We start from the raw sequence: 57,671 nt of genomic DNA on the forward strand, positions 1-57,671 counted from the left end.
TAAAAACTTATTCTGTCGCAATATAATTTAGTTGAGTGATAAATGTATTACGAAATGTCGTGATTAATTAAGTTTACGCTATTCTATTTCAATCAGTAAATACATAGCTGCACTGCTTAACAAAATACCCTTGAAAAACAGCTGGCAATTTCTTAAAAAGCGAGTTCGCTTGAAAAAGACCTGCTAACCCCCATATTAGTTTCAATAAAGATTATTGGGAGCCAATATGTTTCGTCTTTTATTTGTACTTTTTATTATTATTCCAATTATAGAAATTTCTGTTTTAATGCAAATAGGTGCCGTGCTCGGCGTTTGGCCAACCATAGCTATTGTTATTTTCACTGCTTGGCTTGGCGCAAAATATGTCCGTCAACAAGGCCTTTCGACTTTAAACTCAGTACAAACTAAAATGGCACAAGGACAAATGCCCTCTGATGAAATAGTAACAGGTTTAATGTTGTTGGTTGCTGGCGTATTATTAGTTACCCCCGGCTTTGTTACTGACTTCTTTGGTTTAAGCTTACTCGTGCCTGCAGTACGAAACGCGATTGTTACGAGTGTAAAGTCTCAGCTCAAAGCGAATAATACAAATGCACAGGGCTTTCAATTTCATACCTATGAACAAACACAGAGCCAAGATGATTTTGCTAAGCAGCAAAATAATCCATTTCAAGAACATATTCAGCCTCCTCATAAAGGCCAAACTTTAGACGGCGAGTTTGAACGCAAAGATTAAAAAATTATCATGATGGGCTTGTGAAGTTTTATTTAATCCCCATCTTTGAATCAACAAAATTAAAATCCTTTATTTTTTATTAAATAGAACATCTCAGGAGAAAGAAATGAGTATTCGTCCATTACACGATCGTGTGATCATCAAACGTAAAGAAGTAGAATCAAAATCTGCAGGCGGTATTGTACTAACAGGTAGTGCTGCTGAAAAATCTACACGTGGTGAAGTAGTTGCTGTTGGCAAGGGCCGAATTCTAGAAAACGGTGAAATTCGTGCATTAGATGTGAAAATTGGCGACCAAGTGATCTTCAGTGAAGGTTACGGCATGAAAACTGAAAAAATTGACGGCGAAGAAGTGCTAATTTTGTCAGAGTCTGACATTTTAGCCATCGTAGAATAATTAATATTTTTTAACTCATTTTATTGTATTGATTTTAATTGATGCAAAGAACAGTTTATAAGGAGTCATGAACATGGCAGCAAAAGACGTATTATTTGGTAATGACGCTCGCGTTAAAATGCTTAACGGTGTAAACGTATTAGCAGACGCAGTAAAAGTAACGTTAGGTCCAAAAGGTCGTAACGTAGTTTTAGATAAATCATTCGGTGGCCCAACAATCACTAAAGACGGTGTTTCTGTTGCGAAAGAAATTGAACTTGAAGATAAGTTCGAAAATATGGGCGCACAAATGGTGAAAGAAGTTGCTTCTAAAGCCAATGATGAAGCCGGTGACGGTACGACTACGGCTACAGTTTTAGCACAAGCCATTGTAAACGAAGGTTTAAAATCTATCGCAGCGGGCATGAACCCAATGGACCTTAAACGTGGTATCGACAAAGCTGTTGTTGCTGCCGTTGAATCATTAAAAGGTTTATCGCAAGAATGTAGCGACAACAAAGCAATTGAACAAGTAGGTACCATCTCAGCTAACTCTGATGAAACTGTTGGCCAAATCATTGCCACAGCGATGGAAAAAGTGGGCACTGAAGGTGTTATCACTGTTGAAGAAGGCCAAGCCTTAACTGACGAATTAGACGTTGTTGAAGGTATGCAGTTTGACCGTGGTTACTTATCACCATACTTCATCAACAACCAAGAAAGTGGTGCGGTTGAATTAGAAAACCCATTCATTTTATTAGTAGACAAAAAAGTATCGAACATTCGTGAGTTACTAACAACGCTTGAAGGTGTTGCAAAAGCTGGCAAGCCACTATTAATTATCGCCGAAGATGTTGAAGGTGAAGCATTAGCAACATTGGTAGTGAACAACATGCGCGGTATCGTGAAAGTTGCAGCTGTTAAAGCTCCTGGCTTTGGCGACCGTCGTAAAGCTATGCTACAAGATATTGCAACATTAACCGCTGGTACGGTTATTTCTGAAGAGATTGGTATGGAGCTTGAAAAAGCAACATTAGAAGACTTAGGTCAAGCGAAACGTGTTGTGATTTCTAAAGATAACACAACTATCATCGATGGTATTGGTGAAGAAGCTGAAATTCAAGCACGTGTTGCCCAAATTCGTGGCCAAATTGAAGATTCTTCTTCAGATTACGACAAAGAAAAACTTCAAGAGCGTTTAGCTAAATTAGCTGGCGGTGTAGCTGTTATCAAAATTGGTGCAGCGACTGAAGTTGAGATGAAAGAGAAAAAAGCGCGTGTTGAAGATGCATTGCACGCGACTCGCGCCGCAGTTGAAGAAGGTGTTGTAGCCGGTGGTGGTGTTGCACTAGTACGCGTTGCTGATGCAATTAAAGACTTAGAAGGCATTAACGAAGATCAAACACACGGTATTAACGTGGCAATTCGTGCAATGGAAGCTCCGCTTCGCCAAATCGTCACTAACTGTGGTGATGAAGCGTCAGTGGTATTAAACGAAGTTCGTAACGGTGAAGGTAACTTTGGTTATAACGCAGGCAATAGCACGTACGGCGATATGCTAGAGATGGGGATTCTTGACCCAACTAAAGTAACTCGTAGTGCCTTACAATTTGCTGCCTCAGTTGCCGGTTTAATGTTAACAACAGAAGCTATGGTAACTGATAGCCCAGTTAAAGATGCTGGCGCTCCTGCAATGCCTGATATGGGCGGCATGGGTGGTATGGGCGGAATGGGTGGCATGATGTAATTTATGCTTGATTAAATCGTCGATAACATCGTTGCTGTTACGCTCACATACAAATAAACGTATGCTTCGCTGCCAGCGCCTTGTTCTAAACGATTTACTCTGCGCATAAATAGCAGTTGCTATTTACAGCTCAAAAAAGCCCGAATAGAAATATTCGGGCTTTTTGTTTTTATGCTATTTTAAATTTTACAATCAAAGAAGTAAGTGTCATTAGGAGTAAATGATAAGTTAGCATTTACATTTTTATTAATAGAAACGGTTTTCTTCGCGTCTCTAATCATCGCTTTTGGTTTTATTAATAAGCCACTACCAAAATCTAAAACAGTTATAGCTTTTCCATTTCTATAGAAGTAGCCATTAAAAAACATACTACATTCAGTATTATTCTTAATTGTGAAGCTAGCATCAAATGATGGAAAGTTTGCATTTGGCTTTCTATCTTTTACTATCATGCTATACCAGCCTAAAGGTACTTGTATTTTTCCTGTTTTATCGTAAATGTCAGTTTTATGAATACGGTCGGTATACTGGGGTAAATTCCAACTGATTAGCACTTCATGTTTTTTAATAAAAGAAGGTTTAGGTGTTGAGCTTATATGATTTTTGGGTTTATTATCGCGCTTTGCTTTTAATACGTTTATTGCTTCCATCATTTGGTTTGGCATTGATTTATCCATTCCCGCTGTAGTGCAATTTAATTGTTTTTCGTAATCATTTGGATATTTAGCTTGGCAATTTAAGAGTAAGTTTTGAAGATTCTTAGTGTTTATCTTATCCAAAGAAGGCTTAACTTGAGTATTAAGTTTAGAATTGTTCATTGCTTCAACTAAACAATTACTTTGAGCTATAGGATCATTTAAGTACTTCATTCTACAATCTAAAGTAATTTTTTGGATATCTGGTGATGAAATATTATTTAAGACCGTGCTGCTTTTTCTATCTGAATTACTCGCTGTTTTCCTTTTTCCATCACCAACTTTTATGTATGTAAAATCGAATGTTCCCGCCCAATACGAGCAGTTCATTAGCAATGTTTCATCATCAATTAGTGTGAATTTTCCTGAGCATCCTGCGGGAAATTTATATGCTAAAATATTATTCTTTATTGATAAGTCTTCTAAAAGGTAAGGAGTTCTATTTTTTCCATAATAATGCATTAAATTAAACTTTAAATCATGGATTTCTTTAAAGTTTAATTCTTTAGGCCCTTCATCCGTATCTGCATGCCAGATGCCTACAAATCGTCTAGCATTTTCAACTTCACTTTCTGCTACATATACAGCCTGAGGGCCTTTTGCAATAGGCATTACTGCACAGCCACTTAGTAATAAAATAACTATGATAACTATTAAGTTAATTGTATACATTGTCACTCCTACATAAGTACTGAGTTTTGGAAGTGGATTATTTCATGACGTAAAGGGGTAATGTAAAAAGTTAATAACAATTTTTTATACAGCTTAAGTAAAGATCTGAACAGCTACTATTACATGAAGAGCGCTCATAAATATCATCAATAGAGCTACATTGCTTATTGCAGCGATGACTTTCCTTTTTGCATTGATGTGAACATTGATCGGACTCTCCTGGAGTGCTTACAACAATATCAGTTTGAAAATAAGTAGTTTGAGTCGTATTGAGTGAAGTATTACTTGGTTGACGGCAATTAAATTTACTTTCTTCTAGAATGAAGTGCTCTTTGGCTATGGCATTTGTAGAGATACTTAGAAGAAAGATTATAAATAGATTTTTCATTAGAATGCCTCTCGTTTTTATAAAAACACTGTGGGCTTTATAGGGCATAATATAGACCATGATTTTATGTGTTTGTTTTTATTTGTTTTTGTTGCTGTGATGATTCGTTATTGTTTAAATCATTGTCTCATACATATATATGATATTTGCATTCCAACATTGTCTTATTTCTATTCACATCCTACTATCAAAAGAAAAGCTTGTATTGAGGTAAGGGAATGAATTACCGAGAAAATGATAGAGAAATTAACCTCAATCCAGTTGAGCTTTCTGAGTTGATAGGGGAGGTTTATGATGCCGCGTTAACCAATCAGTGGTCAAATTTACTTGATAAAATTATTGACACTACGCAATCAAATAAGGCCTTTTTTGTACTACAAAAACTTTCGCAACCTGCCCCACTATTATTAGAGTTTCAAACTAATTTTGATCATGAACCTAGTATATTGTCTGAATACCAGCAGCGATTTACTGAAGATCCTTATTACCAAATAACGCGTATGGCAGTGGAAGGGGAGTCGTTAAACCTTAGTGAGCATCTTGATATTTCATTGCATAAAAATAGTGAATATTATCGTCGAATTTTTGCGCCTATGCGGTCTTATTATTGTCTTGGTGGCATCTTGATTAGAGACGGCGAGTATGATGCGGCTTACGCTATTAATCGTGCTGAATATGATGAGCCGTACAGTAAAGCAGATTTCAATTTAATTCAGTTACTAACACCGCATTTAAGCCGTGCTGCTCATACCTTTAAAACGCTACGTTTGTATAAAAATTACGCTAGTATTTCTAAAAGTATTTTAGATCAAACGGATAAGGCAATTGTGGTTTGTGGTGGTGATGGACAAGTGTTGCTATGTAATGAATTTGCTCATGATCATTTAGATAAAACCAGTGTGGTAGCAATAAATAATGGTAAGTTAATCATTAACCATGGGGTATACAATAATCAGTTACAGCACTACGTTAAACAAAGTGCTTCTCTGGCTTTTACTGATATTGGTACGCAAAAGTCGATTATTATTGAAGTGGGTATTTTAGAAAGTATTTTGATTACTGTTTCGCCATTAAAACGACAAAATACGTTTAATGATATTGATGTGCCTTGCTGTTTAGTTGTTATTAGCGTTCAAGCAACACTTAACTGGTTATTAATAACAGAAGAATTTGAGTTAACCAAGAAAGAACTACAGTTATTAAAAGCAATTTATCGTAAGAAAAAGCTAAATGACTTAACGAGTGAGTTTAATGTTACCTATAATACTTTACGAACTCATTTACAGACTATTTTTTCAAAAGTTGCGGTAAATTCTCAAACTGAGTTGATGATTAAACTTAATATGTTTAAATCTTAAGTCGAGATGACAGTATATGAATGAGCAAGTGTTAAATATTAGCTTAACACCTTATGAACTTTCTGAGTTAATTGGTGATATTTACGATGCATCGCTGTCTGGACGATGGGCTGATTTACTTGATAAAATTATTGATGTAACCCAATCAAATAAAGCCATTCTCATTATTCAAAAACTTACTGAAAGCACTCCTTTATTACTTGAATTTCAATCAAATTTTGAACATGACACTAAATTGGTGCAAGAATATTACCGACGTTTTGAAGAAGACCCGTATTACAATATTACTAAAATGCAACCTGAAGGCGAGTCGCTTGATCTTAGTGAGCATGTTGATATCGCGCTACATAAAGATACTGAATACTATAGAAGCGTATTCGCTCCACTAAAAGCTTATCATTGCCTCGGCGCAATACTAATACGAGATGGTGAATATGACTCATTTTATAGTATCAATAGAGGTGAGCTTGATGAACCATATAACCAAAATGATTTTAATTTAATCAAGCTGCTAACGCCGCATATCAGTCGAGCAGCTCATACTTTTAAAACCCTACAGTTGTATAAAAACTACGCCAATATATCTAAAAGCATTTTAGATCAAACAGGGAAAGCAGTTATCGTTTGCGATAAAAATTCTAATATATTGATGTGTAATGAGTTCTCGAATAAACAGCTTGATGATTCATGTGTTATTTCATTTTACAAAGGACGACTCAAGGTTAATCATGGAGTGTACGGTCTGCAATTAAGAGACTATATTTCACAATGCGCGTCACTAGCATTTGAAGAGATAGGGTTACAAAAATCAATTATTATTGAGAATGATTATAGTAGTTGTATCCTAATTACTGTTTCGCCATTAAAAAATAGAAACAGTTTTAATGAAATAGATATTCCTTGCTGTTTGGTTACGGTGACTTTTCAACAGATTTTAAACTGGTCATTAATTGTGAGTGAATTTGAGCTAACGCCAAAAGAAGAGCGGTTGTTAAGGGCATTATATAGTAAGAAAAAACTCAATGATTTAACTCACGAATTTAATGTTACCTACAATACATTGCGCACCCATTTACAAGCTATTTTTGCAAAGGTAGGCGTAAATTCCCAAACCGAGTTGATGGTAACTTTAAGTTTGTTTAAGTCTTGAAATGAACTCAATACATAGCAAAGAGCATGTAAGTCTAATATTCAACGTTATTTTTAAATTAATGACATCCTCCAGACATCTATAGTCTCTAATCCGATGGAATTAGTTGATGCTCTGCGAGATGTTTAGCAACGCCTTCAGCATTTTCGGGTATTGAATACAAATATCCTTGTATAACATCACAACCGTTAACCGCTAGAAAATTAGCTTGTTCCATGGTTTCGACTCCTTCACCGACTAACGTTAAATCTAAGCCTTTCGCCATGGCAATAACAGATTTAACGATTTGGCATTGCTTGAGATCAGCAGGCAACTTAGAAATGAAGCTGGCGTCAATTTTTAAAGTATCAAAGGGGAGTTGAGTTAAATAACTTAAAGATGAAAAGCCCGTGCCAAAATCATCAATTGAGTTTTTAATACCTAATTGCCGAATTTGTTGCAATGTTGAGCTGGCATGTTTGATATTTTCAATAAAACTAGGCAGCTTTCTCTATTTACTTGCTCGTTGCACATTGTTTTCTATATTGACTTGGGGTTTGCTGCGTTTCTTTCTTAAAGGCGGTGTAGAAGGAAGACTTTGCATTAAAGCCTACTGTCATAGCAATATCTAATACAGTATCGCTGGTATGTTCAAGGTGTTGTTGAGCAGCCTGTACGCGGTATTTATTGACGTAATCAAAAAAGTTCATGCCTAGTGTTTCGTTCAGTGTTTGCGAAATGTAGTTAGGCGAGGTGAAGATATGTTTTGCTAATTTCTGTAGAGAGAGCGAGGCGTCTAAATAGAGTTTATCTTCACGCATTGCTTGTTCGATTTTTTCGGCAATCTGTGACGACTGTTGTTGGTCTAAAGCTGAGCGTTGGTATTTAGCTTGAGGAATGTCATTTTCAACTATTTCTTTTTTACTGTCTTTGTTATTGTTGTACAACTCTTCAAAGCCTGGTTTTTGTCTAAGCCCCCAGGTTGATATGCTCCAGATCATCACAAAAATAATACAGTTAGATAATAGAGCATCCCATTGAATTGGTAAAAATAAATTATCTAAAACTATATTGATAACGGTTGCGGCCCAAACGATGCCAACGGCAAAAAGTAACCAACTTAACCAGCGGATCTCTTTAGATTCTGTACTGGAAAACAAGTCTTTTAAATGTTGCCGGTAGTTACTTAGTCGTCGAATAATTTTATAAAAATAAAATCCTGACTGAATAACCCAGCCTAGCACTAGTGCAAACGTCGTGATAAGTAGCCCGTAAATGAAATAACGCAATACTATGGGGGGGCTTTGCAAAATATCTTCATTGCCTTCCACTAATAAGGCGTAGCTAATTTCTGCCGGCAAGAGTATGGATGAAATAGCGACAAAGGCGCCGATAGCAAAAGCTATAAAATGATATTTTGATTTTCGCGTAAATCGCCAAGCTGTTTCGGAAGTAAGACCTTCAACATAAAGCCAAAAGCAGGGGGCAATAAGCAAGATGGCTGGTAGTGAAAAAATAAGAAAAGCTGGCTGTAACTGAGGAAAGAAAACGGCAAGTGTTGGTCGACAAATGATAACGCCTATCGCCAGTAAAAAAATGGCCAATGGTAAATAGACTTGTCGCTCAAAAGAGCGCAAAACGAGCAAGTTGACACTAAAAGCAATGATTACCAGAGTGGAAATATTCAGTGCGAGCAATGTTGGGTTATCAATCAAAGTAAAACCTTATAACTGCCTTGTAAGCCATATAAAATGGGTTTGTTTGAGATGTTTTAAATGTCTTTCCCTACAAGGTAAGACTAATATAATGTTCGTGTCAACATGCTCGGACGACCTGTTCATGAGCATTCTACATAATTCACTCAACCTTAGCTAGTCACTATGAGAGTGAGTAAAATGCCTTTAATAAAACCGACAAATAAAACTTCTATATTGAATAAAACATCCTTTAATTGGCCTATTGTTGGCTTCTTACTTTTTATGACTGGTATCCCTGGTGTGCCGGCTATTTTTCTACTGGCACTTGTTATTATAGGTCCGTCTGTTGGTGCTGATATGACATCTCTGATTAACGCTGTGTATTTTCAAACGCCAGCTGCAATTTTGGTTCATGCTAGCTCAGGGGTTTTGCTTTTCCTCACTATGCCATTTCAGTTTTCACCTGCTTTAAGAAAGAAAAATTCAAATTGGCATAAATTAGGCGGGCGTATTGCATTAATCTCTGGTTGTGTACTAGCCGTGTCGGGTGTTTGGATGCATCATGTTTTATCTCCCGATACATTTGGCATGCGCTATGCTTCATTGGTTATTATGAGTATTGCCATGTGTGCCACTTTTTCACTGGCTCTGTGGCACATTATTAACGGAAATGTTCAAGTTCATCGTAAGTGGATGATTAGGGCGGTTGCTATAACCCTTGCGGCTGTCACTCCTTTATTTGTTGAAGCCATCATATATTTATTATTTGGGCAATTGGAAAGTGCTTTTGCTCTATTAAGCAAAATCCAACATGACTACGGTCGTTTACTCGGTATTGCTATCAATCTGGCTATCGTAGAGTTTATCTTTATTAAAGAAAAGCTTAAACGTCAGGCATATTAATCACTTGTAACTTTGCCCGAAGGTTAGTGGTGGTTTATCTGCGGCTACACTAGCTATTAGGTGAAGGATTGATATTTTTGATTACAGTTGTGGTATGTGAAAACAAAAAATTAATGTAGGCATGCTCATGAGTTGGGTGGTGGGTTTGAGTTAGTTGGTGCTGTATGGCTTTTGGCAATCAGTGATGTGGAACTAAAATACAAAATATTCAGCTCTGCATTATATTACTTGGGCTTTATTGTCGGGGTGTTGGCGTGTTAACACTTTTCTCGGGACTATCATTTTTATCGACTACTCCATTCTTTGAAGTGACTAATGCAATTTTTGGTTAAGGGCAGATAGTTTGGTTTTTGATATTAGGTGTCGTTATATAAAGAGAAAAGCCTAGTTTGACCGATAAAATGCTTGCGGCAAAACACGCGATTTGATTTTAGCAGCCAGGCGAGTATTGCGCCTAAAGGCTCACAAAAGAAAAATTATGGTCTCTTTCGAGGGTTCAATAAGAGAAGGGTGTGTTGTGGGCAGTATGCAAAGACTATAACTAGCGCTACATATTGTTGCAAATTAAGATGCTGATTTTATATACATTTATTGATTGTTAGGTCAACATAGCTTTACTTCTGTTTCTAGTACTTTTTAGGGGTTTATACTTATGCGTTTATTAAAATTATTTTTGCTATTCGTGGCTGCTTCTCTAACTGCTTGTGTACAAGTACCGGTAAATTCAGATACTAAAGTTTCGAACTTAGCCGTAACAAGTGTTTGGGATATTCCTACTCAATTTTCCCAGGGCACTAAATACAGCATTTCACCACAACATTTGCGCAAGGTTAAAAATAGAACAGGTGAAATTAAAAATGCATATCAGCAGTATGCAAGTGCCATCAAAGCAAACTTGAATGAACATGGATTTCAGGAAATACAAGGTAGTGACATTGCTGAGTTGCATATTCAATTTGTATTAGCACTATCTGAAGATTTAGATGATAGTCGCATTGCTGAAGAATTTGGTATCACGCCTGGGTTACAAGAAAGCCAAGGGCTTGATAAAGGCAGTATATTAATTGAAATTACCGATGCGAAAACTGAGCAACGTATTTGGCATGGCGTTATTCAAGGTTTTGTTCAAGAAGATGCAACTGAACAAGAAAGGCAACAACGCCGGCGTTATGTACTAAATATGGTGTTAGTTCAATTTCATAAATTTCATTAACAATTTTTGACACACTTTTATCTCAGAATAAGGTCTACTATACTGAAAGATGTGAGAGAGGGTAATGTAATGAATAAATCAATAGCATGTTTAATAGTAGCAGCAACAGCACTTACACAAGTAAGTAATGCACAAGCCGCAGAAGTTGAAATTAAGTGGTCAAACCCTGATAAATACTCTGATATTGATGCCGGTGAAGAGCATCGAAAGCACTTTAAAGAAAGAACCTTTAAATCTTTTGAAAAGCACTTTGCTAAATTGGCTGAGAAATTACCAGAAGAGCAAAAATTGGTCTTAGAAGTTACCAATATAGATTTAGCTGGTGATGTTAATCATGGTGGTATAAAGCGTATTCGTGTAGTGAAAGATATTTTCTTTCCGCGTATGGAGTTTAGCTATCAGCTATTAAATGCCGATAACTCTGTGATCAAAAGCGAAGAAGTGTCATTAAAAGATATGGGGTTCTTAATGCACAATGGTCTTAAATACCGCAGTCAAGCACTGGGTTATGAGAAGGAAATGCTTGATGACTGGTTTAAAGACACCTTTACTGAGTAGTTTTTAGTTGGCAGCAACGATAAAAAAAAACGCAGCTTAGCTGCGTTTTTTATTTTTTTAAGCAAAGCTTATTTGCTTTGTTCGAATTTACTCAATACGGTAAATAGTTGCTCAATCTTTTTAACTAAAGCAATAAGGGTTTGTTGATCAGATGTTTTTTGCCAAAAAACTAAGTCATTCGCAACTTCTTCCACATAGGGTTGGAAGGTATTCGCAGAGCATTTAAAGCCAGCATCTGCAGTAAAAATTGCTGAAAAGCCGGCTTGTTTTGCTTCACGCATAGTGCTCAGTGCATCGTCTGCTGCTAACGATTTTTTTAAGATTATCGAAATATTATCGACCAGTTGTTTGTGTACCGCTTCGCTCATAACTACTCATATTTATTTGTGCTATTCAATTGCGCTATTATGCCAAATTGATCGGGGTTTTGTTAGCTTCTCCGGCAATTTCTCTGACTAGCTTAGGCATAAGGTAGCCAGGAAGAATGGCCATGAGCTGCAAAATAATTTTTTTAGCGGCATTTTCGTTAATATCAAAATGGGCAACCCCTTGTACTTTATCAAATAAATGCAAGTAGTATGGTTGAATGCCAATATCAAATAGGGCTTCACTTAAATTTGCCAGTACTTGCGCATCGTCATTAATACCTTTTAATAAAACACTTTGGTTGAATAAAGGAATGCGAGCGGCCATCAGTGGTTCGATTGCTCGGCTAACATTAGTGTCAATTTCATTAGCGTGATTAACATGAAAAACAATGGTTACTTTTAAACGCGTATTGGTAAGTAGGTCCACCAAGGCGGGGGTAATTCGCTGTGGAATAACTATGGGTAAGCGACTATGAATGCGCAGACGTTTTACATGTGGGATTTTTTCTACTTCTGCAACTAACCATTGCAAGTGCTCGTCGCTGGCCATAAGAGGATCGCCACCGCTAAAAATAACCTCATTAATTTCCTTATGTACGTTTATATACTCTAGCGCCTGCTGCCAGCGAACTTTATTAGGACTATTATCTGCGTATGGAAAGTGTCGACGAAAACAATAACGACAATTAATGGCACAACCACTTTTAACCACCATTAGTACTCTATGTTTATACTTGTGTAATAAACCGGGGGCTACTGTGTCATGTTCTTCAAGTGGGTCGTTAAAGTAACCATCTGTTGTGGTAAATTCATCACTAAGTGGCATAACTTGCTTTAAGATGGGATCGTTGAAATCGCCTTTTTTCATCCTCGCTAGCAGTGGCTTTGGCACTCTCACCGGAAATAACTTGCGTGCGTTAAAGTGATGTTGGTATTGTTCTGGTGATATATTGAGCATTTGCAGTAAGATTTTTGGATCTGTAATAACATTTGCTAATTCTTTTTGCCAAGAAGTGTGCAATTTATCGCTGATTTGGGTTATTATTTGCGGCATTTCTATATTCAATTTTTAACCTTTACGTGTACTACGTGAACGAGCGAGCATAATAATTATGGCTAATTTTAGCACTAACCAGTTCAAAGCTGGACTTAAATTAATGATTGATGGTGAACCTTGTAACATTATCGACAATGAAATCGTAAAGCCGGGTAAAGGGCAAGCGTTTAACCGTATTAAAATTCGCAAATTAATTTCTGGTAAAGTTTTAGAAAAAACATACAAGTCAGGTGAAAGCGTTGAAGGTGCGGATGTAATGGACTCGGAGTTAGGCTATTTATACGCTGATGGTGAGTTTTGGCACTTTATGAATAATGAAACTTTTGAGCAAATTGCTGCTGATGAAAAAGCTGTTGGTGACAATGCGAAATGGTTAGCTGAAGGCGATATTTGTACTATTACTTTCTGGAATGGTAATCCTATATCTGTTGCGCCACCTAATTTTGTTGAATTAGAAATTACCGAAACCGACCCTGGCTTAAAAGGTGACACGGCTGGTACTGGTGGCAAGCCAGCAACATTGGCTACAGGCGCTGTTATCCGTGTACCTTTATTTGTGCAAATTGGTGAAATTGTTAAAGTTGATACACGCTCTGGTGAATACGTATCACGTGCGGGTAAGTAATAACTGCACTAACTAGTAAGTTATTAAAAAAGCCTGCATTTGCAGGCTTTTTTGTATTTTGGGCAGTTGGTTATTTTAAATGTTCATTAAAGTAATCGGTCATCATGGTTTTTAGATGTAAGGTTGTTCCTTCTCCTTCTCGAATACCGTGGCTTCGATTTGGGTACGACATAAAGTCGAATTGACGATTATGTTTAATTAACTCATTAATCAAGCGTTCGGTGCCTTGATAATGGACATTATCATCACCTGTTCCATGCACAAGTAATAACTTCCCTTGTAGATTTTTCGCATGAGTAATAGGAGAACCTTGTTTATAGCCTTCAGCATATTCAGTTAAAAGGCCTGAATAGCGTTCTTGATAAATGCTGTCATATAAACGTTGATCGGCAACTGGCGCTAATGAAATCCCCACTTTGTAAAGTTCAGGGTAGCGAAATAACATATTTAATGTCATCGAGCCGCCGCCAGAGTGCCCCCAAATACCAACACGGTCTAAATCAATATATGACCAACGTTTCGCCATGGCCTTTAACGCATCAGCTTGATCTCGCGATGACAGTATGCCTACAGCGCCATATATTGATTTTCGCCATTCTCGGCCTTTGGGTGCTGGCGTACCGCGATTATCAATTGATGCGACAATAAAGCCTTGCTCGGTTAACATTTGGTCCCATAAATAACTATTGCCACGCCATCTGTCTTGTGCCGTTTGCCCCGCAGGTTCACCATAAACATAAAAAATAATGGGATATTTTTTATTAGCGTCAAAGTTAGCTGGTCGCATGATATAGCCATCTAAAACAACGCCATCTTGCGCGGTTACTTGAAAAAACTCATGTTCAGGTTGAACCAATGTTGATAGTTGCTGATTGAGTTTTTTATTTTCTACCAACTTATGTTTAGTTTTATGGCCTGTAATTTTGACTAAACTTGTTTGGGTTGGTGTTGAAAAGCTTGAGTGAGAATGAATGGCCCATTGGCCATCAGGTGACATTTGATAACGGTTTGAGCCAGAAAATGCATCTGGAGTTATGCGCTGATTTGATAAGCTGCCGTCAAGTTTACTGCGATACAAATAGCGTTGAGCAACGTTATCTGGTGAAGCGATAAAATAAACCCAGCCATTTTTTTCGTCAATGGCTTGAATGTCAATAATATCGAATTCGCCTTGAGTTAAATTAATAACCGTTTTGCCGTCACGTGAAATTTTATAAATATGGCGCCAACCAGAACGTTCACTTTTCCAAATGAAATCAGTACCGTTTTCTAACCAACGGGCATCATCATAAAAATCAAGAAAGTTTTTTTCTTGCTCAGTTTGAATCAATGAAACAGTGCCAGTTTTAGCATCCGTTAAATAAAGCTTGTTGGTATCTTGTTTACGGTTTACGTGTTGTACTAAAACTTGCTTTGAATTACCTGACCAATTCATGCGTGGAATATACATTTCACGTGAGTTATTTGGCAGTTTAGCCCAAGTTGTGTTTTTGCTTTGTAAATTCACAATGCCTATTTTAGCTAACGCATTTTGTTCTCCGACTTTTGGGTAGGGGAACTTAGTTAACGTAGGATAAAGTTCATCAGTATTATTGATCATGATGAAGTCTTTGCTACCATTGGTGTCTAATTGCCAGTAGGCAATATCCTTGCCGTCTGGGCTCCAACGAAAGCCATCGCGAATGGAAAACTCTTCTTCATAAACCCAGTCGAATAAACCATTAATAATACCGTTTCCAGCATCTGAGGTGAGTTGTTCAATTTCATTACTGGCTAAAGTTTCAACATAAATGTTGTTGTCAAACACATAAGCGACTTTGCTGCCGTCTGGAGAAAACTTGGCAAACATTAAACTGCTCGCTTTTACCGATTTTCCGCCCAATTGTTTTAATTGCTCAGTATTAAGGTTCAGCATCCAGTAATCACCACGGCTATTTGAGCGCCATACTTTTTTACTATTGGTATAAATTAGTACCTGTGAACGATCGTTTGACCAAAGATAGTTGTCAATTGACAAGGGCTTAGTTTCACCTTTGGGTATTAATTGCTCTGCCGAAATGAGCACCGTTTTTGCAAGGGTGTTAGGATTATAAAAAACGATATCTCGGCCAATGCTTTGTTCTTTACCATCATCACTTTTCTTCTTTGTTGCTGACTTTTCAACAGCTGTATAGCCACTGCCATCGGCTAACCAGCGAATTCTCCCCAGCCATTGTGATTTAAATTCGTGGTCTTTATAAATTCGTTCAACCGTTAACGGTTTTGATGGGGCTTCGTTTGTTGATGCCAGCTCACTCTCAGTACTTTGGCAAGCCATAAGTACAAGTGGAATAGCTATGGCAGTGCACCAGCGAGTTAAGTTAGATGTTAGCATGATGATCCCTTAGTAATTATTATGTTTAATGTAAATTGTATACAAAGTTAAGGCAATCCCATTGCAAGTGAAATTTCAGTAATTCATCATTATTGGCTTGAATAAGGTTAATATTTTTGATTGAAATCACTAAACTTGCCCCCACCTTAAAGAAACGAAAATATTTTAGGATCTGATATGCAACCGGCATTAACAATATCGGCTTTGAAAAAAACATATAAAGGTGGTTTTCAGGCGCTTAAAGGTATCGACCTAACTGTAAAGCAAGGTGACTTTTTTGCTTTGTTAGGCCCCAACGGTGCAGGAAAATCAACAACTATAGGTGTTATCACGTCATTGGTGAATAAAACGTCAGGACAAGTGAGTGTTTTTGGCCATGATATAGATAATGAATTAGAAACTGCCAAAAGTTTTATTGGCTTAGTGCCACAAGAATTTAATTTTAACCAGTTTGAACCGTTAATGAAGATACTGGTCAACCAAGCGGGTTATTATGGTGTTGAACGTTCAGTGGCGGTAAAGCGAGCTGAAAAATATTTAAAGCAATTAGATTTATGGGACAAAAAAGATAGTGCCGCACGCATGCTATCTGGCGGTATGAAGCGTCGTTTAATGATTGCACGTGCGCTAATGCATGAACCGAAAATGTTAATTCTTGATGAGCCTACTGCCGGTGTTGATATTGAGCTAAGGCGATCTATGTGGGACTTTCTACGAGAGCTAAATCAGCAAGGCATTACCATTATTTTAACCACACATTATTTAGAAGAAGCTGAAATGCTTTGTCGTAATATTGCCATTATAGACTCAGGCATTATTGTGGAAAATACCGATATGAAATCACTGTTGGCTAAGTTAGATATTGAAACTTTCGTGTTTGATCTAAAACCCAATAGTAAACCTGCACAACTCACAGAGTTTTGTTGTCGTGTGATTGATGACCACACCTTAGAAGTTGACGTTAAAAAATGTCAAACCATTAACCAAGTGTTCACACAATTGAGTGAACAAGGCATTGACGTATTAAGCATGAGAAACAAAAGTAATCGATTAGAAGAACTTTTTGTTAGCTTAGTTGGTAGCGGTCAAGAATCATCTGAAAACACAGTGCAGGAGTAAAAAAAATGGCCACCTCAAGAAATATTATTGCACTGAAAAGCATCCTTCATAAAGAAATTCATCGTTTTATGCGAATTTGGGTGCAAACCCTAGTGCCACCTGCGATAACTATTAGTTTGTATTTTGTTATTTTTGGTTCGTTAATTGGCTCTCGAATTGGTGAAATGGGCGGCTTTGACTATATGTCGTTTATTGTGCCAGGCTTGATCATGATGAGCGTTATTACTAATTCATATTCTAATGTTGCCTCATCATTTTTCAGCGCCAAATGGCAACGTAATGTTGAAGAAATGTTGGTAGCACCCGTACCAAATTGGGTCATTGTAGCCGGTTATGTCGGCGGTGGTATGGCACGAGGTATCTTAGTTGGCAGTATAGTAACTTTAGTGGCAATGTTTTTTGTTGATATCCAAATTCACAATATTTGGGTGATTATTGCAACTGTGTCGCTGACTTCTGCAACATTTGCCCTAGGTGGCCTTATTAATGCTATTTTTGCTGGCAGCTTTGATGATATTTCTATTATTCCTACGTTTATATTAACGCCATTAACTTATTTAGGTGGTGTATTTTATTCCATTAGTTTGTTGCCTGAATTTTGGCAAGGCGTATCGCAAGTTAATCCTATTGTTTATATGGTGAATGCCTTTAGGTATGGGTTTTTAGGTATTTCTGATGTTAGTTTAGTGATGTCATTTTCTGTGCTTGGTGTGTTTATTGTTAGTTTATACACCATTGCTATGGTGTTAATTACCAAAGGTATTGGCTTAAGAAGCTAACATTCTCAAGAAAATTAAGTTAATGAGTATATTTTATAGTTATGAAGGTAAGTAGGTAATGAGCTCAACAGAATTCACCGGCGACTCAAAAGTTATTGTAACTAACCAGCCAGGACTACATGAAAAACTGACAGAGATTGTTGCTAAACATATTGAGCACCCATCTCAAAAACCAATACAAGCTCATACGCAACAAGCTTTTGATGAAATTAATGCCATTGTACAAGCATTTGATGGAGATATTATTCTTGATTCTTGTTGTGGTGTAGGCCAAAGCACCCGACTTTTAGCAAAAAGCAACCCAAATGCCTTAGTTATTGGTGTTGATAAATCAGCCCATCGTATTAACCGAAACGTAGATGAGGTTAGCCTAGATAATGGTCAAGGCATTGTGGAAAACTATCATTTAGTTAGAGCCGATTTAAATGATTTTTATCGACTTGTTGTTGCGGCAAATTGGCCTGTTACTCAACATTTTATTTTGTATCCTAACCCTTGGCCTAAAGCTAAGCACATACAAAGACGTTGGCATGGTAGTGCGGTATTCCCACAAATTATTGCGGTGGGTGATGAAATCATCTTACGAAGCAATTGGCAGTTGTATCTTCAAGAATTTCAAGTTGCGGCCGGTATTGCTGGTTTCGTTGGTAGCATTTCTCAAGTGAGTGATAAACAGCCACTAACGCCTTTTGAAGCTAAATATCGGGCCAGCGGACAAACTTGTTGGCAGTTAACGATTGTTAAACGCTAGTGCTTAGCAAGTATTGTGAAATATTTAAACAATTGGTTAAATTTACATTTATTTAGCCAATTGTCCTACTATTAAATTCTTAATATTTTTCTTTTTTGTTGTTTTTCTTTTATATATCAAGCAATTAAATTTTTGGCCTGAATGTTGATAATACTTCGGTATATCAACTTGAAATTTAGGATGAATGACATGACTAACAATATTAAAAAAACAGTATTAATGATGGCCTTAAGTAGCTTAGCAATTGTCGAGTTAGCATTAGTTTATGTAGCAACATTACTTGCTTAATATTAGCTATTTATTTTCAATATAATTGCTTTAAACATTAAAATGGATGGAAAAAGCGAGACTTTTAGTTAAAATTTTATTACAGTGCCGCACTTATATAGAACAACTTGCTTATGGTGAGTAGTAAATAGTGAATAAGTATGACGGTAAGTAAACGCGCGGCAAAAGCGACTGAAGAGTCTTTACATCGCATCTTTACCATTCCTGTAGCTCCTGATTCAACATTAGGGCGAATAGAGAATGAGATATCGCAAAATTTGGCGGGCTTTCTTGGTGAGCACATTGCCGCTACCGAGCAAGCATTAACCGAAATTGAAAAAGATTTTGCCAGTTCAAGTATTCCTGAAGATCCCGCATTTGTTTCTGATCATATGCACCACTTGCTTGATAAGTTAGTATCGCAGTCAGTTCATACCTCGAGTCCAAACTTTATTGGGCACATGACCTCAGCATTGCCTTATTTTATTTTACCTTTATCAAAATTGATGGTTGGGTTAAACCAGAACTTAGTCAAAATTGAAACGTCAAAAGCATTTACGCCAATGGAGCGACAAGTGCTAGGTATGATGCATCGTTTGGTGTATCAAGACGACGAAAACTTTTACCAAGAGTGGATGCACAGTGCTAATCATTCCTTAGGTGCATTTTGCTCAGGCGGTACTATTGCCAACCTTACAGCACTTTGGGTTGCACGCAACAACTTACTTAAGCCACAAGGGAGTTTTCGTGGGGTTGCGCGAGAAGGTTTGTATAGCGCACTAAAGCATTATCAATATGACGGCCTTGCAATTTTAGTGTCTGCTCGAGGTCATTATTCCCTGAAAAAATCTGCTGATGTTTTAGGTATTGGTCAAGAGAGCGTTATTGCTATCCCTACCGATGAAAATAATAAAATTGATTGCCAAAAGCTTAAAGCAAAGTGTCAGCAGCTAGCAGAAGCTAATATTCGGGTATTAAGTATTGTCGGTGTTGCAGGTACCACGGAAACTGGCAATATCGACCCACTTGAGAAAATGGCAGAGATAGCACAACAATACGATGCGCATTTTCATGTGGATGCCGCTTGGGGCGGCGCAACTTTACTATCGAAGAAGTATCGTCCAATGCTAAAAGGCATTGAATTAGCCGACTCAGTTACGATTGATGCCCATAAGCAAATGTATGTACCAATGGGGGCGGGTTTAGTGGTATTTAAAAACCCAGCCTCAGTAGCGGCAATTGAACATCATGCTGAATATATTTTACGTAAAGGTTCAAAAGATTTAGGTAGTCATACTTTAGAGGGCTCACGCCCTGGCATGGCAATGTTGGTTTATGCGGCACTGCACGTGATTAGTCGTCCTGGCTATGAAATGTTAATTAACACCAGTATTGAGAAGGCACATTATTTTGCTGAGCTGATCGAGCAACATGATGACTTTGAATTGGTAACGCAGCCAGAGCTGTGTTTATTAACGTACCGTTATAATCCTGCCGGCGTGCAAAAATTATTGGCTGCTGCAGATGAAAATCAACAAGAAGACATCAATATTTTATTAGATAAACTGACTAAGTTTATACAAAAGCGTCAGCGGGAAAATGGTAAGTCGTTTGTGTCACGTACTCGTATTGAAGTACAAAAGTATCAGGGCCGGAAAACTTTAGTTTTTCGTGTTGTTTTGGCCAACCCACTCACCTCAAAAACAATCTTACAAGATGTACTTGCAGAGCAAACACAATTGGCACAGGAAAGTGAGACGTTTTTGCCAACCTTATTATCATGGGTTAATACTGAGTCAATTAATGAAGCCTAACTTAGCTACACCTTAGCTTTGCAGTAACAAAAAACGAATAACTGAGTTATTCGTTTTTTGTTTTATCAGACTAGGCTATATTTTTTGGATTAATTTATAGGAAAACCTGTAAGTTATCGATTAATCTCGCCTTACCGCAATGTGCAGCGGCAAGAATAACTAACTCTTTATCGTCTTCGCTAGCTGGTTGTAATGTACGGGCATGGCAAATATGAATGTAGTCTGTTTTCATTCCCGCGTTATCAATAAAGCTCGCCGCCTTTTTAGCAAGGCCGATAAAATCACTGTTAGTTTTTATTTCTTGGGCCAACCACTGAATATTCTGGCTAAGTGCTGGCGCAATTTTTTTCTCTTCGTCTGTTAAGTAATTATTACGAGAGCTCAAGGCTAAGCCGCTTTCTTCACGCACAGTTGCTACAGGAATGATTTCAATTGGCATCGACAAGTCTTCAACCATGGTTTGGATAACTTGCACCTGTTGATAATCTTTTAAACCAAAACAAGCGATGTCAGGTTGTACTAAATTGAATAGCTTGCAAACGACCGTTGAAACACCGCGAAAGTGGCCAGGACGACTTTCACCACAGTAACCATCTGAAACATTAGGCACTTCAACGTAACTTTGCTTATCTAAGCCTTTTGGGTAAATAATGTCGGCCGTTGGCGTAAATAATAAATCACAACCAGCAGCTTGCAGTTTTTCTTGGTCGGCAGCCATGGTTCGCGGGTAATTATCGATATCTTCGTTAGCGCCAAATTGCATTGGGTTGACAAAAATACTGGCTACAACTTTATCAGCGACAGATATGGCTTTATCAACCAAAGAAATATGACCTTGATGAAGGTTTCCCATAGTTGGTACAAAGGCTATTTTAAGGCCTTGCTGGCGCCAATCACTAATTGTTGCTCGTAATGCTGAAATGTCTTTTATTGTTTGCATGGTCATAAGATGATTCTATTTCTTTGTGTGAACACAATTACTTAAAAATATGCTCTGGGCCAGGAAAGTTACCGTTACTGACTTCTTCGATATATAACTCGATAGCTTTTTGAATATCGCCGGTATCAATTAAAAAGTTGCGAGAAAATTTAGGCATATAACTACAAGAAATGCCGAGAGCGTCATGCATAACTAATATTTGGCCGTCGGTATCTTTACCTGCGCCAATACCGATAGTTGGAATAGAAACTGCTTCTGTAATTGCTTTACCTAAACCAGCTGGAATGCATTCTAATACTAATAATTGCGCTCCCGCAGCTTCTAGAGCTTTGGCGTTTTCAATCATTTCTTGTGCTTTGTCGCTGTCACGGCCTTGTACTTTAAAACCACCAAAAACATTAACCGACTGCGGCGTTAAACCTAAATGTGCGCAAACTGGAATACCGCGTTCAACTAAGCCTTTTATGGTTGATTCTAACCACTGGCCACCTTCAATTTTAACAATGCTAGCACCTGCTTGCATAAGCTTTGCAGCGTTAATATAAGCTTGTTCAGTTGTTGCGTAACTCATAAACGGCATATCGGCTATAATTAACGTGCTTTCTACGCCGCGCTTAACACATTGGGTATGGTAAGCCATATGTTCAATATCAACAGGGATTGTATCGTCTTGTCCTTGCAGTACCATGCCTAGTGAGTCGCCAATTAAAATAGCGTGAATACCGGCTTGATCGAAAATTTTCGCAAAACTGGCATCATATGCCGTAATGGTGGTAATTTTTTCACCTTGCTGCTTCATTTTTTGTAAAATGGCTGTGGTAATTTTAGCCTTAGTATTAGACATAGTTTGTTCCGTTGTTCATGATGATTCACGAATCATTTATATTTTTAGAGTGGTTATACTAACTTAATTTACTATGAATTTTTAGTCCATTTTTTTCAATCTGGTTAGCCAGTTGTGAAACCTTGCTGCCGTCAGGCAAAATTAGATCAGCAGCAATTTCTGCCAAGGGAAGCAAAACAAATTCGCGCAGTTTCAAGCCATAATGTGGCACAATTAGGCGCTGGATGTTTATGATAAGATCATCGAAAAGTAAAATATCTAAATCTAATATCCGCGCTCCCCAACGATTATCCTTGCGGATTCGGCCAGCGGTGTTTTCTATGTTTTGTAGCTGGTCAAGCAATTGAATAGGACTTAGCTGGGTTTCAATGGCAACGACGGCATTCATATAGTCAGGTTGATCTTGTGGCCCCATTGGTCGACTAAAGTACAAGGAAGATATCGCCGTTACTGAACAATTGGCCAATTGCTTTAATTTGGCTAATGCAGCTATGATTTGTGCTTGTGGATCAGATAAATTACTACCTAAGCCAATATAGGCTAACGACATTATTCTTTACTTCCTGTCGTTTGTGTTCTTGGTTTTCTACGTTTACGTGTACGTCTAGCACCAGTTCTGGCTTGACCAATGCTTTTCACCATCACTTGCTGTGTGTCGCCATTGCTATGTTGAAAATCGCTCCACCATTTTGCTAATTCTTGTAACGCTGTACTTGGCTCGTTTGATACGTTATTGCCACTTTCTATTTCGGCACGTAATAACAAGAAATCGTATGCGGCTCTAAATTTAGGGTGTTCGAGAGTTTTAAATGCACGTTTACCTTCACGGCGTGACAATTTGTCTTGTAAAATCCAAATATCTTTCATTACGGCTTGAAAGCGTTTAGGTATCGCAATACTGCGTTGTTGCTCTGACATCACCTCACTTAAGGCGGCAAAAAAGGCATCTTGTGGGGTTAACTGTGTTTCACTATTTAAGCGCTGTATATGCTCCTGCATTGGATACCATAGCATGGCTGCAAATAAAAAGGCTGGCGTTACACGTTGGTCATTGTTTACACGTTGATCCGTGTTTTTCATTGCTAAACAAATAAAGTCAGCAAGGTATGCTTGAGTTTGTTGATTGAGCTGTTGTTCAACCGCTGGAAAGAAGTATTGGAACAGTTGATAGTCACGCAATTGTTGAAAATTAGCGAGCGCCTTACCCGACATAAATAATTTTAAAAACTCTTCAAACATACGGGCTGGCGGAATATTAGCCATTAAAGGGGCAAGCGAGGTAATAGGTGCTTTGGTATCTTTATGTATGGTCATATCCAGCTTAGTTGCAAAACGAATCGCACGCAGCATTCTCACAGGATCTTCACGATAGCGTGTTTCAGGGTCGCCGATTAAGCGAATTTCTCTGGCTTGAATATCGGCAACACCATTAGCAAAGTCGTATACTTTGAAGTCTTTGGCTGAGTAATAAAGGGCATTAATAGTAAAGTCGCGGCGTTCAGCATCTTCTTCTATGCTGCCATAAATATTGTCGCGCAATAACATGCCATGTTCACTTTGCTTGGAGGTTTTTTGGCAGTTTTTCTCTTCACTTTTTTCGTGATGGCCTCTAAAGGTTGCCACTTCGATAATTTCACGACCAAAGACAATGTGTGCTAAACGAAAGCGGCGGCCAATTAAACGGCAATTTCGAAATAAGGCTTTGATTTGCTCAGGAGTGGCATTAGTGGCGATGTCAAAATCTTTTGGCGCTAAGCCAAGCAGAATGTCGCGCACGCCACCACCAACAAGGTAGGCATCATAGCCACCTTTATTTAAGCGATACAAAACCTTAAGGGCATTGTGACTAATGTGTTTTCTAGATACAGGGTGCTGATCACGAGAAAGAATATTTGGCTGTTCAAATGACGGTAGATTAGTATGGCGTTTTCGTTTTTTGCCGAGCACTTTTTTACACAAGTTGATCACGCTTTTGATAATGTTGAACCTTAAATTTATCATGAAATTTCTCGCGCAATGATATAACAGCGCAAGGAAAAAGAGAATGAAAACAGTGTGAAAAATCGACGTTTATTGGCAAACAAGTGGTTATAAAATTATTTCTGCTACTTTTGGTACTTGCTTTAATGACCAATGTTGTATCGCCCAAGATAAAAGTTCGTCGATACTGGCATCTTTTAATTCACTAGGTGGTTTTTGCCCAAGAAATGATAACGCCGCAATAACCGAAGGAATTGGGTTCTTGGTATCAATCGCAGGGGCATTGTTCTGTTTGCTTAGTTTAAAGCCTAAATCAGTTACCGCTAATGGAAAATGGCCAAACTGTGGCGGCTTATGTTTAAGAATGTGATAGAAACTTAACTGTCTTGCGGTGGGCTCTAATAAATCACAACCGCGTATCACGTGGCTAATGCCTTGGTATATATCGTCAACAACCACAGCAAGTTGGTAAGCAAACAATTTATCTTTGCGCTTTACTATAAAGTCTTCCTTCGCGAGTGCTTTATCGCAATGAACTAAGCCTTGAATTAAGTCGACATATTCACTTATGCCACTGGAGTTAATAACACGGGTAGCGCAATGGCTAGCTTCAAGTTGTAGGGGACGACAATGACCTTGGTAAACGCCACCATCTGCTTTTATTTGTGCGCGTGTACAAGCACAGTGATAGCTTAAGTTTTGCTTTGCAAGATCAGCCAATACAGCTTGATAAAGTTGGGTTTGTTTACTTTGATATAAAACTTCTTCATCCCACAACAAGCCGTAATTTTCTAATGTCGTTAATATTTCAGCACTGGCACCTTTTTTTTCACGAGGTGGATCTATGTCTTCAATTCTAACCAGCCATTTACCTTGGTTATGCTTTGCATCCAAGTAACTGGCAAGTGCTGCAATTAAAGAGCCGAAATGTAATAAACCTGAAGGGGAGGGAGCAAAGCGACCACGATAATCAGTGCTATTGGGTGGTCGCAATGTCTGGCTAACTACCATTATAAATAGAAGTTTAGCCCGCTAATTGACGTTCTTTGATTTCTTGTAATGTTTTACATTCGATACAAAGATCGGCTGTAGGACGCGCTTCTAAGCGGCGAATGCCAATTTCTATACCACATGATTTACAAAAGCCGAATTCGTCTTCTTCAATCAGTTGTAGCGTTTTTTCAATTTTTTTAATGAGCTTACGTTCACGATCACGAGTACGTAGTTCAAGGCTAAACTCTTCTTCTTGAGCCGCGCGGTCTACGGGATCTGGAAAGTTTGCCGCCTCATCTTGCATATGAGATACGGTACGGTCAACTTCTTCGCGAAGTTGATCACGCCAAGCTTCTAGAATTTTTTTAAAGTGTTCTAGTTGCTCATCGTTCATGTATTCTTCGTTAGGCTTTTCAACGTATGGTTCAACGCCAGCTAATGCTAAAATACCTAATGCTTTGTTTTTTGGCATGTTAATTCTCCTAATGCTACTAGACCTAAACTGATGAATAATAGTTACTTCTTGTAACTTCATCGCTTGGTTGCAACTGCCAATCTAAATAGACCTAAAATATCTCACTTGATATTGTGTTAGTCATTATAAAATTCAAGGCTTACTTTATAAAAAACGATGATAAAGTTAAAAATTTTCCAATTACTTAACTTTTTCGCCAAGATAATAAAAATATAAGCAAGCTTTTTTAGCAAGTTTTTAGGTCTCGCGTCAATCATTATTACTGCTAATTATACGAAAGTTATATCGAATTGCTAAAGCTCAACAGGAACTTGTTGTGCCAAAGAAATAATAAAATTGTTGTCGTTGCGAGTAAATTCGGCTTTATATGCGAGTATCTCAACGCCGCGTTGCTTTGCTTCTTTTAGCAGTTGGCTGTACTTTTTATCTATATGTTCAGCAGGTTTAACGCTATGAATACCTGAATGTAATACAGCGAATAATAAAACGGCTCTGTGTCCAGAAGCCACCATTGACATCAATTCTCGTAAGTGTTTTTGTCCGCGCTCTGTAACCGCATCAGGAAAATAGCCTTGCCCTGATTCTAATAAGGTTACGCTTTTTATTTCTATATAAGTTTCTATGCCTTGTTGATCAAAAAGCTTAAAATCGATTTTACTGTTTTCTTCGCCGTATTTTACTTCACGCTTTAGCTCTGAGTGCCCGGTAAACTCTTTGATTAACCCTTGGCTTAGTGCTTCTTCTGCTAGTTGATTTGCTCTTATGGTATTGACGCAAATCCAATGCTTATTTTTTGTGTAGGTTAACTCCCAGCTATTTGGGTACTTGCGCTTTTTATTGTCTGAAGTGCTATACCAAACACTATCGCCAGGAGTGGCACAGCCTGTCATAGCGCCGGTGTTTGCACAATGCATGGTTATTTCATTTTTATTGGCTAAAGTGTCGTCGGTTAATGTGACGTCTGCTAAAAAACGTTTGTAGCGCTTAATCAGCGTGCTGTGCTGTAAAGTAAAGTTCATAGCTTTTATGGTAGATAAATTATGCTTACAGGTTAAATACTTGCTTTGTTGGTGTAAACTGTTGGCAACAAATAATTATGTAAGGTAACCACATGACAAGTTCTGATTTAGCCTCAGTTTCAATAACCTTAACCGAAAACAATCTAACGCAAGGTTGGCAGCAGGGGAAAAGTGTTCAAATCGTTGATGATAATATTGCCATATATATACCTAAAGATTCCGCACATTCGTTAAGAGCAATTCAAGCGGCGGCTCGAAAAATAGAAAAACTTGGTGTAGCGCATGCTACGTTAACTGGTGACAATTGGGACGAAGCAAGTCAATGGGCGTTCGCATTAGGCTTTAGCTGTGTCGGTAAGTTAGAAAGTATTAGCTTTTGCGGTAGCCATACTGTGATTGAAAAGCTAAATCATAAATTGTCGGTTTATGCTTGGAGTCGAGACTTAACTAACCAAACACCTGCTGAGCTTTACCCTTTAAAGTTGGCTGAGTTAGCAACAGATTATATTACACAGTTAGCTCCTGATGCCGTCACAACGCGTCTTATTCAAGGTGAAGATTTAAAGGCCGAACAATGGATGGGCATATATAACGTTGGTAAAGGCAGTGTTAACCCGCCATGTTTATTAGAATTAGACTTTAACCCAAGCAATGATGCCAATGCACCTGTTGCGGCTTGTTTAGTGGGTAAAGGCATTACCTTTGACAGTGGTGGTTACAGTATAAAAACCAGTGCTGGAATGTTCGATATGAAGTGTGATATGGGCGGTGCGACCGTAGTTGCAGGGGCGTTGGCGCTAGCCATTAAACAAGGTTTAACTCAACGGGTTAAATTGTTCCTTTGCTGTGCAGAGAATATGATCAGCAATGATGCTTATAAATTAGGTGATATTATCACTTACAAGAATGGTGTTAGCTGTGAAGTCGCCAATACCGATGCTGAGGGACGTATAGTTCTAGCTGATGGTTTAATGGCGGCAGGTGAAACAGGCGCATCACTTATTATTGATGCGGCCACATTAACTGGCGCTGCTGTAATGGCAACCGGCGGTGATTACTCGGCGCTTTTTGCATTGGATAACAGCGCAGTTGAAAAAGCACAAATGGCGGCAAAAAATAGCGCCGAGCCTGTTTGGCAGTTTCCATTAGAGTCGTGGCATAAAGATAAGTGTCCATCAGTATTTGCGGATACTGCTAATAGCCGAACACAAAAAGGTGGTGGCGCAGGTGGTGCCAGTAACGCTGCAGGTTTCTTGTCTCGCTTTGTGCCGAACGATGGTGCGGGTTGGTTACATTTTGATTTAGCGGCAGCGTATAACGCCGGAGATTCAAGTATGTGGGCGGCCGGAGCAACAGGTTTAGGAATTGCGACTATTGCTGAATTAATTTCAGCGAAATAGTTATTGCTTCACTATATAAAAAAAAGCTGAGTTATTCTCAGCTTTTTTTATTAATATGAAATTAACCGGTTTCAGTTTGCTGGAGAAATTGTTCAAGCCAAGCTTTTGCACTACCTACTTCACTAAAAACGTAAAAGGTAATATTACAAGCCTGATAAATGCGACGGAGTTGTAACTGTTGTATATCGGCGGTACTGCTATCAAGAATAACACTGGCACTGGCAATTAAGCCGTGTTTTACCCGGTACTTATTAACTTTAATTAACGCTTCCTCTGCTTCCGGTGAAAAAACACTATTGCCATGAAAAGAAATTAACAACCCCCAAGGCTGGTTGGCAAACTGCTCGCAAGCTTGATACATGTCATCAACATATTGTTCGGTAACACTGTTATCAAACGGACCAAATGCATCTACCTGCAAAATATTCGATCCAGATGCTATCGAGTATTCACCTTTTAGTGTAATTTCCATTATACAACTCCATTTCAAACGGGGGACAATAAATAACAGGTATTAATGCACTTGCCAAGTAAGCATATTTTTCAAAAATTTCAAATTAAAGTTTAGATAAAAATCAATACTTAGCAAAAATCATTTTTCCGTATTAACTCTGTTGGTTTGACTTTAGCTGCGCTAAGTCGTGATATGGTAAGATATTGCTAATTAGAAAATATTATTAACAATCTAAAGAAAATTATGACGCCCTCGGCTAAAACGTTACCCATAGATAATATTAAAAATGATGTAATTTCAGCGTTAAATAATCACCATACATTACTATTAACAGCGCCGCCAGGAGCAGGTAAATCGACCCGATTACCGTTGTGGCTTTTAGATCTCGATTGCTTATTAAATAAGAAAATTTATTTGTTACAGCCGAGGCGAATTGCTGCTAAGAACATAGCTTGCTATCTAGCAAAGCAACTGGGCGAGCACGTTGGCGAGACCGTAGGTTACCGTTTACGAAATGACAGCAAAGCCTCTAAAAACACACGTTTAGAGGTGATAACCGAAGGCATATTAACGCAAATTATCCAGCAAGATGCTGAGCTTCTAGGTTGCGGACTTATTGTATTTGATGAATTTCATGAGCGTTCACTCAATGCGGATTTAGCCTTTGCATTAACCCGAGATGTACAATTAGGATTACGGGATGATTTAAAGATTTTATTAATGTCGGCAACTTTAGCGACAGAGGAAATTAAAAGTCAATTACCTGATGCCGTTTGTTTGGAAAGTGCCGGACGTAGTTATCCTGTTGACATCAGTTATCAAGCAGCTACAAATGCGCGTTTATGGCGAGAGCACGCATTAAAGGTATTAAAATCACTGATTAATCAGCACCATGGCTCTATTTTAGTCTTTCTGCCGGGAACTGCCGATATTCGATATTTGGCCGACAATTTATTAAATGTTATGCCCGAATCTATGTTGCTATGCCCTTTATATGGTGACTTATCGCTTGCCCAACAGCAACAGGCCATTGCACCAGCACCTAATGGACTTCATAAACTAGTACTTGCAACTAATATTGCCGAAACGAGTTTAACCATTGAGGGGGTGAATTTGGTTATTGACTCAGGCCTAGAAAATGTTGCTATTTATGATAATCAAACCCTAACAAATAAACTAACCCAACGAGCTATTGCTAAAGCTTCGGCAACTCAACGTGCCGGGCGCGCAGGGCGATTACAAGCCGGACAATGCATTCGCCTGTATAGCCGTGATGATTTCCAGCGCAGAAGTGAGCAAAGTGTTAGCGAAATACAGCAAGCTGATTTATTGCCAACATTAATGGAATTGGCGCGTTGGGGCGCTAATGAATGTGAGCAGTTGCCTATGATTGAAATGCCTGATAGAAAACGGGAGCAGCTAGCGTGGCAAGAGTTAATTTCATTAGGGCTACTATCTAATCAGAAACAATTAACTGCAGACGGTAAACTGGTCGCTAGTTTTCCTTGTCATCCTAGATTTGCAAAAATGTTGCTAAAGGCACACTACTTAGAGCAACAACAAGCTATTAGCCACTTGTTATCTTTAGCTTGTTTATTAGCGGTATTACTAGAAGAGCGTGATATTTTCACTGCCGAGCAACGTGTCGATGACTGTGATATTGCGCATCGAGTAATACAACTTTGTCGACAGCCTAAAAAAAGCAATCATCAGCGTATCATTCAACAAGCGCAGCGTTTATTCAAAATAGCGCAGCAACAAGAAAAGCATACTCTATCTGAGCAAGAGTTTTGTCTTGTAAGCACGGAACTACCAGTACAGCATTGCGGCTTAATATTAGTACATGCCTATCCTGAGCGGATAGCAAAACAAAGAAACAATCAAGGCCATTATTTAACGGCTTATGGTAAAGGGGTTGTAGTGAATGAGGCTGATCCACTAGCTGCACAAAGTTATATTATTGCTGCACAATTGTTTCAAAAGCAGCAAGGCTTAACTGTTGCTTTAGCGGCACAATTTAACTTAGCACAAGCTTTGAGTTGGGGCATAGTCAGTACTGAAAGCAAAACACATTTGCAGTTTGATCAACAGCTTAATCGGATTGTTTCAGCAAACCAGCAAGTGCTGGGGGCATTGGTGATTAAAAATGAAAACATAAGCCAAAAAATCCCCGCTGAATTATTAGTTGCCTGTTGGTGTCAGCAAATTAGAAAGAAAGGTTTACATTGGCTAAAGTTTGACGAAAAAACTGAACAGCTATTATTGCGCTGGCGTTGGCTTAATAATACTCAAGCTCATTTAGGCTTACCTAATGTTGATGAGGGGTATTTATTATCTCACTTGGAGCAATGGCTAGGGCCATATTTAACTGCTATTACCAGTAAAGCGCAGCTCGATAAATTAAACTTTTCTGAATTATTGTTTAACCAACTTAGCTATCAGCAACAGCAAACATTTAAACAACTTGCCCCGGTATTTTTTGTTGGCCCAACAGGGCGAAAATGCGCTATTCGATACAGCTTAGAGCGGGCCCCCGTGGTGTCTTTACCTATGCAAGAATTGTATGGTGTCACGGTAACGCCTACTGTTGGCGATTTAAGTAATAACAGCCAAATACCCTTAATTATTGAAATATTGTCGCCAGCTAAACGTCCGATTCAAGTTACTCAAGACTTGGTTGCATTTTGGCAAGGCAGTTATCAAGCCGTACAAAAAGATATGAAAGCCCAGTACCCCAAACACTTCTGGCCAAACGATCCTGCCAATGCCGAGGCAACTCGTAAAACCAAACGTCATTTAAAAGGCTAACGACTAGTTATTTAGCGTAGGGGAAGTGTTTTAGATTGGGTCTGATTAACTACTTAAATGGCGGCTTTTAAAAGCACTAGGGCTGAGGCTAAAATATTGTTTAAAGCAGCGACTAAAATGGCTGGCATTGGTAAAGCCAAGCTCAAAGCAAACTTGGGTTATCTGATACCCCTGCTTGATCATATTAGCTGCTTTGTTTAGTCGTGCTTGTTGTTGATATGCCGCCGGTGTACAACCTAAATGAGCTCTAAATTGCTGGAAAAACTTAGTGCGGCTCATACAAGAAATTTTGCATAACTGTTCGATATCAATACTAGCGGCTAAGTTTTGATTAATAAAGTAAAGCGCAGCATTTAAACCGTTGCAATCAGGTGCTTGCTCACTATGGGAAATGATAAAATCGCGTGTTTGATGACGTAATAACCTCACCGTTAATTCCGATATTGCTAAATCAATCATATAGGTTCTATCTTGATGATTTTCTGTATAAATTTGCACTATTCTATTGAGTAAGGCCTGAGTTTGCGCATTATGGTGGGTGTGGACTAAATGCTGGTGATATTGCCAATGTCCATACGTTGGCTCTAATGGTGTTGATTGCTCTATTCGGTCAACAATGTTTTTGATCCGCTCTAAAGATATTTCAATCGCTAAACAAGTGGTAGGTTGATCAATTTTCGCATCGGGAAAATCAATTTCCACTCCGTGATTCGGCGCCATAACAAAAGATTCATGTGGAAGAAACTCGCTTTCATAGCTTGCAGTGTCGTCATGCATGACTTTTTTACCTGAAACCATGCCACAAAACAGTAATTGATCTGACTTTAATCGTACGCGATTTGCCTGCTCAAAGGTGTCGTAAATGCTCAATTGTGTTTCGGGCCCTGCAAAGCTAATTTTGTTTTCAACCAAAACTTTTGGGTTCTTGCGCTGCTTAACTAATACTTCCTTAATCATTATCACGCCCTTTTATATGTACTGGCAGTCAACTTTTTTGAACTTATTGCATAGTTGAAATTTTTTAATCTACTAAGGTAATAACAATTGACTAAAAATACAACTATAGGAAAGTCTTATGATCTATGCAGCACCAGGCACCGATGGCGCGTTAATACACTTTAAAGCCCGCTATCAAAATTTTATTGGTGGCCAATGGCTTGAACCATGTGAAGGGCAATATTTTGATAACATTAGCCCGGTTAATGGCGAAGTTTTTTGCCAAATTCCACGTTCTACAGAAAAAGATATTGAGCTTGCTCTAGATGCTGCACATAAAGTGAAAGAGCAATGGGGGGCAACGTCTGTAACCGAACGCTCAAACATTTTATTGAAAATCGCTGACAAAATTGAACAAAATATTGAGTATTTAGCTATTGCTGAAACTTGGGATAATGGTAAAGCAGTACGTGAAACCTTAGCTGCTGATATCCCACTGGCGGTTGACCATTTTCGCTATTTTGCTGGTTGCTTACGGGCACAAGAAGGCTCGATAGGGGATTTGGATGAAAATACCGTTTCGTATCATTTTCACGAGCCTTTAGGCGTAGTTGGGCAAATTATTCCATGGAATTTCCCTATTTTGATGGCGGCGTGGAAACTCGCGCCAGCATTGGCTGCGGGTAACTGCGTAGTATTAAAGCCAGCAGAGCAAACACCAGCATCTATTTTAGTATTAGCTGAGTTAATAGGAGATTTATTACCCGCAGGAGCATTAAATATCGTTAATGGTTTTGGTAATGAGGCCGGACAAGCGCTAGCGACTAGTACTCGTATTGCGAAAATCGCCTTTACGGGGTCAACACCGGTTGGTTCACATATTTTAAAATGTGCAGCAGAAAATATTATTCCATCAACAGTTGAACTTGGTGGCAAATCACCGAACATATTTTTTAAAGATGTAATGGATCAGGAAGACGAGTATTTAAGTAAGTGTATTGAAGGCATGGTGTTAGCTTACTTTAATCAAGGTGAAGTTTGTACATGTCCATCGCGGGTCTTTGTTCACGAAGATATCTACCCACAATTTATTGAAAAAGTGATTGAGCGCTCAAAAGCAATTAAACGTGGTAATCCATTAGACACTGATACTATGGTGGGGGCACAAGCTTCGAAAGAGCAGTTTGACAAAATCATGAGTTACATCGCCATTGGCCGTGAAGAAGGTGCTGAAGTATTGTTAGGCGGTGATGTTGAGCAACTTGATAATGAGCAAAAAAATGGCTTTTACATTCAACCGACTTTGCTAAAAGGCACGAATGACATGCGGGTATTTCAAGAAGAAATTTTTGGCCCGGTAATTTCGCTATCGACATTTAAAGATGAAGCCGAAGTGTTGGAGTTGGCAAATAGCTCTGAGTTTGGATTAGGTGCCGGCGTTTGGACTAGGGATATGAATTTAGCCTATCGTATGGGGCGCAAAATTCAAGCAGGTAGAGTCTGGACTAATTGCTATCATATGTATCCTGCACATGCTGCATTTGGCGGTTATAAAAAATCAGGTGTTGGTCGTGAAACCCATAAAATGGCATTAGAGCACTACCAACAAACCAAGAATTTATTAGTAAGTTATGATGTAAATCCACTTGGATTTTTCTAATAGAAAAATTATTAATTAGTGTGCGAATAATAGTGGAAGAACGATCATTTGTGATCGTTCTTTACGTTTAAGACTGTAAAAGAGCGTTAGCTGTTACGGTAAACTTGTTGAGGTTTAAGCGTTATTAAAACTTGCTATAGCGGCCATAGCTTGTGACAAAACATCTTTTTCGCCGTCTAACCAGTGAATTTTAGTGCCGTTACGTTCCAAACGCCTTAGCCAAGTATCTTGCTTTTTAGAAAACTGATGAATGGCTGAATTGAGTTTTTGAAAACAGTCATTTTTGCAAAGCTGCCCTTGTAAATGTTGAGCAATGAAACGATATTCTAGCCCATAAAAATACAGAGTTTCCCAACTGACGCCTTGGCGATGTAATTGCTCTACCTCTTCAATTAAACCTTGCTCCATTCGCGCCTTTAAACGCGCGGTAATGCGCTGGCGTATAGTTTCTCGTGGCCATTTTATCGCAAATATTAGTGGCTTTAATGTGGGGAAGTCATTAACGGTATCTTTTGCTGCCAGCTCGCCTTGAGCAATTTCAATTGCTCTTATTAGACGTTCGCGCTCAATGATATCTGTGGTGTTGTGCAAATTTGGCTTGAGGGTAATTAACTTGTCGACCAAATCTTGATGGGAAAGTGTAGATAAAGATGCTCTTAAGGCTTTATTTTCGGGGACTTCAATCAGTCGATAACCTTTTAAAATAGAATCGACATATAGTGCAGAGCCACCGGCCATAATTGCTAGTTTATTTTTAGTATTGATTGCCTGGTAGGCGCTGAGCACGTCTTTTTGAAAGTCGAAAATACTGTATTCGTAGCCGGGGTCAACAATATCGATAAGGTGATGGTTAATACCTTGATACTCATCGAGATCTTTTCCGCTACCTATATCTAAGCCTCGGTATACTTGTCGAGAATCTGCCGAGATTATTTCGCCATTAAGTAATTTAGCTAAATCGACCGCAAGTTTGGTTTTTCCTGATGCTGTTGAACCTAACACTACCAGCATGTTAAATGCGGACATGACTCACCTAATATATTTGCTTGGAAAATATGCCGTATTATATCGTTAAACAATGGCTGATGCCCGCTTAAGCGGTAAAATTTTCACTAGGGTTATGTTGCTTGCTAGATTAATATACATTCTCATTGGTAAATTATAGATCGGTCTTATTCACGCATGGCTCCAAGAAAAAAGTCTGAAACAAAAACTACACGCTCGACAAAAAAAGCTGCAGGTAAAAAAGTGGCTGATGATGTGCCAAGCCGCATTCGTCGTTTTAGTCGATGGTCATTATTTTTTACCTTAAAAATGATGCTACTGACGATTTTTGTTATTTTTCTCTACAGCATTTATCTAGACAGTAAGGTACGTAATAAATTTGAAGGGCAGCGTTGGCAAATACCGGTACAAGTTTTTGGTCAACACGAAAGCTATCAAGTTGGTAGCCAGCTAAATCTTAACCACCTTAAACAGGCGTTACTAGCTAATCGCTATAAAAAGGTAAGTCGAGTTGCACGACCTGGCGAATTTGCTTTATCAAATAAGCGTGTCATTATTTTTCGCCGTGCCTTTGATTTTGGCGCTGGTATCGAAGATGGAGAAAAAATTACCATAGATGTTGCCAACAACCAAGTTACTGCCTTGCACATAAATGGTGTGAAAGTAGCTGAGGCTGTTCTAGAGCCGCTTTTGCTGGATAGAATTTTACCTGAAAGTAAAGAAGATAGAGTGCTGGTTTCGCTGCAAGCGGTACCGGAAGCACTACTTGATACCTTGCTCTTAGTTGAAGATAGAGACTTTTATTTTCACCATGGCGTTTCGCCATTAGGTATCTTACGCGCTTTATACCAAAATATTAAAGCGGGACGAACGGTACAAGGAGGCAGCACATTAACGCAACAGCTAGTTAAAAACATGTTTTTAACCCGTGATAAAACCTTATGGCGTAAAGCCAATGAAGCGATAATGGCATTGATTTTAGAATATCGCTATAGCAAAGATCAGCTGCTCGAAGCTTATATAAATGAGGTTTATTTAGGGCAACATTATGCAAACGGTATTTATGGCTTTGGCTTAGCTGCGGAGTTTTATTTTGGTAAATCTATTCAATCATTAGATACCGAACAAATGGCGATGCTGATTGCACAAATAAAAGGGCCAAGTTACTACGACCCTTGGCGTTTTCCTGAGCGTACTGTTCAGCGTCGTGATTTAGTTTTACGCTTAATGTATCAGCAGGAAATTATTGATCAGGCAGAGTTTGAGCAGGCAGTAGAGTCACCATTGTCGATCAGACAACATCGTCGCCTTTCGCTACAAAAGTTTCCTGCTTATTTGCAATTAGTAAAAGCAGAGTTATCTCGACATTTATCTGAATATGAACAGCAATCAGGCATTCGTGTATTCACCGGCTTTTCCATTAGCCAACAGTTAGCTTTGCAAGCCAGCATTGATAAAAAAATACCTGAGCTAGAAAAGCAAACTGGCTCAGGGTTACAGGTGGCGATGGTGGTTTCTGACTTTCGTACCGGTAGTGTCCGAGCATTAGTTGGTGGCAAAGAAGCCGGCTATGCAGGTTTTAACCGTGCTTTACACGCCAAGCGACCCATAGGCTCATTAATTAAACCCGCAGTATATTTGGCAGCGTTAGAGCGATACCAGCGTTTTAATTTAGCCAGTTTAATAGAAGATAAGGCGATCACTTTATCGAGTGAAGATGGTCAAGCGTGGTCACCGAAAAATTATGACGGCAAATATCGAGGCCAAGTGCATTTAGTTGATGCATTATCTTCAAGCTTAAATATTCCAACGGTAAACCTAGGGATGGAATTAGGGTTAGACAAGGTTGCACAAGCCATTCACCTGCTGGGTTATTCGGGAGATATTGTTACTCGCCCGTCCATGTTATTAGGTGCACTGAATATGTCACCTATGGAAGTGAGCCAGTTGTACCTGCCGATTGCTAACCGAGGCTCAGCAGAGCAAGCTCATGCCATTGACAAAATTGTTAGTGCCAGTGGGGAAACCTTGTGGCAATTTGAACCGGAACATCAACAACTAATGTCAACGCAGGCTGCGTATTTGCTTGATTATGCACTGACCAAAGTTACCACTTCTGGTACCGCACGCTCTTTAATCTGGCGCTTAAAAAATACCACCTTGGCAGGAAAAACCGGTACGACTAATGAGCAGCGAGATAGCTGGTTTGTTGGCTACGACAATGAGTTATTAGTTACGACTTGGCTTGGCCGAGATGATAACAAACCCACCAAATTGACCGGTAGTAGCGGTGCATTAGTTCTTTTTGCTGACTTTATGAATGAAATTGGCGCTGTTAGTCGAAATTCGGTCTTGCCAGATAGTGTCGCATTAGTGGATTTTGACAATAAAAGTGGTCGTGCCGTTAACCAAGCGTGTGACAATTCACAACAGTTACCTGCTGTTACCAATGGTTTGATTTATGAAAGCCATTGTGAGACAGATCTTAAAAATAAGACTAAAAAGAAATCCTGGTTTGAGAAATTATTTGGTGAGTAATTTATAGTTTATTCAAACAGTAAAGCCAAATTAACATTATTTAAGGGTATTTGAGTTTGAATAAAAGCAATATCAAATCTATGGTTAATAGGTGGCTACATTGACAAGGTTGTTCACTAAAATAGCAAAGGAAGCAAAGCTGCGGTAAAGGAATCATCAAATCTATTACCTAGTTAGAGGAGCAAAATGAAGCATAGGTTGAGTTTTGGTTACTTTACGTTACTTGCTGAAAATATTGTCGAAGTGTGTATTGACGATGGAGTTGAATTGTCATTAGAAATGGTTGAAGAGTGTGATGAATTTTTCAAAGCACATATTTTTGGTGACTTTGGTATGCTAATAAATCGTATTAACAATTATTCTTATAGTTATGAAGCTCAGCTGTCAATAGGCTCTTATCAGGGGTTAAAAGCAATCGCCTTCGTTTATTATAATGATGAGTGCAAAGCACTAGTTGAAGAGTTAAAAGTCGTGCGAGCTTTGGATAATTGGAATAGCAAATTATTTTCAGGTTTAGAGCTAGGTTGGCAACAAGCACTGGCATGGTTAGAGCAAGAGTTACTCGCTGATAACCAACAAGTCGTAAGTAACCTAATTTAGGGGTAATCTAATATTAAGCAAAGAGAGGTTTGTTGAACTTAGATTATTTAGCGTTAAAAAGTTTAAAAAGCAAACCGAAAGGTTTGCTTTTTTTGTGCAATGTAAAATCGACAAGGGACGGACAATTCCTAACAAGCAGTTTTATGTAAATGCCGAGTAACTGGTTAAATGCCTTACAATTCGACGTATTCAAATATTTTAAATACGCGGTTAACACCACCAACATTGCGAGCGATATCGACTGCGATATTTGCTTGAGTTTTGGTCACTAAACCCATTAAGAATACTTCACCATTTTCAGTAACCACTTTTATATTGGTAGCATCTAATTCGTCACTGCCAAATAGTGCAGTTTTTACTTTTGAAGTTAACCAAACATCATTAGTTTTCGTGGTAAATGCTGTGGTATTACTAACACGAATTTGATTGTGCAGTTGTTTAACACCATTGATATTATTAAGTATTTTTATCGCTTGATCACGAAGGTAGCTATTCGGTGCTTGCCCAACAACCAACACACTGCCATTAACACTGACCACTTGTAAATTGGTGTTGTCACTTAACGCATCACTAGCAGCGAGTTTTGCGTGAGCGTCGATTTCTATTTTTTGATCATCAATTTGGTTCCCTAATGATCTATTATCTGTTGCTACACTCGCGCCACCAACAACACCAACAACAGCAGCAGCAACACAGCCTTGCAAAATAGTAGCTACAGCAACAATACCTAACACAGATTTTATTGACATATTAATCCTCAGCTTGTGGGAATAAAGTGGTGTCAATAATGTCACATAAACAATGAATGACGACTAAATGTACTTCTTGGATACGAGCTGTTCGACTTGAAGGTACACGTATTTCAACATCGTTTTCGCCAAGTAGGCCAGCAATGTCGCCGCCGTCACCACCTGTTAACGCAATAATGGGCATATCACGTGAAACCGCTGTTTCAATGGCTTTAATAACATTGCGAGAATTACCGCTAGTTGAGATAGCCAATAAAACATCGCCATTATTACCTAGTGCGCGAACCTGCTTTGAAAATATTTCGTCAAAGTGATAATCGTTACCGATAGAAGTAATTGTTGAGCTGTCAGTCGTTAAAGCAATGGCCGGTAACGGCGGGCGTTCAGTTTCGTAGCGGTTTAATAATTCCGCTGAAAAATGCTGAGCATCGCCTGCTGAGCCGCCATTACCACAGGCTAAAATTTTATTACCGGCAAGTAGGCTTTGCACCATGATCATACCTGCTTGCTCAATAGGGGCAGCCAAAAGTTCGCTTGCGGCAATTTTGGTTTGAATGCTTTCAGTAAAATTGCTTTTTATCCGTTCTAACATGCTGGACGTAACTCCGTTGTATTATTCATTAAAAGGCATTTTTCAGCCATGTAATTTCTGGGTTCGTGATATTGCCTTCTAGCGTAACAACATCGAATCGGCAGGGGGTATTATATTCATTTAACCCTGATTTTTGCAGATAATATGCTGCACATTGCCTAATTTTTTGTTGTTTGTCGACAGAAACTGCCGCAACAGCACCACCAAAGCCAGTGCTTTTCCTATATTTTACTTCAACAAATACCCATGTATTTGCTTCTGTCATGATCAAGTCAAGCTCACCACGGCGATTGTGAAAATTACAGGCTTTAAATATTAGCCCTTGTTCAGTTAGGTATTTTGCTGCTAACTGTTCAGTAATTTTCCCTATATCGACATTAGTTTTGCGACTAGTCCATGGCAATTTCTTGTACCTTATTGCGGTTGTATTTACCCCAAGCCAAACTGCGTTTTAAAATATTGGTTGCACTTAATTGTAGAATGCCCGTTTGACCGTAATGTCTGACATAAGTTTTATTTTTCATGGCAGATATTTTTTCAACTAACGCTAAACTGTCGTAGCCCATGGCAAATATAGCCTGTAAGCTGTCACTGCGGTTTGGCCATAGTTTTTTAGCTTGCGCCGCTAAGGCTTTATTTTGTTGTTTACCCGGTAGTTGCCATGGCATTTCTGTAAAAATAAGCCCTGATAAATCGCGGTGGTCGCTTTTATCGTTTTTAGCACTATGACTCCTCGAGCTAGCATATACTGGGATAATATCAGCAAATGGACTGGTATTAACGTCAATATACGGCTTAAGTAGCTTAGTTTCCAATGGCAAGCCGACAATATAAATCATATCTATATCGCGTCGATTACGTAGTTCATTTTTAAATGAATATTTAATACGACTGTTTAATTCATTGGTACGTTTTTGGCTTAAATCAACACCTAGACTGGCTTTTAATTGATTCTGCATTTTGGCGTCACGATCAAAAAATATGGTTTCAGGCTCCTTACCTGTGATGTGTTGCCATTGCTGACTAAAAGTTTGGGCGATACGACGGCTGGCCTGATCTTGATGACTTAGAATGATAGGCTGTTGATAATTTTGTCGACTTAGTGTTGTCGCTGCTTGTATTGCTTCGTCTTCAGGACGCATTGACAAGGCAACTTGGTGTGGCTTTAAAACTGCGTTGCCCGGCAGATTAAGTAAAAGTGTTGGTACAGAAAGTTCCTGTTGCGACAAGTAGCTATTTACATTCTCTTTAAGTAATGGACCGATCACATAGTCAACGTTTAATTGTTCAAACTGTTCAGATAATTGGGTCATGTCTAAGTTGTTTGAATCAATAAAATGTAATCTAGTAGTGGTGTTTTTGTCATATGCAGCAAGTATACCTTGTTGCGCAACTTTTCCTGCTCGCTCTTGCTTACCAGATAAAGGAATAATAACAGCAATATTATTGATTTCATTGCTTACAAACGTTTCGGTATTTTTTAATTGAGACGCTATGTGCTGTGCGGGGTGGGTGCCAAATTCACGCTGCCATTGGTTTAAATAACGTTGAAACCTAGGAGTGTCGTCGCCAAATTTGTTAGCAAATGAAAGTAGTTTGCTCCAACCCTGAATATTTGGCGCTTGTAATTTTACTAATTGCTGGTGTTGCCATTGCGATAACTGGCAAAATTGTTGCCAAAGAGTGTCGATGTCAGCACTTGTCGCGTTTGAATTTTTTGCAAAAGCTCGTAAGCGAGCATCTAAGGCAATAATTGGCAGCTTTCTTATTTGCTGAATATTGGCCAACGTTTGATAGTAGTCAAAACTGTGGCTGAGTTGACTATTGGCAATGACTTTATTTGCCTTGTCTATTGCTTGATAGGCCATTTCTTCTTGCTGCAGAGCTAGCAAGCTTTTTGCGCTGATTATCAACAATTGGTATTGCTGTATGGGGATTTCTGTTAATGCTAGTGTTTGGTTGGCTAGCCACAAAGCTTTATGGGGGCTAGCTTCTAATAAAAATAAATTACCCGCTTGAATAAAAGTATCTATCGCGCTGTTGTTATCTTGTGTTAATGCTTTAGTTACCAGTTGATTAGCTGTGATTTCTTTATACATACTTTCAGCAACGGTAGCTTTCTGTGTCGTTGCTGTTTGTGTTTTTGTTGGTTTAGTTGTCGAGCAACTTGCCAAACATAGCAAACTTATAACGGTTAGAAGTGTGTTATTTGGTGGTGAAAACCATTTTGTCAGCATCAAAGTTAAGAAATCCGTACTTTTTAAGAGTGCTTTATAATAAACTTCATCCTCTTCAGTCTCAACACAAGTATTTTAATATGTCGGAACAAATTATTCAGCCAAGTACTCTTTATATTGTCGCAACACCAATTGGTAACTTAGCCGATATTAGTCAAAGAGCACTAAACATATTGGAAAATGTTGATGTAATTGCTTGTGAAGATACCCGACATACCCAACGTTTGTTGTCGGCATTTAGTATTAAAAATAAAACGATGTCGATGCATGACCACAATGAGCGACAACGCCAAGAGCAAATTTCATCGTTATTACAGGAAGGGAAAAGTGTCGCTTTAGTATCTGATGCCGGTACACCATTAATTAGTGATCCTGGGTTTCATCTGGTGCGCCATTGTCGTCAACTTGGTCTAGATGTTTCACCAATTCCTGGCGCTTGTGCTGCTATTTCGGCGCTGTCAGTGGCTGGACTTCCGACCGATAGATTTACTTTTGAAGGCTTTTTGCCCTCAAAATCAGGGGCTAGACAAAGTAAATTAAGTGAACTTGCAAGTGAACCTAGAACTATGGTTTTTTATGATGCACCACGCCGCGCCATTGATACCGTAGAAGATATCGTAAAAACCTTAAGTGGCCAGCGTTATGTGGTAATTGCACGTGAACTCACTAAAACCTTTGAAACTATCCATTCTGACAGCGCTGAAAACTTATTGGCTTGGCTACAAGAAGATCCCAACCAGCTTAAAGGGGAAATGGTATTAATCATAGAAGGGTATAAAGTAGACCCCAATGAGATTTCCGCCAATGTTGTTACAACACTGAAATTACTGCTTGCAGAAATGAAGCCAAAAAAAGCCTGTGCAATTGCAGCAGAGATTCATGGTGTAAAAAAGAATGCTTTATATGAATATGCGCTATCTATAAAAGAATCATGAACATAGGTTGGATAGTGCTTGTTGTTCTTTCCAAGTGATGAAATTTCACGTAGAATGCGCCCCGAGTTGACCAGACAATCGCTGCTTCATCGTTGTACTTTCGGGTAGACAGATGAAGGGGAGGAAAGTCCGGGCTCCAACGAGCAGGGTGCCAGGTAACGCCTGGGCGGCGCAAGCCGACGACAAGTGCAGCAGAGAGAAGACCGCCGATGACCGCTTGCGGAACAGGTAAGGCTGAAAGGGTGCGGTAAGAGCGCACCGGATTGCTGGTAACAGTAATTGCAGGGTAAACTCCACCCGGAGCAAGACCAAATAGGGTTTCATATGGCGTGGCTCGCGTTGAAACCGGGTAGGTTGCTTGAGCTATAGAGCGATTTATAGCCTAGACGAATGATTGTCACTTTCTTTTTTCGAAAATGAGAGATACAAAACCCGGCTTATGCGTCAACTCACCAATTTTAGACACCGCTTGCTTTCTTTAAGAAAGCAGGCGGTTTTCTAAACCCTTTCCTGTTAAGTCACCATAATTAAAATACCATTTTAGCTAGCGGTTGAATAATCACCTGCTTGACTTATCTTTTGACGGCACCTGTTTGTCAATTTTACAGTTAAAACTTAATAGTTTTTCAGCTTCTGAGTAAATATTGTTGTTACAAACCGTTAGCTTTAGCTAGCTGTTTTTGCTGAATATGGAATAAGTTTTATATGTTAATAATCATTAAGAAGCGAATAAGAATTATGTATCATACTCTCGACATATAAGTGCAATATCGCTAACAGTTAATGGTTCATTCGTTAACTTACACATAATACCGTCATTATTTTTTTGATTAAATTTACAGTTCTGACAAAGTCCAAAAGCATTACGCCCCGTAACCTGCTGATAATTCTTTAATATATCTTGCATTAAGGAAGCTGTTTCCGCTTGTTTATCATTAGATAACTGTTGAACAGCTTGGGTAAATTTCTCTGGGGGGCAGGTGTCTACTAAAAACTGCTTACCCGCTTCAGTGACTTTCAAATGAGTGATTCGTAAATCATTTTTATCTTTTTCTTTACGAATAAGTGCTTTATTTTCTAGCACTTTTAATGATTGCGATACCGTTCCCTTGGTTAACCCTAGATACTCGGTAACCGCAAGTGTTGTATCTGAATATCGATTGCAGATAGACAGATAATACAAAGCCTCCTGCTGAATAGGTTGTAGCCCTAATCGCTGCCCCTCTGCACGCACTTCTTGCCTAAGTAAATTAGCTAAACGCTCTATTATGTTAAACAGTTTATCATTCATTGGTTAATGGTATCGACTCAAAACATATTTGACAAGTAGATTTTTATTATGATTAAATAATAATGTTTCGAGTCGAAACTAAATTATTGGAGAGTTATAATGAAAAAATCATCATGGTTATTGGTTGCATCTTTAAGCACTGCTCTTATGGCAAGTGGTGCTTATGCTCATGATAAGCATAGCGGGCATATTAAGTCGCCTGAATCACCGACGGTGACAGCTGAATTTGACATAGTGCACGCTAAAGTGATCACACAAGGTTCACATCTTGTTTTTCAGCAAGCAGTGAAAGGTAAAGTCGGAAAAAAAGTGCCAGACACCAAAGGTAGCCTTGCTGGCGCTGAAGTGTATAGCTATGTTTGGCCGACATCTTTAAATAGCTCAACGGTTGGCTTTGAGGCTGATCAAGGCATTCTTGCTCTGGCTTTAACTATTCACCCAGATTTTGACGATACACCGCTTTATGATGAAGATAATGATGGGAACAAAACTAACGATGGTGACAAGTGGCATAGCCATTGGGTTGTTCTAGTTCCTGATGATGCTTGTGGAAATGGCGCACTTAAGGTGAAAGATATTGCTGAAGGAACAAACCCTAAGTTGCCTAAAACCTGGCCAGAATTGCCGATTTTTATTGATAGTCCCGGCTTTGATTTTTCATTAGCTGGGTCAGAAGTTTTGGTTAGAGTACCTTTGTCGGCAGTTGGCTTTAGTAATACTTTTTCTTTTGATGGTGTTACTGCTGGCTTAAAGGTAAATCAGCAAGTACATGCACCGTTATTATGTGTCGCTGATGTATTCGATGTTGCTTCAGGCGACTTAAGTTTACCTGGCAAAAGTCAATAATTTTCGGAGAAGGTAATGAAAATCCATGTTTATGATACCCATGTACATACTGAAGCAGGTGAGTATATTCACTTTGACGTATTGGTGAATGATGAAAACGTTAACCATGTGAAAAAATATGCTAGTGACTACCTTATTAGTTTGGGCATAAAGTCAGAACATATAAAACAAGGCCGATGTAATTTTTGTCATAGTGAAATTGCTAACCCTGAAGTGATAGAAAATATTATCAGTCATGGCCATAGTATCATTCGCCTGTAATTATACTTTTCCAATACAGACAATATTTGTGATTAACGGCGGGGGTTAAGGAGGATGATGTGAGTAATCACTTTCAACTTTGTGGTTTATATGCTGGTAAGGTGAATAAATGTGGTGGCATAACGACAGCGATTAATAAATCTTTGATATCGGCTTCAGTATACGTGTCAGCGCTTGGCATTGTTGGAGATCAGTGTGCAGATAAACGTCATCATGGTGGTCTAGATAGAGCATTGCATCAATATCCTGTTGAGCATTATCAATATTGGCGACAAAACTATTCGTCCAAATTACCTTGGCAAGCTCCAGGTATGGGAGAAAACCTTAGCTCGTTAGGAATGACAGAGCATAATGTTTGTATTGGCGATAGGTACCAGTGGGGGCAGGCGATAATTGAAGTTAGTCAACCTCGCTCCCCTTGTTTTAAGCTTAATAAACATTGGGGAATTGACAAGCTTTCCTTGCAAATGCAGAAACTTAGCTTATGTGGCTGGCTATATCGGGTAATAAAGCCCGGCATCGTCAGTGTTGATGAACCGCTAACGTTATTACAACGACCATCAAATGCGATGACTGTTTACCAAGTATGTGAATTGTTTTTTGGCGATCCGCTAAATCAAATTGGATTATTAAAGCTAAAAGAGCAAACAAAACTGAGTGATAGTTGGATGACAAAAGTAGCGAAGCGCTTGGCTACTAATCAAGTTGAAAATTGGCACTATAGATTATTAGGGCCTAAAACATAACAGGTTCAATCCTTCTATCAATTTAGTTTTTATAAAGCCTTGATAGTAATATCGAGGTTTTATGCTAAGCAATTGTTACTTTCTTCATTAACGCCTGAGAAATTTATCCTGCGAAAACGCATGCCATTATTTTTACTCTATGTGAAATATAAAGGAAGATTGCTCATTAAGCTCAGCTTGGGTTGGTTTTTCCTCATTCAATGGGGTCTTGAGCAATAACAAATTCTGCTCCAACTTTGTTTAATCACAGGGTGAGCAGTTCGTTGTGGTTTTTAAAATTTAAACCACAGCGCCTAATAAAATCGTTTAAACCGTCAATTTCCAGCTGATGGGCAGAATAATCAATTGACGAGTCCTGATTTAGTTTTGGAAAAGTACCATAGCCAGCCAGTAAACACGCCCATGATTTCGCTTGATAACTCGCGGTTAATTTGTGTTTATGCATATCGCCGGCGAAATCTTGACTGCTATGCCAAAGCGCTAAAATTTTCTTTAAAGTTTCTGAAATATTGTTATTGGCGGCATTGTCTCGCCAATAGGCGCTGTCGGTGCGTTGATTCATTTTGTAATGACAAACAATATAATCTCGGACGCCGTCAAATCTTGAGTTAATATCTTTGTTAAAGGCATCTTCATATAGATTTGTCCCTTTACCTTCTTGAAAACACTGCATAAATTGGGTAATAGTATTGAATGAAAGTGCCAGTGCCGTTGCCTCTAAAGGTTCTATAAAACCTTGAGATAGCCCTACGGCAAGACAGTTTTTGTGCCAGTGCTTTTCAACCCGTCCAACTTTCATTTTTAAATGTCTAGCTTCAACCTCACTGTCCAATAAGCCTAAATGCTGTCTAAGTTCAGTTTCCGCTTGATGTGAATCGATGTAATCACTGCTATAAACATAACCATTACCAAAACGGTTTCTGAGGGGAATTTGCCAAGCCCAGCCGTTAGATAGTGCCGTTGCTTTAGTTTCTGGCGGCAGTTGTTTTGATATTTCACTGGCCATGACCACAGCGGCATCGTTGACTAAGTTGTCTTTAAAACTTATATAGTTAACTTTCAAGGTTTTTTGCATCAGTAAGGCATTAAACCCCGAGCAATCAACGAAAAAGTCTGCCTCTAGCTGGCTGTCGTCGCTGAGTTTTACCGCGCTTAGGTTGCCATCATTTGTCACTAAAACGTCAGCGACATTTCCATAGATTCTTTTTACTCCAAGATTTTGTGCTTTTTCTGCTAAAAACTGCCCTAAAAATGCTGAATCAAAGTGGTAGCCGTATGCAATGCCAAAAGGGAAAGATTCAGCAGGTAATGGACCCAAATTGTTGCTTGATAAATAAGTCTCTAAAAAATATCGGTCAGGATGTGCGTAAACACTATAGCCTTGCATTCGAGCTTGAATATTCTTATAAAAAAGAGGTACGGTGAATATATCGTCTGTTTGTGCGGCGAAAGGGTGAAAGTAGGATTCAAAACCCGGTTTAGTTGACCATTTATCAAAGGTAATGCCATTTTTATAGGTGGCATTGCAACGGGGCATCCACTCTGAGTCGGCGACACCAATAGCATCAAAAAATAACTTTAAGTGCGGCGTACTGCCCTCGCCAACACCAATAATGCCAATTTCTTTAGATTCCACTAGGCAAATTTCAGTGTCTTGCCATTTACACGCCAATAAATTTGCCGCCATCCATCCTGCTGTGCCACCACCAACAATCAATACTTTTTTCGGTGTTCCGTCGTTATTTAACATTGCTATCTGCTCATAATTGATAATATTAAAGGCTACTATTTTGCTAATTTTGCTTATTTTCGTAATTTCTCAGCAAAAAAATCTTTGATAATTCTGATGTCTTCAAGCGATAAGTCGCCAAGTATGTGTTGAGGGTGATCTGGAATATAAGACCTAGGGTCTATTTCTTGATGAAATAGGTAATGATCGAACATACAGCGCCAGGCCTCACGTTGTTTTTTCGTTAAATCACGCATCGCTAACATTGCGATATTCAAACTATCAATTGCGCTGGGTGACACTGAATTAGGCCCGGAAGAGCCACTCCACCAATAATTCATTAATGCGTTCACTTTTGCTAACGATTCAACGTTATGCCACCAAAGCATAGGAATAAAAATGGCATCTCCAGGTTCAAGTTCAGCACTATAGGCCTCGTTCAATGCAAGTTTGAATAGTGGATAACGTTCAAAGTCAGGCTTATTGATATCGACTAAACTCGTTGGGGCGCCTGCTGGCGTAAAGTTGAGTGAGCCTGGGTATAAGTGGCATGTTTGCTCAGGTGGAAAAAGCGTAAAACGCCGACGACCAGCGACAACACAAGCAAGGTTATCTGAGCCGTCATAATGGGTATTAACTATCCCTTCATTACCAACCCATAAGCGCGGCTCTATTTCGGGAAAAAAATCGGAACAATTTTCATTAACTAAACCCGGTAAAATTTCGTTAATAGGTGTGCCTTGCATCGAAATAGCAGGGTAAGTGTCGCGATCGATCAGCTGTAACAGGCGCCCTAAAAATAGATCTAAGCGTTCTTCACCACTTAAATAATTTATGTCGGTGATAGCTTCATTGTAATAGAAACGTTTATTGGCAGATGGAGGAGCAACCACCATAGTAGTTTTTTTACCGTTATAAAACTGATTGAGATAGGTGACGAAGTCATTTGCTGACTGTTTGGCTGAGGCAACGAATGGCCAACTTTTAGCAAATCCCCGCAGCACTATTGGTTTTTGGCTAGGCACAACGTCGTTAAAAAATTGCTCCGCACTTAGCGTCGAATATTCTGGAATAGCTTTATATGCTGTCATGATTTTTTGCACTCATTTATAACACTACACTTATGTGAATCAACGAATTCATGGTCTTGCTAGCTGTTTTTCTTAATATACGTTGGGCAATTTGCTTGAATATAGTCATAGTGATGAGGAATTTTTAGTACCGTATCTTGAATATTTTTAATATTTTCATTTAATGTATTGGCTAAGTTTTGGCTGTGAAAGCCATTCACCAAAGGGTGGTGCTTTTGTGGGCGTATTTTCATTCCTTCTAAAATAGAGCACCAGCTGTCATGAGTAAAAAATTGCCCTTGGTGATGTTCTAATTGCCCTCTGGTGCGAAATATGCGTATTTTTTCTTGCAGTGATGTTGGCACTGGCATCGTTTGGCACCACTGCCAAAATTCAGTATCATCTCGGCCTGAAGTGCAATAATGCAAAATAATAAAATCGCGAATTTCTTGGTAATCAGCATCAATTTTCTGATTAAATGCTTGTTCGTTATCAGCATCAAAATCGCCATCAGGAAAATGCTTTATAAAATGCACTAAGGTTTTATAGACTAAGTGAATAGCGGTAGACTCTAAAGGTTCTAAAAAACCGCTGGCAAGCCCTAGTGCTAAACAGTTGTTGTGCCAAAGTTTTTTACGTTTACCAGTAACAAATGGGAGAATTCTTGGTTCATTAAGCACTTTACCATTAATATTGCTCAGCAAAGTCTCGATCGCTTTTTCGTCGCTGCAAAATTGATGTGAAAAAACATAGCCATTGCCGGTTCTGTGTTGCAAAGGAATTTGCCATGACCAGCCAGCTGCTTGAGCCGTTGCTACGGTATAGGGTACGGGTTTATTTACTTGCTCGGTTTGTACTGCCACCGCGCGATTACACGGTAAATAATGCGACCAATCTTCGAAACCAACCTTGAGTGATTTATCGATTAAAAGTCCGTTGAAGCCAGTACAGTCGATAAAAAAGTCACTAATGACAGTCGTGTCATTGTCTAACGTCAGGCTGTGTATAAACCCTTTGTTATCAAGATTAACCTTTTTTACTGTTGCCTCTATTCTGTCGACTCCACGCTGTTGACAAAGATTGCGTAAATATCGGGCAACTTGTACGGCATCAAAATGCAAAGCATGAGCATAGTTTGATAATACCCAGTTTTCAGACTGAATAGGTCGCAGCATAAAGCGTTCATTTTCCGCCATAATGGCACTTGGCGAATAATCAAGCCAACGTGTTTTTTGCCCATCTGCAAGAGACTTTAGCCAGGCCTGATAGAAATCAAAGCCATTAATATCTTTACCAACTTTGCCAAAAGGATGAAAGAAATTTTCCCCAGGGCTTAGCCAGTCATCAAAGCGAATACCTAATTTAAAACTGGCAGACGTCGCTTGTATAAACTCTTTGAGGTTGATCTGACACGCTTGGATGAAGTCCATTATTGACGGTACAGTAGACTCTCCAACACCTATTGTGCCAATATCGGCTGATTCAACCACAGTAATTTTAATATTACTGCCTCTTAAGGCGCTTGAAAGCAATGTTGCCGCCATCCAGCCAGCCGTGCCACCACCTGTAATGCAGATAGATTTCAAGGCGTTATTCATAATAAAATTATATTCCCCCAGTAATCATTCGCTATTGCGAGGCTAAATGTGCGTTATTCTTATTAAAAGAATATAAACTACGCCCAGCTGCCTGTGCGTAGTTTATATTACATTTTTTCGTATTTGTTATTAGAAAACTGCACTAAGCGTTAACGAATAACGACGATCTGATGTGAAAGAAAATGCATCAGTTAATGTTCCTTGTTGATCTTGTTGATATTGAGTTTCTGTATCTGTTCCTAAGACGTTATTGACTTGCAAAGTGACTTTAAGGTTGTCATTAATCTTATAGTTGAAGCTTGCATCCATTATGCCTTGATCTTTTGAATAAGCCGGAACAAATTCTTCAGACTCACGTAAAGTTAGCAGGTATGCTGAACGCCACGTATAGGCTAAACGGAAAGAGATATCGTCTTTCTCATACATGCCAACAATATTGAAATTCTGATCTGAATAACCTTGCAAAGGTAAGCCGGTAAATTGGCGAAACGAATTACGGTTGTCGGTAATAGGCACACCGGCACCTGTGGTTGAAAGCGTGCGGGTTGGGTTGGTATTTGGGTCTTCCAAATCGTTTTGATCAATATAGGTATAGTTTAGTTGCAAGCCTAAACCACTCCATATTCCAGGTAACATATCGTAAAACTGCGAGTATGCAAATTCAACACCACGAATAGTGCCTGAGCCTGTATTCGCCGGGCCATAAGCTGATACGGGGTAAACGTTACCATCGACTTCAACCTCAGTCGAACGGGTTTCATTTCGAATGATGTTGGACAGTTTTTTGTGGAATAAGCCAACCGTTACCGCACCAGCATCGGCAAAATACCATTCGGTTGTTAAATCTAAATTAATCGACTCTTCAGGCTCTAAGAAAGCGTTACGTGCGTTAGCGCTAATTTCAATATTTCGCAGGTCAACAACAGGGTTAGTTGCTTCATCTTTACCTTCAGAAGGATTTAGCAGAATCTCTTCGTAGTCCAGGCTAATGTTCATTTTATTAGCTGAATCAATAAGGCTTGGGTAATAAAGGCCTTTAGATGCGCCGAACCTAACAATAACATCATCAGTCACCGCTAAATTAAGGTTTAAGCTTGGTAGCACAGTAGTGTAATCCGCGCCATCTATTGTGCTGCTAAAGCTTTCACCTGAAGCTAAGGCAAAAATACTTGGATAATCATTTTGCATTACTTGATATAGTGAAGATGATGGATCGGTACCGCGCCTAGCGGTTGCTGGGGTATTGATACCACCCGTTGATTGCAGCTGATAATTAACATAACGTAAACCAATATTACCTCTGAGTATCATATCTGAATTATCAATATCAAAGTCGAAATCGCCACGAAGATAAAATTCAGTGCGCTCTGTTTTACTTGAACTAATATGGCGAGGGGCAAAATGACTATGAACACGGTCGCTTAAGTCTTCATATGGCACTGCACAGCCGCCGCTGCCATCCATTGCATTGCCTACCGCACTCCAGGTGCCACATCCCTCACGTAGTGTTTGTGCGTAATTTTCTGCTAAATCCATACGAGGGAATAAAAAGCTGTTATTCGCACCAATTAACGTATTGCCATTATAATGGTCTGCAAAGCTAATGCGATCGTATAATTCAGGTACCACTTGCGGCGAAGCGTTGTAAGAGGCTTGTGCGTTCCAAGGCGTACCTAAAGCTTGCCATCCTTCATAAGCGGTATCACGAACTGTTAGTTCTTTCTCAGAATAATAAACACCGGCTTTTATTGCCGTAAAAGTACCGTCTAATTTGTACTCTACGTCAATTTTAAAGCTGTCAGAGTCCGCTTCATTGTGCTCTTCGTGTTGCATGCCACTGGCTAATCGTAAAATTGGATTGGTGTTAGGGTCTACATTTGGCGGGTTAGACGTATTGGCATTTAAGTATTCGATAGTCGGGGTATTTCCTCTCAAATCTAAGAAAAATGGCGCATGCTCTGCAGTTTGATTGCCATTAATGCGTGAAGTTAATGAGTTGTTATGAACAATTTGTTCAGAATTAATATGCTGATAATCGACAGCAATGGTTAGCAAATCGGTTGGCTTAAAGACAATATTTAACGAGGTATCGTCAACAGTACTTTCATTGAAGTTATAACGCGATCGAAACTGTAACGGTAGCTCTGGGTGGTTTGAAATACCGACACCGGAAGTGAGGTAGCCATTACTATCGACAGTTAAAGGATAGTCTTGCTCATTACCATCGAAACCATTAAACCACTGAATGCCATTAGGTGCATAGGGTAAAAAGCCACGATCACCTGAAGCAATAACATGCTCTCGCCACTCTAAAGACGCTTTAGAATTGATATGTTCTAACGTTGCGGTAATTCTTTCATCTTTACTTTGCCATTGTAAACTTGCTGTGAGACCTTGGCGCTTACGATCGTTTTCTGCACTTGTCATGGTATAACTTGCAGGGGCATACCATGTGACTCCCTCAGGCTGGCCATCAAGTTCTTGTGCTTCAAACGGTGCGGTATAATTTGCCGCATCGTCTGCTGAATATTGCACAGTATCACTTTGGCTATCGTTACAAGCACGCCAATCTGTCGCGCCAGGAATACAAGGGTTGGAGTATTGGCCGGCGATAACCCCCGGGCTTGGTGTGCCCCATTGATCATATGAAAACGTATCAGCAGGGCCACGACTGTGAAAATTACCTAAGCCGAAACCATCGCCACGGGTCTTAAATTCAGAGTGAGATGCCGCCACCAATACACCAAATTTTCCGGCATCTGTATCCCAATTATCAGAAAAAAGTGCACTAAATGAAGGGGTTGTTTCTTCTCTATAATCGCCATGACTTGCTTTTGCACTAATCGCGAGCATCTGTTCGTCAGAATCAAAAGCTTTTCGCGTGACTAAATTTACTGTGCCTGCGATACCACCTGAAATTCGGTCTGCGGTTTGGTTTTTATAAACTTCTACGGCACCTAATAATTCGGACGGGAAATCTTCATAGCTCAGCCCGCCATGCGGATTGGCACTAAAAGAATCTCGACCATTAATTTCGCTGCGCACGCGGTCTAAACCGCGCACGAGTACACCGGTACCTTCATCGGCAAAATGTTTTGGGTCACTCGATGACGCGAAGCGCTCAATGGTTACACCAGGTAAACGTTGCACGGCTTCGGTAACCGATGCATCAGGCAATGCACCAATATCTGAGGCGGTAATGGCATCCATTACGGTATCGGCATGGCGCTTTAAACTCTGAGCACTCTCAATACTATTGCGCATACCGAGAACTTCAATAACTTCAATATTTTCTTCTTCTGCCTGTTTTTTTTCAGCGTCGGCTTCTTCGGCAATTACTAAAGACGAAAGTGAGCAAGTAATAGCTGCGGATATTGCTATTACAAGACGTTTTTTTTCAAATGTTTTAGACATTTTATCCCCTCTCCATTTTTGTATTTTAATATTCAACTATTCATGGCTTATTTTTATTTTTATACTAGGACAGCGCTGTCATTTGTTGGTTCTACAATACACTCTCAAAAAATAAAAGCTACAAATTGTTCGTAAAATATACAATTCGTATTCGGTACTAGTTTATAAATAATTGCGTTTTATGAAGAAGGCGACCTGCTAATAAAATAAAAATAGTGTGAATATTAAGCTTTGTGTAAGGGAAGCTTAAACAATTAAACAGCAATCATTTTATTCCGCGTAACATTAATAGTGTCATCTGGTTAATGTTATAGCTATTTTTGAACTTACTTACTAAGCAAGTCGCCACTTCTAGTTCAAACATATTGTGCTAATTACAACCTTTAAGTTATAAAGTAACTTCAAATACACCTTGAACTTGTTACTTTTTAACATTAGTATGTATGAGAAATCAACAGTTATTTGAATGTTTTTTGTTCTTTTTTTTGATGTGATTATAAAAAATAATAATAAAACAACTAATTATGATGTAGGAGAGGGTGTTGAACAAAAATTTAAAATGTAAAGATAGTCAACATCAGTCAACTGTTTTTGAAAAAGGTAGTGGCTGTTTGAGCTCGCTGACAGAGAAAGGGTGGAGTATTTTAGCAGAAGAAGTGAGCCTTCCCATTGCCGTGATTAATGAAAATCGACTAGTAAAGAATGCCATCTGGATGCAAAAATTTAGCGATAAAGCTGAGGTGAAACTAGCCCCTCATGGCAAAACATCGATGGCGCCAGAATTATTTAAGGTGCAGTTAGCTCAAGGTTGCTGGGGAATAAGCCTAGCAACCGTACCACAAGTAATAAATGCAGCTCAGCATGGTATTCAACGCATTATTTTAGCTAACCAATTAGTTGGTAAGCTGCACATGCAATTACTTGCTGACTTGCTATCAACATCAGATCTAGAGTTTTACTGTTTTGTTGACTCAACAGAAAATGCCGTGGCTTTAGGGGAATATTTTGCCACAAGAAATATTGCTTTAAATATTTTGATTGAAGTTGGTGTTACACAAGGACGGTGTGGCTGGCGTGACCCTGATAATATTAAGCCATTATTAGAGGTTATAAAGCAGTTTCCTCATTTAAAGTTATGCGGCGTGAGTTTCTATGAGGGAGTTATACATGGTAATGAAGCAGAAACAAAAATTAGAAGCTTTATTGCAAGCATTAGCCGCTTAGTAAGTAAGTTATACCAAGAAAACTTATTCGATTTAGAGCAGGTGATTATTACCGGTGCGGGCTCTGCTTGGTATGACATTGTTGCTCAAGCGTTGATGTCTAGCCAGAGTATGCGAAATATTAATTACACTGCCATTATTCGACCAGGCTGTTATTTAATACACGATACCGGAATTTATCAGAGTGCACAGGATAAAATTGTGCAACGCAGTCAATTGGCTTGTGATGTATCTGGTGAGTTGACCTCTAGTTTGCAGTTATGGGCCTATGTGCACTCAGTACCTGAGCCGGGACTGGCAGTGATAGGGCTAGGTAAAAGGGATGTTGCCTTTGATGCCGGTTTACCTACGCCGGAATATTTTTATCGACCAGGGACAGCAAAGCCGATAAGTGTTGATAAATCATGGCAGGTGGTCAGTATTATGGACCAACACTGTATGATGAAAATTGCTGACAACACCTTACTGCGTCCTGGGGATATTATTTGTTTTTCCAGCTCTCACCCTTGCTTAACCATGGATAAATGGCGTCATATCGGGCTTATTGATGATAATTTTGTTGTTAATAAAACCATTGAAACCTTTTTTTAACCCGAATTTTTTAAATGCTATAAGAGCTTGTGCTTATAGCCAAAGAGTAAAATGAATGGATATTGTTAATAGTATTAAAGAAGGCTTAGGGCACTTTAGTCCAGCCGAAGAAAAAGTTGCGCGCTTTATTTTGGCTGATTTAAATTATGCTGCCAATGCGCCAATTAATGACTTGGCTGAAAAAGCGCAGGTAAGTCATGCCAGTATTACGCGTTTAGCCAAAACCTTAAAATGTGCGAATGTACGGGAGTTTAAGTTAAAAATAGCGCAATCAGCCGCCGTTGGAGAAAGGTTTACCAATGAAAAGTCGGTTGCTAAACAAGATATTTCACATGTTTATCAATCGATTCATGACATTTTGTCACTCAATGTTGGCTTAATTAAGGATGAAATTGTTCATGCCGTCAGTCAAAGTATTTGTGCTGCTAAGCATTGCTTAATTTTTGGTGTTGGTGGCGGTAGCAGTATGATGGCAAAAGAGTGTCAAAATAGATTCTTTCGCTTAGGTATTCCGAGTAATTCGCATTCCGATCCTATGATGATGCGAATGACCGCATCTACGGTTGATAAAAATGATGTTGTGCTTTGCTTGTCCTTAGGCGGCATCAGCCCTGATGTTTATAGTTCAGCCGTTATCGCGAAAGAATACGGCGCGACTGTCGTTGCTATTTGTCCAGACGGCAAGTTGGCGACATTTGCCGACTATCATTTACCGATAAAAACCCAAGAAAGTGATTATATCTTCAAACCTAGTGCCTCTCGATATGTGATGTTAGCGGCAATTGATATTTTATCGAGTGAGCTAGCAATGAAAAATCAAAGAAAATCGCGCGAAAAGCTACGACGTTTAAAAATCCAACTTGATAGCCATCGAGAAGAAAGCAGCGAAAGCAATAGCGGTGATAGCCATTCCAATCGCTTGCCATTAGGAGATTAACTGCGTGATTAATGATGTTAATTCCTCTAGTTCTAAGCTAAAGCTATGTGATTATTTAATTATCAATAGCGACATTTTTGATGGCAGTGGTGCGGCGCCGATTAAGCAAGATGTTGCTATTAGCGGCGATAAAATTGTTGCGATAGGGGACTTAAAGGAATTAACGGCTAAAAAAGTAATTAATGGCAAAGGCTTAGCGTTAGCGCCCGGTTTTATTGATGTTCATACACATGATGATTTAGAGCTGATACGTAATCCAAGTATGCTAAATAAAATCAGCCAAGGAGTGACGAGCGTCATTATTGGTAACTGCGGTATTAGTGCCAGCCCCTATCAATCTGCTAACCCGCCCGTTGATCCGGTTAACTTACTGGGCCAAGCAAGTGAATTTATTTTTCCATCATTGCAAGATTTTATTGAGCACTATCATCAGGTCCAACCGAGTATTAATGCCGCCGCTTTGGTCGGTCATACGAGCTTACGTGCACAGGTGATGGCTGATTTAAATCGGTCGGCAACAGCAGAAGAAATAATGACCATGGTGGGGTTATTTAAGCAGGCGTTAGCACAAGGAGCAAAAGGTTTAAGTACCGGGCTTGCTTATGAAAATGCACAAGCAGCGTCGAGTACTGAAATAGAGGCTCTAGTTAAGCAAATTAAGGCGTTTGATGGCATTTATTGTACCCACATCAGAACCGAATTTGACGGAATTATTGCTGCCTTAAATGAAGCTTTTTTTACCGCTAAACAAGCAGACGTTCCTGTGGTCATTTCTCATTTAAAATGTGCAGGAAAAAATAATTGGGGTCGAGCTGATGAAGTTATCGCTCATATAGAACAGCATCAAAAAGCACAAAAAATTGGCTGTGATTGTTACCCTTATCATGCCAGCTCTAGCACCTTAGATTTACAACAAGTGACAGAAGACTTTGATATTTTGATCACTTGGTCTGATCCTTATCCTGAAAAAGCGAAACAAACTTTGGCTGCAATCGCTAAACAGTGGCAAGTTTCTTTGCAAGATGCAGCTCTGCGCTTGCAGCCAGCCGGTGCTGTTTACCATGGTATGAATGAAGATGATGTCCGTAAATTTATTACATTTTCTCATAGTATGATTGGCTCTGATGGCCTGCCTTGTGATCCGCATCCTCACCCAAGGTTATGGGGAACATTT

General features: G+C 39.1%; 50 protein-coding genes and 1 other RNA gene (1 of these 51 only partly in view). 26 read left to right on the top strand and 25 right to left on the bottom strand.

Annotated elements, in window-relative coordinates:
- Positions 1-226: 226 nt before the first annotated feature.
- The 3 genes from AC27HL_RS06610 to groL all read left to right on the top strand — a co-directional run bounded on the left by AC27HL_RS06610 (position 227) and on the right by groL (position 2,859).
- Positions 227-736, top strand: coding sequence for an FxsA family protein (locus tag AC27HL_RS06610; protein WP_487080001.1), 510 nt, complete (start codon positions 227-229; stop codon positions 734-736).
- A gap of 106 nt (positions 737-842) precedes the next feature.
- Positions 843-1,133 (top strand): co-chaperone GroES, encoded by a 291-nt coding sequence (locus tag AC27HL_RS06615; protein ID WP_487080003.1) that lies wholly within the window; start codon positions 843-845, stop codon positions 1,131-1,133.
- A gap of 73 nt (positions 1,134-1,206) precedes the next feature.
- Positions 1,207-2,859 carry a chaperonin GroEL gene (groL, locus tag AC27HL_RS06620; protein ID WP_487080005.1) on the top strand — a complete coding sequence of 551 codons (1,653 nt, stop codon included), beginning with the start codon at positions 1,207-1,209 and terminating at the stop codon, positions 2,857-2,859.
- A 179-nt stretch (positions 2,860-3,038) separates the two neighbouring features.
- Here the strand turns inward: groL and AC27HL_RS06625 are convergent, their stop codons facing one another.
- The gene (locus AC27HL_RS06625; RefSeq protein WP_487080006.1) at positions 3,039-4,226 is read right to left on the bottom strand and encodes a hypothetical protein; all 1,188 of its coding nucleotides are present in this window, start codon (positions 4,224-4,226) and stop codon (positions 3,039-3,041) included.
- Between the two features lie 606 nt (positions 4,227-4,832).
- Here AC27HL_RS06625 and AC27HL_RS06630 point away from each other — a divergent pair.
- Both AC27HL_RS06630 and AC27HL_RS06635 read left to right on the top strand, forming a co-directional pair.
- Positions 4,833-5,972, top strand: coding sequence for a helix-turn-helix transcriptional regulator (locus tag AC27HL_RS06630; RefSeq protein ID WP_487080008.1), 1,140 nt, complete (start codon positions 4,833-4,835; stop codon positions 5,970-5,972).
- Between the two features lie 16 nt (positions 5,973-5,988).
- On the top strand, positions 5,989-7,122 hold the full coding sequence (locus AC27HL_RS06635) for a helix-turn-helix transcriptional regulator (RefSeq protein ID WP_487080009.1): 1,134 nt from the start codon (positions 5,989-5,991) through the stop codon (positions 7,120-7,122).
- A gap of 88 nt (positions 7,123-7,210) precedes the next feature.
- Here the strand turns inward: AC27HL_RS06635 and AC27HL_RS06640 are convergent, their stop codons facing one another.
- Positions 7,211-7,606, bottom strand: a complete 396-nt coding sequence (locus AC27HL_RS06640) for an EAL domain-containing protein (protein WP_487080744.1) — start codon at positions 7,604-7,606, stop codon at positions 7,211-7,213.
- Positions 7,607-7,616: 10 nt separating this feature from the next.
- Positions 7,617-8,816, bottom strand: coding sequence for a helix-turn-helix domain-containing protein (locus tag AC27HL_RS06645; RefSeq protein WP_487080010.1), 1,200 nt, complete (start codon positions 8,814-8,816; stop codon positions 7,617-7,619).
- A 264-nt stretch (positions 8,817-9,080) separates the two neighbouring features.
- Between AC27HL_RS06645 and AC27HL_RS06650 the strand changes: the two genes are divergently transcribed.
- From AC27HL_RS06650 to AC27HL_RS06660, 3 genes are all read left to right on the top strand, one after another.
- A complete protein-coding gene (locus tag AC27HL_RS06650; protein WP_487080011.1) occupies positions 9,081-9,701 on the top strand; it encodes a DUF2306 domain-containing protein in 621 nt (206 codons plus the stop codon).
- A 652-nt stretch (positions 9,702-10,353) separates the two neighbouring features.
- Positions 10,354-10,914 (top strand): DUF4136 domain-containing protein, encoded by a 561-nt coding sequence (locus AC27HL_RS06655; protein ID WP_487080013.1) that lies wholly within the window; start codon positions 10,354-10,356, stop codon positions 10,912-10,914.
- A 69-nt stretch (positions 10,915-10,983) separates the two neighbouring features.
- Positions 10,984-11,472 carry a DUF3016 domain-containing protein gene (locus AC27HL_RS06660; protein ID WP_487080014.1) on the top strand — a complete coding sequence of 163 codons (489 nt, stop codon included), beginning with the start codon at positions 10,984-10,986 and terminating at the stop codon, positions 11,470-11,472.
- Positions 11,473-11,540: 68 nt separating this feature from the next.
- Here the strand turns inward: AC27HL_RS06660 and AC27HL_RS06665 are convergent, their stop codons facing one another.
- Positions 11,541-11,840 (bottom strand): hypothetical protein, encoded by a 300-nt coding sequence (locus tag AC27HL_RS06665; protein ID WP_487080015.1) that lies wholly within the window; start codon positions 11,838-11,840, stop codon positions 11,541-11,543.
- A 37-nt stretch (positions 11,841-11,877) separates the two neighbouring features.
- Entirely contained in the window at positions 11,878-12,894 is a 1,017-nt protein-coding gene (gene epmB / locus AC27HL_RS06670; RefSeq protein WP_487080745.1) for an EF-P beta-lysylation protein EpmB, read from the bottom strand.
- A gap of 58 nt (positions 12,895-12,952) precedes the next feature.
- Here epmB and efp point away from each other — a divergent pair, with 58 nt between their 5' ends.
- Positions 12,953-13,522 (top strand): elongation factor P, encoded by a 570-nt coding sequence (gene efp / locus AC27HL_RS06675; protein WP_487080017.1) that lies wholly within the window; start codon positions 12,953-12,955, stop codon positions 13,520-13,522.
- A 70-nt stretch (positions 13,523-13,592) separates the two neighbouring features.
- On the opposite strand, the gene AC27HL_RS06680 is transcribed toward efp, so the two are convergent.
- Positions 13,593-15,896 (bottom strand): S9 family peptidase, encoded by a 2,304-nt coding sequence (locus AC27HL_RS06680; protein WP_487080019.1) that lies wholly within the window; start codon positions 15,894-15,896, stop codon positions 13,593-13,595.
- Between the two features lie 177 nt (positions 15,897-16,073).
- On the opposite strand from AC27HL_RS06680, the gene AC27HL_RS06685 reads away from it, so the two are divergent.
- The 4 genes from AC27HL_RS06685 to panP all read left to right on the top strand — a co-directional run bounded on the left by AC27HL_RS06685 (position 16,074) and on the right by panP (position 20,626).
- Positions 16,074-17,015, top strand: a complete 942-nt coding sequence (locus tag AC27HL_RS06685) for an ABC transporter ATP-binding protein (protein ID WP_487080020.1) — start codon at positions 16,074-16,076, stop codon at positions 17,013-17,015.
- 5 nt (positions 17,016-17,020) lie between these two features.
- Positions 17,021-17,794 carry an ABC transporter permease gene (locus AC27HL_RS06690; RefSeq protein WP_487080022.1) on the top strand — a complete coding sequence of 258 codons (774 nt, stop codon included), beginning with the start codon at positions 17,021-17,023 and terminating at the stop codon, positions 17,792-17,794.
- A gap of 58 nt (positions 17,795-17,852) precedes the next feature.
- Positions 17,853-18,545, top strand: coding sequence for a tRNA (guanine(46)-N(7))-methyltransferase TrmB (gene trmB / locus AC27HL_RS06695; RefSeq protein WP_487080024.1), 693 nt, complete (start codon positions 17,853-17,855; stop codon positions 18,543-18,545).
- 428 nt (positions 18,546-18,973) lie between these two features.
- On the top strand, positions 18,974-20,626 hold the full coding sequence (gene panP, locus AC27HL_RS06700) for a pyridoxal-dependent aspartate 1-decarboxylase PanP (RefSeq protein ID WP_487080025.1): 1,653 nt from the start codon (positions 18,974-18,976) through the stop codon (positions 20,624-20,626).
- Positions 20,627-20,720: 94 nt separating this feature from the next.
- Here panP and panC read toward each other — a convergent pair whose 3' ends face one another.
- The 7 genes from panC to sfsA form a co-directional block, all read right to left on the bottom strand.
- Positions 20,721-21,566: a pantoate--beta-alanine ligase gene (panC, locus tag AC27HL_RS06705; RefSeq protein ID WP_487080746.1), complete on the bottom strand. Its 846-nt coding sequence runs from the start codon at positions 21,564-21,566 to the stop codon at positions 20,721-20,723.
- A 37-nt stretch (positions 21,567-21,603) separates the two neighbouring features.
- On the bottom strand, positions 21,604-22,410 hold the full coding sequence (panB, locus tag AC27HL_RS06710) for a 3-methyl-2-oxobutanoate hydroxymethyltransferase (RefSeq protein ID WP_487080026.1): 807 nt from the start codon (positions 22,408-22,410) through the stop codon (positions 21,604-21,606).
- 58 nt (positions 22,411-22,468) lie between these two features.
- The gene (gene folK, locus AC27HL_RS06715; protein ID WP_487080027.1) at positions 22,469-22,960 is read right to left on the bottom strand and encodes a 2-amino-4-hydroxy-6-hydroxymethyldihydropteridine diphosphokinase; all 492 of its coding nucleotides are present in this window, start codon (positions 22,958-22,960) and stop codon (positions 22,469-22,471) included.
- Positions 22,960-24,411, bottom strand: a complete 1,452-nt coding sequence (pcnB, locus tag AC27HL_RS06720) for a polynucleotide adenylyltransferase PcnB (RefSeq protein WP_487080028.1) — start codon at positions 24,409-24,411, stop codon at positions 22,960-22,962. The genes folK and pcnB overlap by 1 nt, the downstream gene beginning before the upstream one ends.
- Before the next feature lie 87 nt (positions 24,412-24,498).
- Positions 24,499-25,401: a tRNA glutamyl-Q(34) synthetase GluQRS gene (gluQRS, locus tag AC27HL_RS06725; protein WP_487080030.1), complete on the bottom strand. Its 903-nt coding sequence runs from the start codon at positions 25,399-25,401 to the stop codon at positions 24,499-24,501.
- 13 nt (positions 25,402-25,414) lie between these two features.
- On the bottom strand, positions 25,415-25,855 hold the full coding sequence (dksA, locus tag AC27HL_RS06730; RefSeq protein WP_487080032.1) for an RNA polymerase-binding protein DksA: 441 nt from the start codon (positions 25,853-25,855) through the stop codon (positions 25,415-25,417).
- A gap of 296 nt (positions 25,856-26,151) precedes the next feature.
- The gene (gene sfsA / locus AC27HL_RS06735; protein WP_487080034.1) at positions 26,152-26,877 is read right to left on the bottom strand and encodes a DNA/RNA nuclease SfsA; all 726 of its coding nucleotides are present in this window, start codon (positions 26,875-26,877) and stop codon (positions 26,152-26,154) included.
- A 92-nt stretch (positions 26,878-26,969) separates the two neighbouring features.
- Here sfsA and pepB point away from each other — a divergent pair, with 92 nt between their 5' ends.
- Complete coding sequence (gene pepB, locus AC27HL_RS06740; RefSeq protein WP_487080035.1) at positions 26,970-28,277, top strand: aminopeptidase PepB; 1,308 nt, start codon at positions 26,970-26,972, stop codon at positions 28,275-28,277.
- A gap of 61 nt (positions 28,278-28,338) precedes the next feature.
- On the opposite strand, the gene AC27HL_RS06745 is transcribed toward pepB, so the two are convergent.
- On the bottom strand, positions 28,339-28,749 hold the full coding sequence (locus AC27HL_RS06745; protein ID WP_487080037.1) for a hypothetical protein: 411 nt from the start codon (positions 28,747-28,749) through the stop codon (positions 28,339-28,341).
- Between the two features lie 225 nt (positions 28,750-28,974).
- On the opposite strand from AC27HL_RS06745, the gene hrpB reads away from it, so the two are divergent.
- Complete coding sequence (gene hrpB, locus AC27HL_RS06750; protein WP_487080039.1) at positions 28,975-31,539, top strand: ATP-dependent helicase HrpB; 2,565 nt, start codon at positions 28,975-28,977, stop codon at positions 31,537-31,539.
- A 45-nt stretch (positions 31,540-31,584) separates the two neighbouring features.
- Here hrpB and AC27HL_RS06755 read toward each other — a convergent pair whose 3' ends face one another.
- Positions 31,585-32,496, bottom strand: a complete 912-nt coding sequence (locus AC27HL_RS06755) for a helix-turn-helix domain-containing protein (RefSeq protein WP_487080041.1) — start codon at positions 32,494-32,496, stop codon at positions 31,585-31,587.
- A 118-nt stretch (positions 32,497-32,614) separates the two neighbouring features.
- Between AC27HL_RS06755 and exaC the strand changes: the two genes are divergently transcribed.
- The gene (gene exaC, locus AC27HL_RS06760) at positions 32,615-34,135 is read left to right on the top strand and encodes an acetaldehyde dehydrogenase ExaC (RefSeq protein ID WP_487080043.1); all 1,521 of its coding nucleotides are present in this window, start codon (positions 32,615-32,617) and stop codon (positions 34,133-34,135) included.
- A 114-nt stretch (positions 34,136-34,249) separates the two neighbouring features.
- Here the strand turns inward: exaC and miaA are convergent, their stop codons facing one another.
- Positions 34,250-35,161, bottom strand: a complete 912-nt coding sequence (gene miaA, locus AC27HL_RS06765) for a tRNA (adenosine(37)-N6)-dimethylallyltransferase MiaA (protein ID WP_487080044.1) — start codon at positions 35,159-35,161, stop codon at positions 34,250-34,252.
- A 156-nt stretch (positions 35,162-35,317) separates the two neighbouring features.
- Between miaA and mrcB the strand changes: the two genes are divergently transcribed.
- Together mrcB and AC27HL_RS06775 are read left to right on the top strand one after the other, a co-directional pair.
- On the top strand, positions 35,318-37,678 hold the full coding sequence (gene mrcB / locus AC27HL_RS06770) for a penicillin-binding protein 1B (RefSeq protein ID WP_487080046.1): 2,361 nt from the start codon (positions 35,318-35,320) through the stop codon (positions 37,676-37,678).
- Positions 37,679-37,864: 186 nt separating this feature from the next.
- A complete protein-coding gene (locus tag AC27HL_RS06775) occupies positions 37,865-38,278 on the top strand; it encodes a hypothetical protein (protein ID WP_487080048.1) in 414 nt (137 codons plus the stop codon).
- Positions 38,279-38,451: 173 nt separating this feature from the next.
- On the opposite strand, the gene dolP is transcribed toward AC27HL_RS06775, so the two are convergent.
- Genes dolP through AC27HL_RS06795 form a run of 4 tightly spaced genes read right to left on the bottom strand, consistent with a single transcriptional unit; the run spans position 38,452 to position 41,856 of the window.
- Positions 38,452-39,027, bottom strand: coding sequence for a division/outer membrane stress-associated lipid-binding lipoprotein (dolP, locus tag AC27HL_RS06780; protein WP_487080049.1), 576 nt, complete (start codon positions 39,025-39,027; stop codon positions 38,452-38,454).
- A 1-nt stretch (position 39,028) separates the two neighbouring features.
- Positions 39,029-39,619, bottom strand: coding sequence for a phosphoheptose isomerase (locus AC27HL_RS06785; protein ID WP_487080051.1), 591 nt, complete (start codon positions 39,617-39,619; stop codon positions 39,029-39,031).
- A gap of 28 nt (positions 39,620-39,647) precedes the next feature.
- Positions 39,648-40,022, bottom strand: a complete 375-nt coding sequence (locus AC27HL_RS06790) for a YraN family protein (RefSeq protein WP_487080053.1) — start codon at positions 40,020-40,022, stop codon at positions 39,648-39,650.
- On the bottom strand, positions 40,009-41,856 hold the full coding sequence (locus tag AC27HL_RS06795) for a penicillin-binding protein activator (protein ID WP_487080055.1): 1,848 nt from the start codon (positions 41,854-41,856) through the stop codon (positions 40,009-40,011). Before AC27HL_RS06795 ends, AC27HL_RS06790 begins: the two co-directional genes overlap by 14 nt.
- An 80-nt stretch (positions 41,857-41,936) precedes the next feature.
- On the opposite strand from AC27HL_RS06795, the gene rsmI reads away from it, so the two are divergent.
- Positions 41,937-42,791, top strand: a complete 855-nt coding sequence (rsmI, locus tag AC27HL_RS06800) for a 16S rRNA (cytidine(1402)-2'-O)-methyltransferase (RefSeq protein WP_487080057.1) — start codon at positions 41,937-41,939, stop codon at positions 42,789-42,791.
- Positions 42,792-42,853: 62 nt separating this feature from the next.
- Positions 42,854-43,247: RNase P RNA component class A (gene rnpB, locus AC27HL_RS06805), an RNA gene on the top strand.
- A gap of 280 nt (positions 43,248-43,527) precedes the next feature.
- Here rnpB and AC27HL_RS06810 read toward each other — a convergent pair.
- Positions 43,528-44,082, bottom strand: a complete 555-nt coding sequence (locus AC27HL_RS06810; protein WP_487080058.1) for a MarR family winged helix-turn-helix transcriptional regulator — start codon at positions 44,080-44,082, stop codon at positions 43,528-43,530.
- Positions 44,083-44,181: 99 nt separating this feature from the next.
- Here AC27HL_RS06810 and AC27HL_RS06815 point away from each other — a divergent pair, with 99 nt between their 5' ends.
- Genes AC27HL_RS06815 through AC27HL_RS06825 form a run of 3 tightly spaced genes read left to right on the top strand, consistent with a single transcriptional unit; the run spans position 44,182 to position 45,935 of the window.
- A complete protein-coding gene (locus AC27HL_RS06815; protein ID WP_487080060.1) occupies positions 44,182-44,928 on the top strand; it encodes a hypothetical protein in 747 nt (248 codons plus the stop codon).
- A 15-nt stretch (positions 44,929-44,943) separates the two neighbouring features.
- Positions 44,944-45,189, top strand: coding sequence for a DUF2024 family protein (locus tag AC27HL_RS06820; RefSeq protein ID WP_487080062.1), 246 nt, complete (start codon positions 44,944-44,946; stop codon positions 45,187-45,189).
- A gap of 59 nt (positions 45,190-45,248) precedes the next feature.
- Positions 45,249-45,935, top strand: coding sequence for an MOSC domain-containing protein (locus AC27HL_RS06825; protein ID WP_487080064.1), 687 nt, complete (start codon positions 45,249-45,251; stop codon positions 45,933-45,935).
- A gap of 244 nt (positions 45,936-46,179) precedes the next feature.
- Here AC27HL_RS06825 and AC27HL_RS06830 read toward each other — a convergent pair whose 3' ends face one another.
- From AC27HL_RS06830 to AC27HL_RS06845, 4 genes are all read right to left on the bottom strand, one after another.
- Positions 46,180-47,685 (bottom strand): tryptophan halogenase family protein, encoded by a 1,506-nt coding sequence (locus tag AC27HL_RS06830; RefSeq protein WP_487080066.1) that lies wholly within the window; start codon positions 47,683-47,685, stop codon positions 46,180-46,182.
- A 53-nt stretch (positions 47,686-47,738) separates the two neighbouring features.
- The gene (locus tag AC27HL_RS06835; RefSeq protein ID WP_487080068.1) at positions 47,739-48,755 is read right to left on the bottom strand and encodes a cupin-like domain-containing protein; all 1,017 of its coding nucleotides are present in this window, start codon (positions 48,753-48,755) and stop codon (positions 47,739-47,741) included.
- A gap of 59 nt (positions 48,756-48,814) precedes the next feature.
- A complete protein-coding gene (locus tag AC27HL_RS06840) occupies positions 48,815-50,332 on the bottom strand; it encodes a tryptophan halogenase family protein (RefSeq protein ID WP_487080069.1) in 1,518 nt (505 codons plus the stop codon).
- 129 nt (positions 50,333-50,461) lie between these two features.
- A complete protein-coding gene (locus AC27HL_RS06845) occupies positions 50,462-53,746 on the bottom strand; it encodes a TonB-dependent receptor (protein ID WP_487080071.1) in 3,285 nt (1,094 codons plus the stop codon).
- A gap of 539 nt (positions 53,747-54,285) precedes the next feature.
- Here AC27HL_RS06845 and AC27HL_RS06850 point away from each other — a divergent pair.
- The 3 genes in view from AC27HL_RS06850 to AC27HL_RS06860 are tightly spaced (at most 55 nt apart) and all read left to right on the top strand, a layout consistent with a single transcriptional unit that may run on beyond the window.
- On the top strand, positions 54,286-55,560 hold the full coding sequence (locus AC27HL_RS06850) for an amino acid deaminase (RefSeq protein WP_487080072.1): 1,275 nt from the start codon (positions 54,286-54,288) through the stop codon (positions 55,558-55,560).
- Positions 55,561-55,615: 55 nt separating this feature from the next.
- On the top strand, positions 55,616-56,497 hold the full coding sequence (locus tag AC27HL_RS06855; protein WP_487080074.1) for a MurR/RpiR family transcriptional regulator: 882 nt from the start codon (positions 55,616-55,618) through the stop codon (positions 56,495-56,497).
- A gap of 4 nt (positions 56,498-56,501) precedes the next feature.
- Positions 56,502-57,671 carry the 5' portion of an N-acyl-D-amino-acid deacylase family protein gene (locus tag AC27HL_RS06860; RefSeq protein WP_487080075.1) on the top strand. It continues 336 nt past the right edge of the window, so the window shows 1,170 of its 1,506 coding nt (coding positions 1-1,170); it begins with the start codon at positions 56,502-56,504; the stop codon falls past the right edge of the window.

It is taken from the genome of Colwellia aquaemaris (genome assembly GCF_057548755.1).

What these genes read in the sequence shown, in the direction of transcription:
- AC27HL_RS06610 (WP_487080001.1), top strand. Translation starts at nt 227, where the DNA reads ATGTTTCGTCTTTTATTTGTACTTTTTATTATTATTCCAATTATAGAA.
- AC27HL_RS06615 (WP_487080003.1), top strand. Translation starts at nt 843, where the DNA reads ATGAGTATTCGTCCATTACACGATCGTGTGATCATCAAACGTAAAGAA.
- groL (WP_487080005.1), top strand. Translation starts at nt 1,207, where the DNA reads ATGGCAGCAAAAGACGTATTATTTGGTAATGACGCTCGCGTTAAAATG.
- AC27HL_RS06625 (WP_487080006.1), bottom strand. Translation starts at nt 4,226, where the DNA reads ATGTATACAATTAACTTAATAGTTATCATAGTTATTTTATTACTAAGT.
- AC27HL_RS06630 (WP_487080008.1), top strand. Translation starts at nt 4,833, where the DNA reads ATGAATTACCGAGAAAATGATAGAGAAATTAACCTCAATCCAGTTGAG.
- AC27HL_RS06635 (WP_487080009.1), top strand. Translation starts at nt 5,989, where the DNA reads ATGAATGAGCAAGTGTTAAATATTAGCTTAACACCTTATGAACTTTCT.
- AC27HL_RS06650 (WP_487080011.1), top strand. Translation starts at nt 9,081, where the DNA reads ATGACTGGTATCCCTGGTGTGCCGGCTATTTTTCTACTGGCACTTGTT.
- AC27HL_RS06655 (WP_487080013.1), top strand. Translation starts at nt 10,354, where the DNA reads ATGCGTTTATTAAAATTATTTTTGCTATTCGTGGCTGCTTCTCTAACT.
- AC27HL_RS06660 (WP_487080014.1), top strand. Translation starts at nt 10,984, where the DNA reads ATGAATAAATCAATAGCATGTTTAATAGTAGCAGCAACAGCACTTACA.
- AC27HL_RS06665 (WP_487080015.1), bottom strand. Translation starts at nt 11,840, where the DNA reads ATGAGCGAAGCGGTACACAAACAACTGGTCGATAATATTTCGATAATC.
- epmB (WP_487080745.1), bottom strand. Translation starts at nt 12,894, where the DNA reads ATGCCGCAAATAATAACCCAAATCAGCGATAAATTGCACACTTCTTGG.
- efp (WP_487080017.1), top strand. Translation starts at nt 12,953, where the DNA reads ATGGCTAATTTTAGCACTAACCAGTTCAAAGCTGGACTTAAATTAATG.
- AC27HL_RS06680 (WP_487080019.1), bottom strand. Translation starts at nt 15,896, where the DNA reads ATGCTAACATCTAACTTAACTCGCTGGTGCACTGCCATAGCTATTCCA.
- AC27HL_RS06685 (WP_487080020.1), top strand. Translation starts at nt 16,074, where the DNA reads ATGCAACCGGCATTAACAATATCGGCTTTGAAAAAAACATATAAAGGT.
- AC27HL_RS06690 (WP_487080022.1), top strand. Translation starts at nt 17,021, where the DNA reads ATGGCCACCTCAAGAAATATTATTGCACTGAAAAGCATCCTTCATAAA.
- trmB (WP_487080024.1), top strand. Translation starts at nt 17,853, where the DNA reads ATGAGCTCAACAGAATTCACCGGCGACTCAAAAGTTATTGTAACTAAC.
- panP (WP_487080025.1), top strand. Translation starts at nt 18,974, where the DNA reads ATGACGGTAAGTAAACGCGCGGCAAAAGCGACTGAAGAGTCTTTACAT.
- panC (WP_487080746.1), bottom strand. Translation starts at nt 21,566, where the DNA reads ATGCAAACAATAAAAGACATTTCAGCATTACGAGCAACAATTAGTGAT.
- panB (WP_487080026.1), bottom strand. Translation starts at nt 22,410, where the DNA reads ATGTCTAATACTAAGGCTAAAATTACCACAGCCATTTTACAAAAAATG.
- folK (WP_487080027.1), bottom strand. Translation starts at nt 22,960, where the DNA reads ATGTCGTTAGCCTATATTGGCTTAGGTAGTAATTTATCTGATCCACAA.
- pcnB (WP_487080028.1), bottom strand. Translation starts at nt 24,411, where the DNA reads ATGATAAATTTAAGGTTCAACATTATCAAAAGCGTGATCAACTTGTGT.
- gluQRS (WP_487080030.1), bottom strand. Translation starts at nt 25,401, where the DNA reads ATGGTAGTTAGCCAGACATTGCGACCACCCAATAGCACTGATTATCGT.
- dksA (WP_487080032.1), bottom strand. Translation starts at nt 25,855, where the DNA reads ATGCCAAAAAACAAAGCATTAGGTATTTTAGCATTAGCTGGCGTTGAA.
- sfsA (WP_487080034.1), bottom strand. Translation starts at nt 26,877, where the DNA reads ATGAACTTTACTTTACAGCACAGCACGCTGATTAAGCGCTACAAACGT.
- pepB (WP_487080035.1), top strand. Translation starts at nt 26,970, where the DNA reads ATGACAAGTTCTGATTTAGCCTCAGTTTCAATAACCTTAACCGAAAAC.
- AC27HL_RS06745 (WP_487080037.1), bottom strand. Translation starts at nt 28,749, where the DNA reads ATGGAAATTACACTAAAAGGTGAATACTCGATAGCATCTGGATCGAAT.
- hrpB (WP_487080039.1), top strand. Translation starts at nt 28,975, where the DNA reads ATGACGCCCTCGGCTAAAACGTTACCCATAGATAATATTAAAAATGAT.
- AC27HL_RS06755 (WP_487080041.1), bottom strand. Translation starts at nt 32,496, where the DNA reads ATGATTAAGGAAGTATTAGTTAAGCAGCGCAAGAACCCAAAAGTTTTG.
- exaC (WP_487080043.1), top strand. Translation starts at nt 32,615, where the DNA reads ATGATCTATGCAGCACCAGGCACCGATGGCGCGTTAATACACTTTAAA.
- miaA (WP_487080044.1), bottom strand. Translation starts at nt 35,161, where the DNA reads ATGTCCGCATTTAACATGCTGGTAGTGTTAGGTTCAACAGCATCAGGA.
- mrcB (WP_487080046.1), top strand. Translation starts at nt 35,318, where the DNA reads ATGGCTCCAAGAAAAAAGTCTGAAACAAAAACTACACGCTCGACAAAA.
- AC27HL_RS06775 (WP_487080048.1), top strand. Translation starts at nt 37,865, where the DNA reads ATGAAGCATAGGTTGAGTTTTGGTTACTTTACGTTACTTGCTGAAAAT.
- dolP (WP_487080049.1), bottom strand. Translation starts at nt 39,027, where the DNA reads ATGTCAATAAAATCTGTGTTAGGTATTGTTGCTGTAGCTACTATTTTG.
- AC27HL_RS06785 (WP_487080051.1), bottom strand. Translation starts at nt 39,619, where the DNA reads ATGTTAGAACGGATAAAAAGCAATTTTACTGAAAGCATTCAAACCAAA.
- AC27HL_RS06795 (WP_487080055.1), bottom strand. Translation starts at nt 41,856, where the DNA reads ATGCTGACAAAATGGTTTTCACCACCAAATAACACACTTCTAACCGTT.
- rsmI (WP_487080057.1), top strand. Translation starts at nt 41,937, where the DNA reads ATGTCGGAACAAATTATTCAGCCAAGTACTCTTTATATTGTCGCAACA.
- AC27HL_RS06810 (WP_487080058.1), bottom strand. Translation starts at nt 44,082, where the DNA reads ATGAATGATAAACTGTTTAACATAATAGAGCGTTTAGCTAATTTACTT.
- AC27HL_RS06815 (WP_487080060.1), top strand. Translation starts at nt 44,182, where the DNA reads ATGAAAAAATCATCATGGTTATTGGTTGCATCTTTAAGCACTGCTCTT.
- AC27HL_RS06820 (WP_487080062.1), top strand. Translation starts at nt 44,944, where the DNA reads ATGAAAATCCATGTTTATGATACCCATGTACATACTGAAGCAGGTGAG.
- AC27HL_RS06830 (WP_487080066.1), bottom strand. Translation starts at nt 47,685, where the DNA reads ATGTTAAATAACGACGGAACACCGAAAAAAGTATTGATTGTTGGTGGT.
- AC27HL_RS06835 (WP_487080068.1), bottom strand. Translation starts at nt 48,755, where the DNA reads ATGACAGCATATAAAGCTATTCCAGAATATTCGACGCTAAGTGCGGAG.
- AC27HL_RS06840 (WP_487080069.1), bottom strand. Translation starts at nt 50,332, where the DNA reads ATGAATAACGCCTTGAAATCTATCTGCATTACAGGTGGTGGCACGGCT.
- AC27HL_RS06845 (WP_487080071.1), bottom strand. Translation starts at nt 53,746, where the DNA reads ATGTCTAAAACATTTGAAAAAAAACGTCTTGTAATAGCAATATCCGCA.
- AC27HL_RS06855 (WP_487080074.1), top strand. Translation starts at nt 55,616, where the DNA reads ATGGATATTGTTAATAGTATTAAAGAAGGCTTAGGGCACTTTAGTCCA.